The sequence below is a fragment of the Nostoc piscinale CENA21 genome (genome assembly GCF_001298445.1).
Lineage (GTDB): Bacteria > Cyanobacteriota > Cyanobacteriia > Cyanobacteriales > Nostocaceae > Nostoc_B > Nostoc_B piscinale_A.
This window is the reverse complement of sequence record NZ_CP012036.1, coordinates 57,672-115,342: the sequence shown is the minus strand read 5'-3', so window position 1 is coordinate 115,342 and position 57,671 is coordinate 57,672. Positions and strand designations below refer to the sequence as shown.

The following is a 57,671-nucleotide window of genomic DNA, read 5'->3' as shown; positions in this document are numbered from 1 at the left end:
CACCTGTATCTGCTGGTTTAGACACCGACTTTTTTGTAACAGTACTAATATTTAATAATACATCAATTGCCAATTTTCAGAGCCGTCAATTTGATACAATTTAGGCAATATTTTTATTTAATAGATGTTGTTAAAAATACAATTTAGGTTGAAAAATTAATGATGATAGGTAAAGAATCAATTATTATTGCTGAGAATGTTCATAAGTGGTATGGAAAATTTCATGTCCTCCAAGGTGTGAGTTTAACTGTTAATCGAGGAGAAGTAGTAGTATTAATGGGGCCTTCTGGTTCAGGGAAATCAACTTTTATTCGGACATTTAATGCTTTAGAAGAATATCAACAAGGAAAAATAATTATTGACGGTATTACCCTAAGTAACGACTTGCGGAATATTGAAGCAATTCGGCAAGAAGTGGGAATGGTTTTTCAACAATTTAATTTGTTTCCCCATCTCACCGTCTTGCAAAATATTACCTTAGCGCCAATTTGGGTACGTCGCTTATCAAAAGCAAAAGCTGAAGAATTGGCAATGCAACTGTTAGAAAGAGTAGGAATATTAGAACAGGCGCGGAAATACCCTGGAAAGTTATCTGGTGGACAACAACAACGGGTAGCGATCGCTCGTGCATTGGCTATGCAGCCTAAAATTATGCTATTCGACGAACCTACATCAGCTTTAGACCCAGAAATGGTACGCGAAGTATTAGATGTGATGCGTACTCTCGCCCGTGATGGAATGACGATGGTTGTAGTTACCCACGAAGTCGGATTCGCCCGTGAAGTTGCTGACAGAGTAATTCTGATGGATAGCGGTTCTCTTGTAGAGTCAGCAACACCTGATATATTTTTTACTAACCCGCAAGAAGACAGAACGCGCCAATTTTTATCTCAAATTCTCTAGATTGGAAAGCTTACAGCAGAATTCACAATCATTTTGTGAGAATCTCTGTATACCTTTTAGCCCTGATGCACTCAAAACCATCATGTCACGCATTGCCGTTGGAGAATTCTGTATCGACAATATTTTATAAAGCTGAGAGGATGTTAATAAATTTTTTTAAAGGAATTACAAATATGCACGACAAACAATATTTTCAATTTAAAAAATATGAATTTTTAAGTGTGTTATCTAATGAGGAAAGTAGACTCTACTATGACTCTTTAGCAAATGTTTATGATCAACTGTATAATGATGGAATTAGCTTGGCAGAAAACTCTATTATCAGAGATATGCTTTGTAAGTATTTGTATAAAGGCTGTAAAGTATTAGATTTAGGTTGCGGTTCTGGACTGGCATATGAATTAATATCAGATTTTCTAGATACCAACTTCAATTATACTGGTGTTGATATTTCATATAATATGCTTCAACAAGCCCAAATTAAATACTCTGGATTTAATAATGTAGATTTTTATCAGATTAATATGGAAGACTTATCTTATTTTAATACAAATACTTTTGATGCAGTTATTTCTCTGTATGGTTCATTTTCTCACTCTTTAAAATATAAACAATCTATCAATGAAATAAAAAGAGTTCTAAAACCTAATGGGATCATCTTCATAATGGTTTATTCAAGATTTTCTCTGAGAAATATCTTCCGATGTATGACCAAATTCACGATAAGTAGCTTATCTGAAATTCAATTATATCAAATCAGAAAAACAAGAGGAGATATTTTTTTCTTATGCCCGTTTTTATACAGACAAAAGTATTAAGATAATATTTCACGGATTTAGGAATTTGGAAATTAAAGGTTTAAACGCTTGTCTAGAAATACCTTTACTAAATCAAGCCTATTTACCAGAAGAAAAATCTAGAAGTGCCAAGAAGTTTTTGTTGAATGAATCCAATATTATTTCTAGATTTAAAAATTTAACTCATAGTTTAGTCATTACAGGAGATAATATCAAATGATAACATTGCTTTACCAAAGAATAATTGCTTATCTTGAAAAGAATAAAATTCAATTTCAATTATTTGAACATGAGCCTGTTTACACTTCTGAAACTGCAAGCAAAGTTTTAAATCATGCTGAGGAAGAAGGAACAAAATCTCTGGCTCTACAAGCAGGAAATAATTTAATTGTGGTAACAATTTCTGGAAATGAACGTATAGATTTTAAAAAAATTAAAAAAATTGTTTTGTATCAAGAAAACTAAGATGTGTGATCCGGAGACTCTATCTCAAATTTTGGGTACAGAGGTAGGAGGACTTGCTCCTTTTGGATACGAGCTTAATGTACAGCTTGTAGTGTCTTCAACTCTGTTCAAACAAAAGTATATTTACTTAAATCCTGGACGTAATGATGCTACAATTTGTATAAGTGGTGAAGATTTTAAATCAGTAATGCTAGGCAATAAAGCCCGCATTCTGTAAAGATAAGACAAATACATTAAATATATTTTTATAAAAAATTTCTGGTACTTTGTGGAAAGGCTTAATTCATATCTAGCTATGCTGCCTAAATGTAGCAACCTACATGCCAATCTCTCAAACCTGCAATCAAGACCTGAGCAAACCAGAATTAAATACAACGATAGAAGAATTTAAAGTTAATTTATGGAATTTCAAAATGAGTTTGTTTGATAACCTCTGTCAACACTTACAAATCAGCCCTAGTAAAGTATTGATATTGATCTTATTTGCAAATAATGCTGGTAGAAACGAATGATTGCAGGTCGGTTGCATTAATCCTGGCTTTTTACAAGTAATTCTGGTTTAAATTAAATTCTAGTTGCCAATAATCCTGGTTGAAAACAATGAGAATTGTAGCTTGGATAATTTATAATTGCAGGTCGCTACACCTCTGCATTTAACTAAGTATCCTAAAGAGGACATCGTAAGTTTGTTTGTTTTTCCATTGAATCTTGTAGGATCAACCAAATTTTTTTATTACTAGACGAGGATGCAGAGTGATAGAACTTGACTTCAGAATTATTGAGTATACTAATAGCCTCATCACGATTCTTTTGCTTCTTTGAAATTAAAGCTGGAGATGCGTACAGATTACGATCATAATCCCTAGCAATAATGATGCCGATTGCATCATCATCAAGGAGATTGGGAAACATACCAGAATATACTTCGCTAGAATCCTGAGCACAAATACATGTGAAATGAAGTTGCCCTGCTCGGATTTGACCACGCAACTTGTAGTTGAGCGCCCTCCGGTGATCAACTTGTACGTCCTCGAATCCATTTACAACCAAATTTGAGTTGATCACCATTTGCAACTTTGACGATACAAGAATCGGAAATTTGGATAATTTACTGTCTATTGTAAAGTGATAGAGATACCAATTTCCGCTGACAAACCTGTACATCTGCTTGGAGTCCAAAGCAGGAGCATCTGGAAGATATTTCTCTTTTGTAAGCTTAGACTTCACAAAATAACCTATAGGGCCAGTGATTGCTGCTGCAATCAATGTAGCAATGACATTTTCCCACATTGTTTATTATTCGCTTTTTCTACCCAAGATTAGATTGCACTATATCATGACTGGTAATTTTGTAACAAATAATTACAAAATTTTGATAATTTACTAAGTATGTATTAAATACATCTGAATTTTTTAGTGTCTGATAAGACTAAGCTTGGATATAGATTTAAATTAATGACGTATGAAAATTTATGAGCTATTTGCTGATGATAATGGGTGCAAATAAGAATAAAAGTAAAAAAAAAGTTTGATTAGAAAACTGAAATGTTTGTTTGACAAGGGTGTTGAGAGCTATTTTTTTACATATTATACCATTTTACAAAAAAATGATAAAGATAATTCAGGTAGAAATACGATCGCCCTCCCCAAAATCTTCTTAACTACGCATCTGCACCGGCATAGCTAAATAAGTCATCTTTAACCCTCCCAGTGGTGTAAAAATGACTGGTGTGAGGTTTTGATTAATGTGCATTTGAATTTCGGAAGATGGCAAAGCTTTGAGTCCTTCCATTAAATATTTCACATTAAACGCAATCTCGATATCTTCGCCAGAGATTTCCGCAGGTATGGACTCTCGACCACTGCCCATTTCTTGCGCTTCACAAGATAAAGTTAATTCTTGGGCAGCATGATCAATGGTGAGTTTAACTATATTATTCTTTTGATCTGCTAGTACAGCAATTCTTTCTAAAGTACTTAAAAATTGTTTGCGGTCAACTGTAACTTGTCGCTCAAATTGGCGGGGAATGAGTTGGCGATATGCGGGATATTGCCCTTCTAAAGTGCGGCTAGTTAAGCGTTGATTTTGCCATTCAAAGACAACTTGACCTTGGTCTAAGTATAAGGCGATCGCATCCTCAGCCGCAGCATTATGCCCCAACATTCTTTCTAGTTCTCGTAAGGCTTTGCTGGGTACTGTCACTTCTAATTGCCCACCACCAGCCAAAGGACTCTCGTTTGTGGTTTCTACCACCGCTAGGCGATGTCCATCAGTCGCACCAAATTCTAGAGTGTCTTGTTTCACACTCAAATGTACACCTGTGAGAACTTGCTTGGTTTCATCAGCACTAGTAGCAAATAACGAACCCCGCAGTCCTTCAATTAAGGCGGCGGCTGTTAAATTAATTGGTTCTGCATCTTCAATAATTGGGAGTTCGGGAAAATCTTCCGCACTCATAGCGCGTAATTGATAATAGCCGCTTTTGGGTGTGAGGGTGACAATTAAACCTTCACCTGTGGATGCTTCAGAGGCCTCGTCATCTAAGGTGATTTCCCCTTCTGGCAACCGCGAGGTAATATCTACCAAGAGTTTAGCAGGTATGGCGATCGCACCTCCTTGCCAAACTTCTGCACTAAAGCTAGTACGGATACCCAAACTCAAATCAAAAGCCGTTAAACTAACTTGGTTCGTTTCCGCATCTGCTTGTAAAAGTATATTCGCCAACACAGGATGATTCGGTCGTGATGGTACAGCACGACTAACAAGGGAAAGATTAGTGCTGAGGTCGCTTTGGGAGCAAAGTAATTTCATAGGGGAGGAATTAGAGGCTAGGAGTTAGAGGTTATAAATTAAAGGTAGGTACGAGTATTTTTTACTTTAGTCAATATTCACGTTTTCTCGCTATTCCCTCACCGGGAATAAGACCATAAAAATTTCTCTAGTCTCTAACCTCTCAAATAAACAGTGTCAATACCTGTGGAAAACTTGTGGAAAACTTTTAGGGTTTTTCCACAAGGTAATTATACTGGATAGAGTTTTCCACAGAATTGTTGGGTTTTTTCCACAGAAAAGAATTATTTTTCCACAGAGAGATTTAATTTTAATCGTTTTTTATACTTAACTTAATATTTGGAATTTGTTACTTAACCATTTCGATCAGTAATTAGTTCGCAGGCTGTGGAAAACTCCAGATTAATTCCTTGATGATTTTTGCGAACGACTACTCATATTAATCTGATCGCTCAGTTGACGAAGTGTGTTTTCTAAGTTGCGATCGCTTTCTTTGAGTTGAGTGATTTTCTCACAACTATATAACACGGTTGTATGATCTTTGCCACCAAACTCTTCCCCAATTCTCGGTAAACTCAAATCAGTGTGTTGACGCATTAAATACATCCCGATTTGCCTAGCCCAGCTAATTTCCCGCCGTCGTGAGTTACCTTTGAGGTCTTCAATTGACACATCAAAATTCGCCGCCACCGCGTTTAAAATAGCTTCTGGAGTCGCAGCTACTTTCTCGCTTGGCGTTTCTAAAACTGGGGTAATATTTTCTACTGTCATCGGCAAACCCCAAATCGAAATATAAGCCAAAGCCCGAATCAATGCTCCTTCCAATTCCCGAATATTTGATTTGTAGTTAGTTGCTATATACTCAATCACATCTCTGGGCAAACGGATATTTTCATACTCCGCCTTTTTTTGCAAAATCGCCATTCGTGTTTCTAAATCAGGCGGTTGAATATCAGCTATTAACCCCATAGAAAACCGTGAAGATAACCTCTCTTGGAGTTGGGGAATTTGGTTTGGTGGACGGTCAGATGCAATGACGACTTGCTTACCTGCTTCATGTAATGTATTAAAAGTATGAAAAAATTCTTCTTGGGTATATTCTTTACCTTCAATAAACTGAATATCATCCACTAACAGCACATCAGCCGCCCGATAGTGTTCTCGGAAACTCTGCATACTATCTTTGCGGATAGCCGTAATCAAGTCATTGGTAAACTGCTCACAAGAAACGTAAAATATTTTAGAATTTGGGCAAATCTCCCAGCGATAATGCCCGATCGCTTGCATCAGGTGAGTTTTGCCTAAACCAACACCACCACACAAAAACAACGGATTAAACTCTCTACCTGGAGATTCAGCAACGGCTAGGGATGCTGCGTGTGCCATGCGGTTATTTGCGCCCACGACAAACCGCGAAAACACATATTTGGAATTTAAATCGGCGTTAGTTTGAGTTTTTTGTGTCAGGCTTTCAGACATGAAATTAGCACTAGCAAATTCCTGGATAGTTTCTCGTGGTTCTATAGGCGAAACTTCATCCCCTTGGGCGACGGTAATGTAAATGTCTACCGGATAACCCAAAATACTCTGCACAACATTGGCAATAGTATTGATGTAATACTTTTGTAACCAATTGCGAGCAAAGGGATTTGGCGTAATAATCACTAAACAATTATTCTCTAACCGTTCCGCTTGGGCAGTTTTAATCCAAGTTTCAAAGGTTGGACGGGATAATTCTAGCTGTAGGCGCTCTAGCACCTGAGACCACAGACTGTCAAGAGAAATTTCCATCACATATCACCTTTGCTGCTAATCGCCAGAATAGAAGATATGAGCAAGCACCAATTTAGCATCTAGATACTCTAGACCTAAGCTAAACTTTGAGTTCTAATCATTTTGGGACTACCCAGTAGGCAATATCCTATCACCCACTGACCAATACGGAGAAGCAAAGACACATGAACACAACAGTGCATAATATTGATAGCTGGGATTGGCTATTGAGCAAAATGGCTAACAATGTCAAGTTAATGCTGCTCAGTGGGGTAGCAGTGGTGTCCTTGGGGGGCTGTGGCCTTCTACCAGGTAAAACCTTTGAAAATTCTGTCAATCAACCTGGAACTGTTGATAACAAAACATCTAATTCTGAATCAGCGATCGCACTTTCACCCATTTCATCTGGTGATCCTAATTTTGTTGTCGGCGTGGTGAAAAATGTTGGCGGTGCAGTTGTGCGAATTGACTCCGCTAGAACAATTACATCGCGTGTTCCCGACGAATTTAATGATCCCTTCTTTCGGCGGTATTTTCGGGATGTCCAACCCAGACAGCGAGTTGAACGGGGTAGTGGTTCGGGATTTATCATTAGCTCCTCTGGGCAAATTTTAACTAATTCTCATGTAGTTGACGGTGCAGATAAAGTAACAGTAATACTCAAAGATGGCAGGACTTTTGATGGTCAAGTATTGGGAGAAGACCCTGTTACCGATGTTGCTGTGATTAAAATAGATGCTAATAACTTGCCAACCGTATCGTTAGGTAATTCAGAAGTTTTACAACCAGGGGAAGCGGTAATTGCCATTGGTAATCCTTTGGGGTTAAACAATACTGTGACATCAGGGATTATTAGTGCAACAGAACGGTCTAGCAGTGATATTGGTGCTAGTGATAAGCGAGTTGACTATCTGCAAACAGACGCAGCGATTAATCCAGGGAATTCTGGCGGCCCGTTGCTGAATGCACGCGGTCAAGTAATTGGGATGAACACAGCAATTTTGCGTGGCGCTCAAGGTTTGGGATTTGCCATTCCGATCAACACAGTGCAGAAAATAGCTCAAGAATTAATTACGAAAGGTCGAGTTGATCATCCTTATTTGGGTGTGCAGATGGTGGCACTCACACCAGAAATTAAAGAAAGGATAAACGAGCGATTTGGCGATCGCATTACTCTGACGACAGATAAAGGTGTGTTGTTAGTGCGGATTGTGCCTCGTTCTCCGGCGGCGTTGGCGGGACTCAGACCCGGAGATGTGATTCAGCAAATCAACAACCAATCTGTCACTAAACCAGAGGAAGTACAAAGAATTCTAGAGAAAAGTCAAATCGGTAATCCTTTATCGGTACAAATAGAGCGCAACGGACAAATTACACAACTCACCGTTCGTCCCGCAGCTTTACCTGTGCAACGCGAAAACTAATTGAAGTGTGAGGTGTGAAGTTCATGACTTAATATTTTGGGTTAAAAAACTTACATACTATTTATTAGTAAATTTTATGTTTGCAAAAATTGACAATTTTCAATTGTCAATTTTTATTTAATTAGGCACTCTTTTTATTAATTATCTGCTAATCCCAAATGGAGTTTTTGATATGGCTGACTTATTACCAATTGTGCAGTTAGGCGACCCAGTAATTCGGCAAACAGCGGCTTGGGTTGATAACATTCATGATGAGAAAATTCAAAAATTAATTGATGATTTAATTGTTACGGTTTCGCAAGCAAATGGTGTGGGAATTGCTGCACCGCAAGTTGCCGAAAAACAGCGTTTATTTATTGTCGCCTCTCGTCCCAATCCCAGGTATACCAATGCTCCCACAATGGAACCCACAGCCATGATCAACCCTAAGATAGTGTCACATTCAACAGAAATTGTTAAGGGTTGGGAAGGTTGTTTATGTATCCCCGGTATTAGAGGATTAGTACCAAGATATCAAGCTATCGCAGTTGAATATTATGACCGCTACGGACAATTACAAAAACAAGAATTAACTGACTTTGTAGCGCGGATTTTTCAGCATGAGTACGATCATTTAGATGGAATTGTATTTATAGATCGTGTTGAAAGTACTCACGATATCATCACTGAGCAAGAATACCAAAAACGGGTAATTAACATTACTTAATCTAAAATAAATCTTGAGGATGAGTTCACATACGGAATTTATGAGTTATATTTAACCTATTGTTAACCTTTGAGCCTTGGTGCAACTATCGAGTAAATGACAAAAACTCTCAGTAGTCGCGGATTAAGTCCGAAAGAAGCTTTGTCTCCTGACTTAATCTCTACTCAGCGTCACAGTGATCAATTACAAGTGAATAGACATACTAGTTTGGCAAGTGCAAAGTTAGAGACGCATTTACCAACTAGTTGCCTAGAAATCGTCCATGCAACCCACGGTCGCATTCGTATCCGCGCTACTGACGGCAGTTTAAACACAAGCTTAGAATTAGTATCCCAACATTTACAACAGTACAAAGGAGTCGCTGAAGTTACGACAAACGAGCAATTAGGGAGTTTAGTCGTTAACTTTGACGAAAATGATTTGACATTACCTCAGATGTTGGGAATACTAGAAAAACTGAATATTTACCCTTCCCCAAATTCGCCTCAATCGATGAACAGCAAAGATCCCTTTGCAGTGTGGAAATCTCCAGACTTTTGGATGGAGCAAACTATTTCCTTTATTCCTCTGATGACTGGTTTAGCAGTTACAGGGGGTCTAGGGATTAGTGGATTTGCATCGATCCCAGTCTATATGATTACCGCAGATGCCACACGTCGGGTAATCGACTATCTAGAACCGCAAATTGCTAAGTCAGATAGCAAAAGCCAATTTGTAAAACCAAATAACACAACCAAACAACCGAAATTGACACAAGCAGCAACTAAACCTATTGCTGAACAAGTTAGGCAAGACATAAAACTGTCAGCCAAGATTGCCTACACTGTGGTTCATCACATTCCGGGCAGAATTAGGTTTCATGTTAGCCGCATTACCCAGGATCAAGCTTATGCTAGAAGACTGGAAAGGTTATTGAAAACCGATGCTTATGTAACTAACGTGCGGATGAATTGTGATGCAGCCTCAATTGCGATCGCATATCATCCAGGTGAAGTTGCTCTCAGCCATTGGGTAAAACTAATGGAATTGGCTTTGCAGACTCATCCTGTCGCACCTAGTGTTCAAATCGCAGAACCACAACAGCCTGAAGAACAAAATACTCAGATTGTTGTATCGGCAGATACAACAAAAACATCAGCAGAAAGTAACAATCTAAACATATCGAGTATTTGGGCTGAGATGAAGCCCGCAGCTATGTCTTTTTCTTTAGCCTATATGGCGAACTTTCCGTTGTAGATCGTTCCGTGAAGGAACACAGGAGGATGAAAATGGAGGGTTCTGTATCCTCATCGGCCTCGCAGCCTCCTGGGCATAGCCCCTGGAAAATAGCAGCCAAACCAAACCATATCGCCCATCAGCCATCTGCCAAAGTAGCTTATTGTATTACTGCGGCACTCCCCGGCAAAGTCGCATTTTGTGTACCAAAAATTAATGATGATCCCCAATATTTGCAACGCCTGCAAGCGTTAATCAAAGAGCAAGAATGGGTGATTAATCAGCAAGTTAATCGAGAAGCGGGATCAGTCGTCATTACCTATAAAACCGGGATGATGTCTGATTTTGAAATGCGCTCAAATTTAGCAAGTTTATTGCAGACTGCTGATACTGTTCGATTAGAGGAACAGGGGTGCAGGTGTACAGAGGTGCAAGGGTGTAGGGGTGCAGAGGAAGAACAAACTACTCAGCACTCAGCACCCAGCGAGAAATTGCGTGCGGAGATAACCCCCGTTGAGCAAACTTCGGTGACTCAGCACTCAGCACTCAGCACTCAGCACTCAAAACTCAGCACTCAAGTAGCCTATAGCATCGTTCACGCCATACCTGGACGAATTAGGTTTCATATACCGCAAATATCCCGCGATCGCCAATATGTGCAACGCTTAGAGAACTTGCTCAAAGCAGATCCAGTGGTGACAAGTGAGCGCATCAATAAAAATGCAGCCTCAGTGGTGATTACTTATCAAACTGGAAAACTGCGAGACTCTCAAGAGCGATCGCACAGTGTGGAAGAAGCAGCCAAAACATATTTAATTTGTTTGATTCAATCTGCCAACGAAGCAACGGCAGGTATCGCCGCCAATCCAACCAGCAGAATTTAACAACATCTCGGCAAATTTTTTGTAGTAACTCACCAGTCTTCAGTGATTGGAGAGAAAAATTCGCTCTCAAATATAACTACCAACTTGGTTGGAATGGTCGATTAATTTAGACTTAAATCTAAAATCCAAAATTTGGTATGAGAGCCAACTATCTTATAAATCCAGTTTTTCATCATTTTAGCGAGATCAGGAATGACACCATTGACAGCACAACTAGTATCGCCCGCAGTTCAAAAATCTTCGGAAACTGAAGTTAAAGAAGAGGTGCCTTTGGGTGCGAAAGCTTACGAAACCGTCAGTCCGATGGTTTTAGCCCAGCCGATTCACAAGAGTAATGGCAAGGCAACTCTTGCTAACTTTAATAGACGCACTCATCAGCCAGTCTCCAAAGTTGTTTATAGCGTTGTCCATACAGTTCCTGGAAGAATGCGGTTGCGTATCCCGCAATTGCGTGATAACACCGCATACATACAACGTCTACAAACATTGTTGGAAGTTGATCCCCTCATTACCAGCGTCAGAATTAAACCTGCGGCGGCCTCGTTAGTTGTTACTTACGAAGCTAGTCAAGTCAGCGATGCCAAAATGCGATCGCGTCTGAGTTGTCTGATTATGACAGCTAATGATGCTAACGTTGTGCTGTTGGATCAGAAAAAGCCTATTGATGCAAAGCCAAAAGAGAATGCTGAAGAAGGCGCTTGGCCAGGCTTGCAACTTTCGGTAGTAGCCACTGGTTTAGCAGTATTGGGTGGGCCGTTGGGGCTATCTGTACCTCCAGTGATGGTAGCTGGAACCATTGCTTTAGCAACATTGCCAGTGTTCCAAAGAGCCATCGTTGGAATTGTGATGCAGCGAAAACTGACAATTGATGTACTGGACTTCTTGGCAATTGTGATTACCACAGTCCAAGGTCAATTTCTGACACCTGCTTTGATGCTGAGTTTAATTGAAATTGGCGAAAATATCCGCGATCGCACTGCCCGTTCTTCTAAAATGCAGACATTAGACTTGCTCAACTCTTTAGGGCAATTTGTCTGGGTAGAACGTGGTGGTGAAAAGGTACAAATCTCCATCAAAGAAGTCAAGAGTGGTGACACGGTAATTGTCTATCCTGGTGAACAAGTCCCTGTAGATGGAAGTATTCTGCGGGGTAAAGCCTTACTAGATGAGCAGAAACTCACTGGCGAATCAGTCCCAGTCTTAAAGACACAAGGACAACCTGTATTTGCGTCCACATTGGTGCGGGAAGGTAGTATCTATATCTTGGCAGAACGGGTAGGTAACGATACCCGCGCCGGACAAAGCATCAAACTCATGGAAGAAGCCCCCGTCCATGACACGCGGATGGAAAACTGCGCCATCAAGATTGCGGAAAAAGCAGTGCTACCCACCTTATTATTAGGTGCAGGAGTATTTGCCATTACCCGCAACGCCGCCAGAGCCGCCAGCGTCCTCACCCTAGATTTTGCCACGGGGATCAGAGTCTCTGTGCCGACAACAGTCTTGGCAGCTTTGACTTATGCCGCCCGTCACGGTATTCTCATCCGTAGTGGTCGTGCCTTAGAACAACTGGCAGAAGTTGATACCATCGTCTTTGATAAGACTGGTACTTTAACTAAGGGTGAAGTCGCCGTTATTGGTGTTGATAGTTTCAATCCTGAAGTTGATAGCGATAGAGTTTTAGCTATAGCCGCCGCCGCCGAACAACGCTTAACACATCCAGTTGCGGAGGCAGTAATTCGCTATGCTGAAGCCCAAAAAGTTGTGATTCCTAGCCGCAGCAAATGGAATTACAAACTTGGTTTAGGTGTGGAAGCAGAGATTTATGGCGAGGCTGTTTATGTTGGTAGCGAACGCTTCTTGCGTCAACAAGGCGTAAACATGGAAGCTCTCAATGATAACAACCGAGTAAATTCTGTAATTTACGTCGCCAGTCATGGGCAACTTCTCGGTAGAATAAGATATAGTGATATTCTGCGTCCAGAAACACGAGAAGTAATTAACCACCTGTTGAGCGTCGAAGGTGTAGAGGTTCACATGCTCACCGGCGACAACCAACGCACAGCCAAAGCTGTAGCGGCAGAACTCGGAATTGCCCCAGCCAATACCCACGCAGAAGCATTCCCCGAACAAAAAGCCGCCGTTGTCCGTGAACTGCACGAACAAGGCAAAACAGTTGCCTTTGTGGGAGATGGAATTAACGACTCCCCAGCTTTAGCATTCGCCGATGTTTCTGTATCCTTTGCTCACGGTTCCGAAATTGCCCGTGAAACAGCAGACGTAGTGCTGATGGAAAACGACTTACATGGAATTTTAGAAGCGATCGCTCTGGCACGCAACGCCAAAAAGTTAATTCGCCAAAATACAAGTATTGTTGCTATTCCTAATATTGCAGCAATGGCGATCGCTGTGCTATTTGGGCTAAACCCGCTAGGTGCAACGGTAGTTAACAATGGTTCAACAATCGTTGCAGGCGTTAACGGCTTGCGTCCAATTCTTAAAAATTCCCCAAAGAAAGCTCTACCATCAGCAAGATGAGACCAGACCTTGGGTAGATTAAGCTAGATAGCTTTCTAACAATTTTTCAATTTAACTGGAGATACTAACTATGCCGAAAATCACTGATTTTGTTGAAGATGCTGGCGCTCCTGGAATTATAGCTGGTATCGGTGCAGTTCTACTTGCACCAGTCCTCATTCCTGTTGTTGCCGGCATTGGTAAACCCATTGCTAAAAGAATCATCAAAGGCGGAATTGTCGCTTACGAAAAAAGCAAAGGTGCATTTGCAGAACTAGGCGAAACTTGGGAAGACATCGTAGCTGAAGCCAAAGCCGAACTCGCGGAAGACAGAGAAACACCATTATTTGAAGCTGCGGCTACCCCAGTGGACAGTGCAGCTGATAATGGTGCATAAGCTAGGCTGTGTTTTGGAAAGGATGAAGAATCAAGTTGCCGACTCAATACTTCAAACTCTCCTATTCATTAGATATGGCAGTTTTCAATCGTTCGTAAATTAAAATATCCCCGACTTCTTAAAGAAGTCGGGGATCTGAGGCAATGAAATTTCACCAATCAAACAGGAAAGCATTCAAAGTATTAATCAGGAGGGTGGATGTGTTTACAAATAATCATGGTAATCTCACTATGATGCCTAAAGTTGTGGAGGCAGCCACCTTGAACACGCCATCCCAGCCTATCTCTACAAAAATCATCAGCGATACCCCAGGCAGACTACGCTTAAGAATTGCCTCGTCTCATCGGCACATTGGGGAAATACAACGCATTGTCAAGATGTTGAATGCTCAACCCAACATCAGTCAGGTAAATACTAATATCCAAAATGGCAGTATTGTAATTCATCACGATCGCAATGATGAAAGCTGGCAAAATGTAGTATCTGCACTCAAAGATATTGGCATAATTTTCGCCGATGTAACTACTGGTAGCGAAAGCCACTCCGAAGTAGCAGCTACAGTTGCTAATGCGGTTTTTGACTTAAACGAAAAAGTCGAAAAATCCACAAATGGCGTAGTTGATTTACGCTTTATCTTTCCTTTAGCACTAGGATGTTTATCGGTGAGACAGTTGCTAGTTAAAGGTTTACAACTAGAAATTATCCCTTGGTATGTTTTGGCATGGTACGCCTTTGATAGTTTCATCAAACTGCATGGAGTTAAAAAACCAGAACTCATTAATGCGTCTGACAAACAGTAAAAATAAATAGAGTGACTGCCTACACAAACTATCTTAAAACCCGCGCAGGCTGGTTTAGTTTGTACAGCCCCAGACTTCAGTCTGAGGGCTATTTGCTAAACGTGGATATGGATATTATCTATTCCTGCGTGCTGCTTGCAGAGCATTAATAGCTAAACTCACGCTGGCTTTTTCGTTATTATAAAAATGGTTTTGTGGGTTTTGTAAAATTTGCTGAACTGTTTGCAATTCATCTATGGCATTCAAGTCAGATGCCGTGAAAAAATTCGCCCTGGATTTTTCTTGAAGATTTGTAACTATTCTCACAACGGCTCTAGCGGCTTTGCTACGCACTGTCCAATCTGGATCTTGCAGACCTTGGATTAAATAAGGCAAAGTTGCACTAGTATCTGTACTGATACTACCAATAGTCTCCAAAGCTAATGCTCGTACAGATGGTTCGCCGTGTTTTAAGGCTTTCCCAAGATTTGGAAGAATGGGAGTAACTTCGGTACTGATGGTATTTAAGTTTTCCGCAGTCACAAGGCGAGTTTGAGGATCATTCGTATTGCTGAGATTGGAAATTAAGCGAGATACGATAAAAGCAGATTTAGTGTTTAACTTCACTAAAGATGTCGCTGCACTAAAACGCACCGAAAAGTCAGAATCTTGCAGTGCATCAACCAGATAACTGGAAAACTTAGCAGCTTCAATCACCGTATTTGCGCCATTAGAATCACCAGTATCTTCAGCAACAATATTACCAATGGCTCTAGCTGCACTACTACGGACAAACCAATTTGGGTCTTGTAGAGTTTTGACTAAGGTTGGTAGAGCATCTTTAACTAATAAACCACCTTTTTGAGACAACACTAAAGCTGCTCCACTGCGTACTCGCCAATCAGGGTTAGCTAACGCCAGCTTGAGTTTATCCAATGTTTCACTGCTAAACTCTCTATCGTTGACGTTGCCTAAAGTCGTAACATTATTCAGTTGTTCTAATAAATCTTCGTTGCTCAAACCTTGGATTAACTGATCGACTCTCTCACTACTGGGAGTCTGTGCCAAAGTTTGATAAATTGTACTACTGATAATTAAAGGTGATACAAAAGTCAACACACTTACGGCTATGCGATGTGCAAACAACCAGTTAGGAACTCTAGCCCAGAAGTTGAAATTAATGTGTTTTGCCATAAAATGTACTTCTGTATACACTAATGCCATTTTGTCTCCTCAGTGTCTTATATTACCATTCAAAATCTTGATGGACAAATACATTTAGGACTTACTTACAAAGTTTAGCTGTGGTGAATGGGTGTAATGGTTTAAGGGTTCAGGGGTTTATGGGTGTGAGGGTGTACAGAAGCCATACACTCTTCTCTAGTTGTAATGGAGGGAAATTCACCTGTAACCTGTCACCTATCATCTGCTCTAACCTTTTTGTCTAAGCCATAGAATAGTGATGACAACTGCTTTGAGTCATATCTACCAGTGAAAGCCCCTACTAGCAATTTTGAACCAACTCAGTCGCGTAAGGCAGATCATATCCGTATCTGTTTGGAAGAAGACGTTCAGTGCCGTGAAATCACCAATGGATTGGAAAATTATCGTTTTAGCCATTGTTGTTTACCAGAAATTGATCGCAACGATATTGATATCAGCACAAATTTTTTTAGGCAAGTACCTAGTAGCACCATTACTTATTTCTTCGATGACTGGGGGAACTGAGGAAGCGGGAATCATTAACCGACGTTTAGCGGAAGTCTGTCAACACTATAAGTTGGCGATGGGTGTCGGTTCTCAACGGGTAGCTGTAGAAAAACCCCAGGTGGTTGATACTTTTGCAATGCGGAAATATGCACCGGATGTTTTGTTGTTTGCCAATGTGGGTGCTGTGCAACTGAACTACAAGTATGGTTTAGATGAATGTCTGCGAATCATCGATATGCTAGAAGCGGATGCGTTGATTCTGCATATTAATCCTCTGCAAGAGTGCATTCAGCCTAGAGGGGATGTGAATTTTCGCGGCTTATTTGACAAAATCGCTAACTTATGTAGTAAGTTAAATGTACCGGTAATTGCGAAAGAAGTCGGTAATGGTATTTCCGGTGCAATGGCAGAAAAACTGATGGCGGCTGGGGTGAGGGCAATTGATGTTGCTGGTGCAGGTGGTACTTCTTGGGCAAAAGTAGAGGGTGAACGTGCAGAAAATGACTTGCAACGCAGGTTAGGTAGAACATTTGCAGATTGGGGCATACCAACAGCAGAATGTATTACAAGTGTACGTGCGATCGCACCGGATATTCCCTTAATTGCCTCTGGTGGCTTACGTCACGGCTTAGATGTTGCCAAAGCGATCGCATTAGGTGCAGATATCGCAGGTTTAGCGATGCCTTTTTTGCAAGCGGCGGTAATTTCAGAAGCAGCAATTTCAGAGTTAGTGGAAGTTTTAATGGCCGAAATTGTCACAGTACTATTTTGTACTGGGAATACTAACTTACAACAGTTAAAACATTCGGGCAGTTTACAACGCATACAATAAAGTCAGGAGTTAAGACTCAGAGGTAGGATTTAATACGCAGCCCAATTCCTAAAAGAGTTTAGCTGTTGTAGTAAATCACTCACTATCAGTCAAATAATTCCTGAACGCTAAAAGTCTCCAGAGTTTTCTGGAGAGACAATCTAAAATCTAAATAAAATTGATAGACTAATGGCTAATTTTGTTAAACAAACTGCTGCTAGTGTAATTGGTAGCTTACTAGGGTTATTTATTTTCTTTGGGATTGGGACTACAGGACTATTTTTACTACTGTTTGCGATCGCAGCTACTCAAGATGTGAGTCCAGTAGTCAAAAATAAGTCTATGTTAGTGTTTGACTTATCTTTGAATATTACTGATCGAGAACCAACTGCGGGTGAAGAATTACAAAGAACATTATCAGGGAATCCAGAAGACAGAATCACCATCCGCAAAGTTCTAGATGCAATTAACCAAGCAAAACAAGATCCAAAAATTGTTGGTATATATTTAGATGGCAGCAAGGGTTCAGGTGGAAATTTAGGCTTTGCTTCCCTAAAAGAAATTCGCAAAGCCTTAGAAGAATTCCGCGCCGCCGGGAAAAAAGTAGTCGCCTACGGTCAAGATTGGGGTAAAAAAGAATATTATCTGAGTTCTGTAGCTGATACCGTAGTTATAAATCCCTTGGGTGCAATCGAAATCAATGGTTTGGGTAGCCAACCAATGTTCTTATCTGGAGCATTGCAAAAGTTTGGTATTGGTGTACAAGTTGTGCGAGTTGGCAAATTTAAAGGCGCTGTTGAACCATTCATTTTAAACAAACTCAGCCCAGAAAACCGCGAACAAACCCAGAAACTACTGGACGATGTGTGGAGTGAGTGGCGGACTACAGTAGGTACAAGCCGTAAAGTTAACCCACAAAAATTGCAAGCGATCGCCGATAATCAAGCCATAGTCGAAGCACCAGCAGCCAAAACCAAATGGTTTGGTAGACAAAGTTGCATACCATGATCAAGTAGTGGCTGACTTGAAAAAACTCACCGATAGCGATCAAAATGAGAAAAATTTCCGCCAAGTTGACCTTCTAGAATACTCCCAAGTTATTAATAAATCTCTCAAAGCAGAACAAGCATCAAAACATCAAATTGCTGTAGTCTATGCCGAAGGCGAAATTGTTGATGGTAGCGGTGATAATGAACAAGTAGGTGGCGATCGCTTTGCGAAAATCTTCAACAAAATCCGCCAAGATAAAAATATTAAAGCCGTCGTTTTAAGAATTAATAGTCCTGGTGGTAGCGCCACAGCCGCCGAAATCATGCAACGAGAAATCCGCTTAACCCATGAAGTTAAACCTGTAGTAGTATCTATGGGTGATGTAGCTGCTTCTGGTGGTTATTGGATTGCGAGTGACTCTAGCCGAATTTTTGCTGAACCAAATACCATCACTGGCTCCATTGGTGTATTTGGCATCCTATTCAACGGACAAAAGCTAGCAAATGATAATGGTATCACTTGGGATGTAGTTAAAACAGCCCGCTATGCTGATGCTCAAACTGTCGCTCGTCCCAAATCACCCCAAGAAATAGCCCTGTATCAGCGCAGCGTCAACCGAATTTACAGTCTATTCCTCGATAAAGTTGCCAAAGGACGCAAATTACCAGAACAAAAAGTCGCCGAAATTGCCCAAGGACGAGTTTGGTCTGGTGTTGCTGCAAAACAAATTGGTTTAGTAGACGAAATTGGTGGACTGAATGCGGCGGTGAAATACGCAGCCGAAAAAGCCAACTTAGGTAACAATTGGCAGTTAAAAGAATATCCCAAAGAAAATAGCTTAAACGAAATTTTATTTGGTAAAGCCGTGGAAGAAGCCAGTACAGCTTTAAAAATACCGGGACAACAAGTCAAAGCCACCAACCCTCTAACAGCAGAATTCCAAAAACTGCAACAAGAATTAGAGGTATTTCAAAGCATGAATGATCCTAATGGGGTTTATGCTCGTTTACCGTTTAATTTAAAAATTGAGTAAGTAATTACTATACGGATAAACCAAGTATCTTTGATGTTAAACTGCCATTGGTTGAAGATTCCAATGTCAATTAACCTACAAAGTTTTTGATGTCTAGCCACAATTCTTTCGGGTGAAATATCTGCGTCATTCTCGGCGAAGCTATACAAAAAGCCTCAGCATTAGCCAGGGATGACTCATCCTTTCGCAGTGCGGCTTGACAGCTACGCATCTACCCCCAACTATCTTTATGAAAAATCTAGCTCTACTGTCTACTACAGCCTTGACTGTTTCGGGATTGGTTTTTGGAACCATGCAAGCTGTCTCTGCTGCCACTTTAAATTGGGAATGGAGTTATTTTGGTTCTGGTATAACAGCACGCGGTAATTTAATGACTAATGACATTCCTGACGATTCTGGTTTTTACGAGATTTTGGAAATCAGTGGCACACGTAATAATGAAACAATTACTGGTTTACAACCTACGGGGACTCCAATCCCGGGCAACGAACCTTTTAATGTGGACAATTTAATTAGTTTGAATAGCCAGCAGTTAACAGGTGACGGTTTTGGTTATTCTACATCATCAGGAAACTATGCTAGTCCGTTTTTTGCTAGTTTTCTGCCCACACCAGGTTATTTAGAGGTTTTTTCAGTACCGCCATTTTTGTTTGGGTCTGGAAATTTGGGGACAGAAGATAGTGAATTACCAGTGGTTTTTTCAGCCAGAATTATCTCTATTCCTGAACATACATCCATTTTGAGCTTACTTGCTGTCGGCACTCTCGGCTTAGTGTCAGCACTTAAACGCCAGCAATCACTACAATTGACTAAAAAGAAACACGCAAAAGCTTCGTAACATCGAAATAGAGACGTGGCATAGCAACTTCTCTCAGAAGATTTATCCTGATAAAAGCTAGTTCTTGCGCCTATGAGGTTCACAGCAAAATGCCCTGGTTTGTCAAAATAGAGTCAGGAAAAATCGATAAAATCATCTTTGACCAATATGTGCCTGCCCACAAAGCCTTTGTACAGGATTTAATTGCCAAAGGACATAAAGCTAAAACAGGCTATTGGGCAAAAATGGGAGGCGGGATGTTGCTGTTTGAAGCGGCTTCTCTGGATGAAGCTCAAGCTATTATTTCCCAAGACCCCTTGGTAAAAAACGGTTGTGTTGACTATCAACTTCACGAATGGAAAATTGTGGTTGAGTAGGACATACTAACGAACTTTTAGTGTTATTATGTTGATTAGGCTCGGATCTATGCAACTAAAACGCCTAAATCTTGTCAGAACGCGAAGTAGCAGCAATAAAGGATGCTTGTAGTAGGCGTAGTCTCCGGGCCGACCTGTTTTTAGGTCTGTGTCAACTCCCCACTGGACGAAGAAAAAATTGTGGTTGAGTAGGACACACTGACGAACTTTTAGTGTTATTATTTCATTAGACCTGGATCTATGCGACTGCAACGCCTAAACCTTGTCAGAACCGGAAGGTAGCAGCAATATGGGATGCTTGTAGTAGGCGTAGTCTCCGGGTCGCCCTATTTTTAGGAGCGATCAGCAGCGATGCCTGGTTTTGGAGATATTGTACAAAAAGCTTTTTACCTCGGTGTTGGGTTAGCTTCTTACGCAGGTGAGAAAGCCGGAGGAAAAGTAGCCGAATTGCGATCGCAAGTCCAAAAACTGGCAGATGAAATGGTAGCGCGGGGCGAAATGAACACAGAAGAAGCCCGCCGCTTCGTTGATGATATGATGAAGCAAGCGCAACAGCCACAATCACCTACTGCTGATACTACTGAAAAAACAACTCCTTCTGAACCTCGTCGCATCGAAATCCTAGAGGAAGATGAAGAGCCTACTGTAAAAGAGACTGCAACTGAAAATGTGGATGACTTGCGTAGCCAAGTGCTAAAACTGCAAGAAGAATTAAAAAGACTGCAACGCGATCAATAAACGGCAGTTTTTCCTTCAGCATCAGCAGCAAATAGTACTAAAACTCAGAATATCACCCAGGAAGTTGACAACATACATTGCCTAGAATGTATTCATGTACTTCAATTGGGGTTGTTATTAGCATCCTAATTTTATAGCCAGTAAGAGCGTCAATTTTATGGAAGAGTGGCAAAAAGATTTAATGGGAATCGTAGAAACAGTGGCAGAGGAAGTCGAACGCTTCTTTCAAGGAATGAATGATATGGTTGATAGCTTTTTTGACCTCACAGAAGAATTGAGTGAGCAAGTACAAAATAACATTGCTGCTGACGTAGAACAATACTTACAAGAAATATCTGCACCCTTCTTAGAAATGTATTGGGAACTAGAAGATGTAGTTGCAGATGCAGATCCGGGGTTTCCCTACTCAGTGGAAGCCACACCAGAACAAAATCCAGCTTGTGTGGGTTGTACTAACTATCATGGTCAAGTTTATGGTGGTAACTTGCTAGTTTGTGCTATGCACCCCCACGGTTGGGATGATCAAACCTGTCCTGACTGGGAACAAGAGTAAAAATAAGGTAAAAGTAAAAAGGTAAAAGGCAAAAATCAAAAGTAAAAAGGCAAAAGTAAAAAGGCAAAAGGTCAAATAATTTTTACCTTAATCAGCTTTTCGCCTATTATTGTTGAGGCGACAGATGACCAAGGACAATTGACCCATGACCCAGGACGCATCAGAAGTAAAGTATGGCGAACGCAACATTGCGGAAGGTAGTTTAATTACCTTTCCCAATCCGCGAGTAGGTAGGCGATATGATATCAACATTACTTTGCCGGAATTTACCTGTAAATGTCCATTTTCCGGCTATCCAGACTTTGCCACAATTTATATTACATACATACCAGATGAGAGGGTAGTAGAATTAAAAGCCCTCAAGCTTTACATTAACAGCTACCGCGATCGCTATATCTCCCATGAAGAATCTGCCAATCAAATTTTAGATGACATGGTTGCAGCTTGTGATCCGCTAGAAATTACTGTTAAAGCCGATTTTGCCCCTAGAGGTAACGTACATACAATTATTGAAGTAAGACATCAAAAAGCATCAGCGCATTAAATCGCTAATGCTTCAATAATAAAACTACTTAGGGTTTGCTGAGAAAGTTCTTTGGTGAGGGTAGGTAATAGGGAACAGGGAACAGTTTCAACCCTAGGGGTTCAAAATTTCTTTTCAAAACCCCTATACCCTTAAACCCTTACACCCATTCTCTATAGAAAATCTGATTTACGTAAGTCTTGAACTCTTAACGACGACGGCGACGCAATTTCAACATTCCCAATGCGCCTAAGCCTAAAATTGGGAGTGTAGCGGAAGGTTCTGGTACAGCAGAGGCTTTGAGGTTGTCTTTACCAAAGTCAATAACAAACACTGCGTCGTTGTAGTCTTTATCACCACCATTGCGTAAATCTTCAAAACCCATCATCAGATAATTGCCAATTTTCCAACCCATTAAGTGTTGTAACCCATCAGGGTTCAGAGTTGGGTCTGCACCATAAATATCACCATTTTGTGGTTTCGTGCTATAACCATCAGCTTTGAGTAAGAAATTCAGCTGTGTACTAGCCTTAAAACTACCCAAATCTACAAAATCACCAATATCTAAAACACCATTTTTATCGCCTTTTTCGCACTTATTCTTGGTGCTGTTGCAAGAGACATTTTCAAATATCATACCGTTATCGTATTTGTCACCCCGAATGGATTCATAGGCTAACTGGTTTTTATAAGCAGCGCCTTCATTCAGGAACCAAACACGTACATTGTGCTTTTGTTTCAAAAATAGTTGAGAAAAGTCTACTTTCTGTGCTTTGACTTTATCTGCGGCGATCGCCACACCTTCTTTTTGTACTAAAGCTTGAAATTGGGGAAGTATAGATAAGAAATTTTGGTCTTCTGATCTATCTTTGACAGTGAGTCGCTTCATTGTACTCCAGTCACTAGCCTTTTTGGCAGCTTCTTGTGCCTCGACGGAATACTTAGCGGCATTGTCTGCTTCTAATTTAGCTTGATTTCTAGCATCTTCAGCATCTTTAACCTGCTGGTCTGCATTTGCGGTGACAGTTTGCACTTGTTGACTAGCTTGGTTTCTAGCTTGTTCGGCTGTGTTGCGCTTACTTGTCGCATCATTCAGCTTGGTATTTGCAGAATTAAATTTATTTGTTGCATCATTCAGCTTGGTAGTTGCATTAGTAAACTGAGTTTTTGCACCATTCAACTTGGTATTTGCCGTATTAAAGCTTGTAGTAGCGTTGTTTATGGCTTGTTGTGCTGAATCTTTTTGCGCTTGAGTTTTAGCAGCTGCGAGGCTGGCTTTCGCATCAGTTAAAGCCTTATTAGCTGCATCATATACTGTTTTAGAATCCGTCAAGGTTTTATTAGCGGCATCATAGACTACTTGTGTTTCATTTAAAGTCTTATTAGCCGCATCATACGCTGCTTTGGCAGAAATAAAATCTGCATCTGCTTTTTGAAATGTTTGTTCAGCAGAATTTAATACTTTGATGGCATCTTGTTTAGCTTTAGTTGCAACTTGTGTGGTTTTTGTCAGTGCAGCTTCGGCTTTTTTTGAGTGTATCTGCACTGTCTTTTGCCTTTTTGGCAGCTATTGGAGCCTCCTTAATGGCTTCTTGAATGGTAACTACTTTTTTTAGATGTAGTATTGGTAGTTGTTGCACCTGCTGAACCCATACTGGAAAGTGAGTAAGTTAAAGTAGCAGCAGCAATCAGTCCAAAGCGGATTCTGTTCATGTTTGGCATAAATTATTGATACGCAATTAACTAAGTTTTGATTTCTTTTAATCAAGTGATGAAATCTCAATCATTCACTTGATTACCGTTGGAAAACACTGGTTGTATCGGAGCTACTTTTTTTTTCGGGTAACTACTTTGTATCCTATTAATATTTTTAACGTCTATAGTTAAAAGTTATTTTTGCCAAGTCTTTATAACGAAATATCAATCGAGCGAACAAATATGAGAATTTGAGGCTGATTGTTATCTAGCAATAAATGTTAGTTATCCAAAACTGGTAAAAATACAGATAATTTGAAAGGAAAGCCTTTAGGAAATTATCTGCATCTCAGTAGCGATAGAATATGATATTAATAAATTAATATCGTAATAAATAAAACTCTATAAATCTCATTAATACAGCACTGATTTATAAAGTAGGCTTCAAATTTGGGTGTAACTTAGTTTCTCTAACAATTATTTTTGCTAAGATATAAGAGTCAGAATACAAAATATTTTTGATGATCATCCGAATAACAATAAGTTTGGGCTATATAAAAACTAAAAGAAATAAAATTATCTGTTCTTCTCAGTAATTAATAATATTTCTCTGCATACTAAAAAATATAAAAACTGAATAATTACAGTGAAGATACAGAGAAAATCACTATATTTATTCAGCCTTCATAATTTATGTACGTATTGATTTGATTGGAGAGATTCTAAATAAAGAGGGTCAAGAGTTAAACTCTAACTCACTGCTACTGTTGACTGCGAATTTAGTCCATTTAAAATCTCTAAGACTTCTTTTTCAAACGCAACTTGAGCGCGATTAGTTTTACCACCGACATACAAGCGATCGCCTTTTTGTAATGCCCAAATTTGCGAATGAGAAAAGTAACTCATTACCACACCCGCCATCAAAATGGCGAAACCAGCGTAAACAATGGGGATACCAGGGTCGGATTTGATTTGTAAGCCAGTACTACCAATCACTTCTAAGATTTTGAGTTTCGTACCGTTGACATCGGCCGCCATCCCAGAACGCACCGTTGTAATTAACTGACCTTTGCTGTCATAAATTAACATCATGCCTTGTAAATCTTTGGCAATCAAAGACACACCCTCACTCAAATCGGGTTTGGTAGGTATCCAAGTTCCCCACATTCTTCCCTGTTGCGGACTGGTATTTAACGCCGCCATTGGTAATTGAAACACAGGACTGTTATTGAATTGGAACCGGACACCAGAAATTCCCCAATCGGCTTGATAGAAGGTTACGCCACGATAACGCAGAGGTTGGTTGACGAAAATTGTCTTGCGGTCAACTTCTTTACCGTCATTATCTAAAACAGACATATCGGAATAAAATTGGTCAATACTGCCAGTAGGTGTGTATTCAATCCAAAACCGATTTACCCGCACAGACCAATCTTTTAAGTGTTTGGTATTTGACCAAGGGCCAGCATTGAGGATATTTTCTACCTGAAAGCGATCGCCACTAGGAATTTTTTCTTGGGCGGTAAATCCAGTCATGGAACCCCAAATACCACCTACAAGAATCATCACAATCCCAATGTGTACAATAATTGGGCCGATACGTCCAATTATGCCTTTACGGGCGTAGAGAATATTATCTTTGTCTTGAAAAATTTTATAACGACGGTTTTGCAATAAGGGAGCGAGGGAATCTAAAGAAGCCGTATCTAATTCTGCACTTAAAGCTAATTTTTGGAATTGTCGGGGTTCTTCGTAATATTTCCAACGTTGAGCAGCTTTTAGGGCTGGTAACTGTCTGGTGAAAGTACAAGCTGTTAAACTGCTACCAAACAAGATGAGTAACGCGTTAAACCACCAAGTATGATAAACGCGATTTAAGCCAACTGTTAAGATGACCTTCCAAGTGAGGAAACCAAACAAAGCTGGATGTTCTGGGTAGTTAGTGCGATAGAAACTGGCTGATTGGTCTTGTTCAATGACCGTGCCGCTAACGCTGAATAAGGCAATGATTAATAATAAGGCGATCGCTAATCGTAAGTCTGTCAGTACAGGCAAAATCTCTTGACGCACAAACCGCCAAGGTGCTAACCACCAACTTGATGTTGTGGATGTAGACGCTGAATTATCTAAAGTCATGGTTTACAAACTGCCAAAGGGAATGCGAGAAATCAAAGAAAAAACACCAAATCCTACCAATAGCGCCCCACTGACTGGGTTAATCCAACCAGACCAACGACGCAACTCCAGCAGTTTTTTGATCGCAGCAGTAAAAGTACCTGCCAAAATTAAAGGTGCTACATACCCTGCTGTATAAGACAGTAACAAAACAGCGCCTAAAATTAAGTCTTGTGTGCTAGCTACCCAAGTTAGTAAACTCGCTAACACAGGGGTGCTACAAGGAGAAGCCACTAAGCCAAAAGTTAAACCAAGAGAATAAGAACGCACTCCAGGCGGTAAATCTTGAGAAATCCAATTTGTCTCGCCCAAAGAAGGAAATTGTAAGGGCAATGCTTCGAGTAAGTTCAGCCCCATAATAATGGCGATGACACTCACAATAATTGGTAAACCAACTCCAATTTGTCCATAAACTTTGCCGACTAAACCAGCGATGATTCCCATTCCAGCCAGGGTAGTTGCCAATCCTAATGCAAACCAAGTAGACTGGGCTGCTGCTTGTAGACGACTTTTCGCTTCATAGCCGCCGATATAGCCAATAGTAATCGGTAGCATCGACAACATACAGGGAGTTAAGCTGGTGAGTAAGCCAGCTAGAAAAATAATGCCCACACTCAACAAACTTAAGTGTGTGAGTTGGTTAGCAACTAAATTGTTGGCAAATTGTTCTAGTTGGTAAATTTGAGTTTGTAAAGTCTCCAACATAAGAAATTTTTAATGTGGAAATGCTTGATATGCTTGAATTCTAGCTTACTTCCCCAGACGAAAGAGCAAGCAAATAACATGGATGCAGAAAATAAAAGAAAGTGAAATGGTATGACACTACAAATCAATACTTCATCTTTTCCTGATTTTCCCGAAAAGCAGCCAAAGTTGCAGAGACGTTGTATATAACGTCTCTACTTGGGGTGGGAGTAGGAATACTATCTTTCTTTTGTCCACTCTGAAAGAAGAAAGATATTTACTTTAGTGAATTTTTAACCAACAGCCAGGACTTTCAACTCATTTCTGACCAATTCAGGAATCAGAGAAGGACGGTCAGCAACAGGAACCTCTGCTTCTTTTAAGGCTGTTAATTTACTTTGGGCTGTACCAAAATTAGGGTCACGGCCAATCACTGCGGCTAAAGTGCCAGTTTGTTGCCAATTTTTCACGGGTGGTACTTGTCTACCGGCGATGTAGGCAATGACTGGTTTATCAATTGCTTCTGTAATATATCGGGCTGCGGCTTCTTCACTACCACCACCGGGTTGACCAACTAAGACGATCGCTTCTGTATTTTCATCTTCATCGAGAATTTGCAGCCATTGTAAAAATGATGAACCCACGATCGCATCACTGCCAATGCTGACACTAATTGATTGTCCTAAACCTGCTTTGGTTAATTCCCTAGCGACTTCGTAGGTTAAAGTGCTACTGCGGCTGACAATTCCCACAGGGCCAGGGGTATAAAATTCACTTGGTTGCGTGCCTAACAGAATTTTTCCAGGGACAATAATTCCGGGACTGTTCGGCCCGACAATCAAAGTTTCACAAGCTTCGGCTTTGCGGAGTAATTGCACCATATCCAATGGTGGCATTCCCGCCGAGATAATTATAATTTGACGAATGTTAGAAGCGATCGCTTCTAAAGCTGCATCTAATACTTGATAAGGATGAACACAGATAATTGTGGTGTCAATTGTGCCGAACTGTGCCACAACTTCTTCAACTAAATCAAAGACTGGCAAATTATATTGTTTTTGTCCACCAAAACCAGGATTTACACCAGCAACCAAATTTGTACCATAAGCTTGCATCTGTACAATATTAGTTTCTGAGATAAATTCACTAAAACCTTGGATGATAACTTTACTATCTGAAGTTAAGTTCATAAGAAGTATGAAGTATGAAAGATAAATTGCCGCAATATACAAATTCAATACTTAACAGCTGATCTCCCTTGTCTACCTTATCTCCTCACTTAACCTTGACACGTTGAAAGGTAACTGGTTTAGCCAGACGAACAGCTTGGGCTACGGCTTCATCTAAATCTTCGACTAATACAAGTTCGCCTTGATGTTCAACGCTGGCGAATAAATCTTGGGCCACATTCAACTCCGAACCAGCTAACCGGACGACCAAGTAGGGAATATGGGACTCCCGACGATTGTGACTATGATGATCTTGGATAAATTTAGCAATGACTTGGGCGGCGGCTTCCGCTTGGGGGATACTACCAAGGAGGTTGATCAGAATTACTTGAATGCTTTTGTCAGCCGTGAGGAGATTCAGACCTTTATTTAGGCGATCGCCAAAACTTGTTGGTGGAGTGTCGGTTAACAAACCATGTCGCAGATTCAGGGGATGACTTGGTTTACCTCCAAGACTGGCGACTAAATCAAAGGTAGCCATAATTGAACCCGCGCCGTTTCCCAGAATGCCGATTTTACCTTGAGTGTCGCCACCATTTAAATCTTTTAATTTGCTGTTATTTTTATAACTGCTGTGGCGCTGACTAATTTTTGCAGCTAATTCCGCTAGTTCTGGATGACGACCAATAGCCCGTTCGTTAATGCTAACTTTACCATTGAGTGCCATCACTTCATTAGCAGCATTAACTGCGAGAGGATTAATTTCTACTAAGTCTAAATCTTTTTGGATAAATAACTCATACATCTTTTCGACAACGTTGCTGACTGACTGCATCAGCGCACCTTGTAGCCCCATTTTTAAAGCGAGTCGCCGCGCATAAAAAGGCGAAAACTCTTGTTCTACTACCACATACTGTAATTTTTCGCCTGCTGATTCCCAATCAATATTTGCTTCTTTACAACCTAAAAGTACAGGTCGGCAAACAGCGGTGTCTAAAACTACTGCTAAATAAAATTCTTGTTTGCTATCGTATTTAGTCTCTGCCAATAAGACCTCTGGTAACTCGCCCCAGATTGGCAAATTAAAAATAGTTTGGGCGGCGGCGATCGCATCAATGGTTGTCTCAACAATTCTCACCCCACCAGCATGAATCCTTTCGCCTGCATACACCTGGGATTTGAGGACAACTGGATAACGAATTTTTAACCGTTTGAGGTCAGTGGGATGATCTATTCTTTGGGAAGGCAAGACAGGAATACCTATGTTCCCAAACCATTCTTTAACTTGATACTCTAATAAATCCATTGTTATGCACCTTATTTTGCCACTACCAACATTATTTTTATGGTGCTGTTGTTTCTTTTTTACAGCACCATAATTGCAGAATCAAGTCTAGTTCATCTTTATACATTAATTTTTTATGGATCAATTCTATCGAATTCAGCAAATGCCGCAAATGATTTTCTAACATTAATCTATATAAATGATTTACAAATATATCTCCCTTGTCCTCCTTGTCTCCTTTGTTCACATATCAAATAAGACTGCTAGATAACTAAATTTATATACTGTCATCAATGTTCTCTGTGAAATTGACAGCATATAACAAAATTAGCTGTTGTGTCAAAAATTGTAACTGAGTAGGTTTCCCGGAATAAAAATATTTTTGTAACGAATGCAACATTTAGACTTGACTGAGTAACTGACTGTAATTGTAGTGCGATCGCTGCTGTCATTTTTTCATACTTGAGACTGTTAACAAATCAGTTAAGATTGTGATAAACCTGGGCAGTATATTGTTTAATTTTGAGAAAACCTATTTTTAAAGTTAAAAATTATCTTATTAAAGCAGAATACCCAATAGCAGAACCTCAGATAAATTTGGAAATAATCAGGCAGAGATTATCTATAAAAATAAATTATAAAATTAAGATTTAGTAAATTCAAAATAGTATCAGAGCCAAATCAATCACTAATTAATTATGAGCATTAAATTATGACTGTTGAACTTTGATTATCGGCATAATTAGTAATTCGCGCAGGAAAAAATTAAAAATTCTAAAAATACGAAGAATTACTGATATTAGATTTGGTCATAACAGTCAAAATTTATGTTAGAAAGTTGGTCTATTTTATTTTTGGCTATGGTTGGTTAAATTGTGCATCTGGATTCAAAGAACCCAAGCGATTCATTTACTTCCTTCAACGATAAAAAAACAATTATAGATAATCAGCGGGAACGCTCTATGAAAGTGGCAGTCCAGCAGGAAGATTTACAGCTGTTAGCCAGAACTTTGCAAGAACAACTTCTGGCACAAGTTCCATCGGGTAAAGTCTTCCAAATTAGGTGTGCAGTCAACAAAGATGAGTTAATGATTCTGATTCAACATCCAGTTGGTCTCACGGTTGACACCGAACAAGTTTTTGAGGTTCTTGAGGATGCACTTCAATCCTTACCAACCTATAGGGAGCAACGGGTACAATGTTTTATCAGAGTCACCAGCGACAAGCTTCCCTATGCCAAGCGTGTAATCACTATCAAGCAAAGAGATGAAAACTTAGGAATTTGGGAAAGTGGGGATGTTAATAACTTTGAAGATTCTGCTTCATTTCCCGCCAGTGCTTCATTCTCAGAGGCTGTAAATACGGATTCTGCATTTATTGCCGAAACTATAGAAGATTCAGAACTCGAAACACCTTATGATCCCCTAGCAGACTCACCAGATTTAACCTCTAATCGCCGTAAACCTTTTTTAGTTGTCTCACCACTATTTTTGGGTGTAGGTTTGGTGGTGATTGTGGGTTTTGGAATTGGTGGTTATTTATTAAATCAGCCTTGTGTGATGTCTGAGTGCAAAGAGTTAGAAGCTGCGATGCAACTCAAAACAGAATCTCGCCAGCTGATGTCTCGTGCGAAGTCAGAAAATGAATTAGCCAGAGTTAAACAACAAATAGAAGCGACTAGCGAGGCATTGAATGTAATTCCGCAGTGGTCTCCCCGTCATCAACAAGCCGAGGAACTCAAAACTACCTTGGCTGCACAGTCAGACAAAATTAATCAAGTAATCACGGCTTTGCAAGCTGGTGCTGCTGCTGAACAAAAAACCCAAATAGCCACTAATAGTTTAGAGGAATTACAAGCCAGACAACATCTGTGGCGACAAGCGATCGTCCCCTTAGAAACAGTTAATTCTAATAGCGAACTTTATAATTTCATCCAACCAAAATTACTGAAGTATCGGCTGAACTTACAAACTGTTAATAAGCAGTTAGTTGCTCAAGAACAATGGTTGAAGAAATTAACAGCCGCTAAGGGGGTAGCTAGTGTAGCAATGAAGTGGCAAACTTCTGCCAAATCCTTAAAAGACTGGCAAAAGGTACAGTCTTCTTGGCAAGTTGCTGTTAACGCTTTGAATGTAATTCCGCCAACTAGTCCGGCTTATCCACAAGCACAAAAGCTATTAATAGAATATAAACCACAATTAGCACGATCGCGCGATCGCGCCACCTTAGAACAACTAGCAGCGAAAAGCTATCTCCAAGCACTGAACATTGCCAAACAAGCCCAAGCCTACGAAAAACTCAATCAATGGCAAGCTGCGGCTGCATACTGGGAACAGGCTTTACAAACAGCTAAAAATATTTCTCAAGATAGCTTGTACTACACCCAAGCCCAAAGTCTCATAGCACCTTATTCTGAAGGACTCAAGCAAGCCCAAACCAAAGTGCAGCAGCTAAATGCTTGGCAAGAAGCCCGTGTTGAATTAGCTCAAACTTGTACCAGGGAAATTCGGATTTGTAACTTTACTTTAAATTACACAGGAATTATTGTCAGACTCACCCCTGAATATGAACAAGCTATTCAAGGCGAATTGTCACCAGCTAATCCAGAAAATCCCAACCCCACCAATGAAACCAGTCATTGGCAAGCTTTACAAGAAGCTCTCACAGTCATTAGTGAGAATTCTAATTTACCAATCGTCGTCTACAATTCTCAAGGACAAGAAATTTATGTCCGAACATCAGGTGGTTAATTAATTTATTTTGGTGATTTCTTTACTAAAAAAATCAGTCAATAAACGTGATTTTGTAAAGTCAAAAAGATAAATCAGCTATAAATCATACTTAACTCATACAGCAGAAATGGCGCAAACTAGTAAGCCAACTGGTGTTTGGATAATCACAGCTTCAACACCAAAAACTTGTGTGATCGCCTGGGGTGTTAACACTTCTTCAGGTGTGCCAACTCCCCAAAGATTTCCTTGTTTTAATAAGGCAATACGAGAACTATAGCGTGCAGCTAAATTTAATTCATGTAACACTGTAACTATCGTTAATTCCTGTTGTTGATTTAAATCTTTTAACAGTTCTAATAATTGCAGTTGATAATTTATATCTAGATAAGTAGTTGGTTCATCTAATAATAATACCTTTGGTTCTTGTGCCAGTGCTAAGGCTAAAAAAGCGCGTTGTCTTTCACCACCAGAAAGTTGTTCGACTGGGCGATCGCACTTATCTTCTAGTTGGGTTTTTTGAATTGCCAAATCAACTTTTTGCCAATCTTGGGCTGTTAACTCCCATTGCCACCAAGGTTGATGCGGTGTGCGTCCTAAGCTGACTAATTGCCGCACATTCAAGCCCACGGGTATCGTTTGTTGTTGTGGTAATAATGCCAATTTTTGCGCTACTACATTCGGCGGTTGAGAATGAATTGCTTTACCGTCAAGTAAGACAATTCCCTGTTGGGGTGTCAAAATTCGACTCAATAATTTGAGTAATGTTGATTTACCAGAACCATTTGCACCAACTAAACTTAACCATTCTCCGGTTTGTAAGGTGAGGTTAATATTTTGAACAATTGGTTCTGCGGTGTAACCACCAGTGAGATTTTGTAATTCTAGAGGCATTTTTAGAAGAAAGAATAAAGGAGTCAGAATTCAGAATAGAATTCTGTATAGTATTGTGTCTGTTGAAAGATTGATCATTAAGGCCGCAGAGGAGAGGTTTTTAACGTCTGAATTTTACATTCTGCTTTTACGAGTTACCCAATCCAGAAGAACGACGATATAGCAACCAGATAAATAAAGGTGAACCTAATAAAGCAGTTACAGAACCAACTGGTAGTTCGACTGCACCTATTCTAGAGAGTAAATCTGCAAAGGTAAGCAACCATGCACCCGCCAGTGCTGACAGTGGTAAAACAAAACGGTGGTCTGTACCCACTAGCAAACGGACTCCATGCGGTACTATCAAACCGACAAAGCCAATTAAACCACTAATGCTAACTGCACCGGCTGCGAGTAAAGTTGCAACACCACCAATTAATAAACGCGATCGCGTTAATGATACTCCCAAACCCACCGCTAAATCATCACCCAAAGCCAGCACATTTACAGACCGCGCCAGCAACCATCCACATAGCAGCGCCACCATAATATAAGGCCCTGCTGTCGTAATTTCTTTCCATCCTCTAGCATTCAAGCTACCCACCAACCAACTCAAGGCCACTTGAATGCGACCATCTTCAGCCAGTAACAATAACGTACTCTGCACCGCACCCAATAAAGAACTGACTGCAACTCCTCCCAAAATCAGCCGTTCAATGGAAATTCCTGAACCGGCGCGACCCAAAAAAATCACGATGGCGGAGGTCAAAATTGCCCCAAGCCACGCTGCAAAAGGAATAGCAATGGGGAAAAATTGCAAAGTGATCATCACAATCACAATCAATCCTGCACCTGCGGAAATCCCTAAAATGAAGGGATCAGCTAGGCTGTTACGTAACATTCCTTGCAGTAGTGCGCCAGACATTCCCAAAGCTGCACCCACAATCATCGCCGCAACAATTCGCGGTAGTCGTAAATCCCAGATAATAGTTTGATTAGTGGGATCACCTTGATGCAGAATTGCTGCCCACAATTGCGAAAAACTCAAGGGGACTGCACCTTGAGACAGTGACAGCACTAAAGTCATGATTAGTGCTGTACTGATGAGTAAAACAGCCCAGAGTATGCGGTTTTTGGTAACAGCAGCTGGTAACGAGATTTTCATTAATAAACTTTAGGGACTTCCAATTAAAAAAATATCCCATCATCTGTAGATAGGGAAGATATGCCCTCCCTAAACTACAGTTGGATCTTCACTGACTTTCACAACCAGCTTGCCAAAATTTTCACCCCGCAATAACCCGATAAAAGCACAAGGCGCGTTTTCTAAACCAACTACGACATCTTCTTTATATTTGAGTTGACCAGACTTTAACCAACCAGCCACATCACTAACAAATTCATTGGTACGATGTTGGTAGTCACTAACTAAAAAACCTTTGATTAACGCACGTTTTATCAATAAAGGTCTTAAATTTGGCCCGTGCGGCAGAGATATGGCGTTATATTCTGAAATCAAGCCGACTAAGGGAATTCGCGCTCCTAAGTTGATTTGCTGCAACACCGTTTCTAATATCACCCCAGCCGTATTGTCAAAATAAATGTCAATACCATCAGGCGCAGCGGCTTTTAACACTGCATCAAGTTCTTGAGTTTTGCGATTAATTCCCACATCAAAGCCTAGTTCTTTGACTATATAATCTCGCTTGTCATCACTGCCGACAATTCCAATGACTCGACAACCTTTGATTTTGGCAATTTGACCTGCAACTGCGCCTACAGCCCCAGAAGCAGCAGAAATTACTACAGTTTCTCCAGCTTTGGGCTGACCAATATCCAACAGTGCCGCGTAAGCAGTTAGTCCAGGCATACCCAACACACCCAAACTATAAGATAAAGGTGCTTGGCTGGGATCAAGTTTCCGCAATGTTTCGCCTTTGGCTACTGCATAAGTTTGCCAACCATTACCACTCAGAACAAAATCCCCGGCTTGAAATTGTGGATGATTTGATTGAATGACTTGGCTAACTGTACCACCCACAATAACTGAGTTTAATTCCACATTTGCTGCATAAGATTCACCCGCACTAATTAACCCACGCATATAAGGGTCTAGAGATAAATAAATTGTGCGGCTGAGAACTTCGCCTTCGCCTGGTTGCGAAATTGGTGTTTCTGTTAAGGCGAAATCACTTTCTTTTGGTTCACCGACAGGGCGGCTTTTGAGTAAGATTTGTTTGTTAATTAAATCAGACACAAGCTATTCCTTGGTAAATTCGGCAATTTCTATTCTGTTTCCACCAGGATCACGGATAAAAAAGCGATTTACCCTCGGAATTAGTGTTCCTGGCAGAATTTATATATCTCGCACTTTTAAATCAGGTGCAAAACGGCGAGTTCTAGAAACCATTATTTAACAACCTGAAGGTTGATAGTCAACTCTTATTCTAGTTCTCTTGGCAGAGTACTAGCCTCTAGCCTCTAGCCTCTTTTCTCCATCTACTTGTACTGCACTCAACCGAGAACCGCTATATAATTTGTGATTTTTTCTCTGTTGAGAAACTGTTATGCTGAGGAAAAATCAGTATAATCTCGGAATATTATTGTTAAGTTATGGAACCAGTAACCTTAACAGCCGTAGGAACTGCGATCGCTACTATAGTTTTAACTAAGGCTTTAGAAAAAACAGGCGAAAAGCTGGGAGAAGCAGCATTAGAAAAAAAGTAACGAGTTAATTGCACAGCTACGCCAGAAAAATAAGCTGCCCTGGTTAGCGAATACGTCACAGGAAAACACACAGCAGGCTTTAGATTATGGTCAAGCGGTGTTGGAGTTGAAAGCAGTAGCCGATACAGATACCGAAATTGCTCAATCAGTGCGGGAAGTAGAAGCAACAATCAATCAAGATGAATCCCCCAAGGCTGAGGAAATTCAAAAATTAGCCGCAGAAATTCAAGCGCAGCCAGCAATTGTGAATAACTTTGCCAAGTTAGCAGAAAGTATCCAAGCGGAAAAAGGGTCAATGGTTGCCCAACAAATCACAATTAATAATCCGCAAAACACATTCAACTGACTACCGTCGCCCGAACAGGAACGGGTAAAGTCAAATCCTGAAATACCGCAAAATTTACCCCTGAGTGGGGTGGTGAAATTTGTGGGACGTGATGAAGAACTGCAAAACCTCCATAAACTTTTGCAGGAAAATAACCAAGTAGCCATTGCGGCTATTTTGGGAATGGGTGGACTGGGTAAAACAGAACTCGCCTTGCAATATGCCATGACTCAGCGCGAAAACTACAAAGGTGGACTGTGCTGGTTACAGGCGAAAGCTGAGGATTTTGGCGTTCAAGTCGTGCAGTTTGCCAGAACTCAGCTTGATTTAAAGCCACCAGAAGAATTTGATTTACCTGCACAAGTGCAATACTGCTGGCGGAATTGGCGTGGTGGTAATGTGCTGCTGGTGGTGGATGATGTCACAGATTACCAGCAAATCAGACCTTACCTACAGGGTGCATCTTCCCGATTTAAAGTGTTGATGACTACGCGCCAAAAGTTGGGTGCAGCCATCAAGCAATTATCTTTGGATGTATTACAACCAGATGCAGCGTTGGAGTTGTTACGGTCTTTGCTGGCAGAAACACCAGGGCGAATTGAGAGAGAATTAGATGTAGCAAATCAATTGTGCGAATGGCTGGGGTATTTGCCTTTGGGTTTAGAGTCGGTGGGGCGATATTTGGCGCGAAAACCGGATTTGTCCCTATCGAAAATGATGGGGCGATTAAAGGAAAAGCGACTAGAACAACCTGCAACTGTCAACCCAGAAGCAGATATGACAGCACAACGGGGAATAAAAGCCGCCTTTGAGTTGAGTTGGCAGGAATTAACAGAGGATGATAGGTTATTAGGCTGTTTACTCAGTTTATTTGCCGCCGCACCCATACCCTGGAACTTTGTAAAACAGTGCTTAACAGAGAAAGATGAGGATGAGTTAGAAGAAATTCGGGATGATAAATTATTGAATCTGCATTTACTCCAGCGCAAAGGTGAAGGAATCTATCAACTACATCCCCTACTGCGGGAATTTTTCCAATCTAAGTTTACAGATTTAGAGCAAGCAGAGGAATTTAGGCGATCGTTTTGTCAGGTAATGGTAGCAGTTGCTAAAGAAATTCCTCAGACTCCTACCCTTGAAAAAATTAACGCTGTTTCCCTTGCCACACCACACATAGCTGAAGTAGCAAACAATCTCATTCAATATGTCAGTGATGAAGATGTAATTTGGCCTTTCGTCGGCTTGAGTAGGTTCTATAAAGGACAAGGGTTATATACCCAAGCCGAACCTTGGAATCAGCAGGCGGGAATTTTTCCAATCTAAGTTTACAGATTTAGAGCAAGCAGAGGAATTTAGGCGATCGTTTTGTCAGGTAATGGTAGCAGTTGCTAAAGAAATTCCTCAGACTCCTACCCTTGAAAAAATTAACGCTGTTTCCCTTGCCACACCACACATAGCTGAAGTAGCAAACAATCTCATTCAATATGTCAGTGATGAAGATGTAATTTGGCCTTTCGTCGGCTTGAGTAGGTTCTATAAAGGACAAGGGTTATATACCCAAGCCGAACCTTGGAATCAGCAGTGTTTATCAACAGTACAAAACCGCTTGGGAGACAATCATCCCCATATCGCCACCAGCCTCAACAACTTAGCATTACTCTACGCTGACCAAGGAAAGTACGACCAAGCCGAACCCCTGTATCTCCAAGCTTTAGCACTCAGACAACGCCTGCTGGGAGACAATCATCCCCATATCGCCACCAGCCTCAACAACTTGGCATTACTCTACAAATCCCAAGGAAAGTACGAACAAGCCGAACCCCTGTATCTCCAAGCTTTAGCACTCAAACAGCGCCTGCTGGGAGACAATCATCCCTCAGTCGCCCTAAGCCTCAACAACTTGGCAGGACTCTACGAATCCCAAGGACTGTACCAGCGAGCTGAACTTCTGTATTCCCAAGCTTTGAATATTTTTGAGCGAAGTTTAGGAGCGAATCATCCTAATACTGTGACTGTGCGTGAAAATTTAGCAATTTTACGCGATTATCTCTAATGAGAACACGAAAATTTACCTTCCCAACCTCATCAATCAAGCTTTTATCTCCAAGTTTCGTGTTCTGAACTCAAAGTTTCATGTTCAGAACCCGAACTTTCGTGTTCTGAACTCAAAGTTTCATGTTCAGAACCCGAACTTTCGTGTTCTGAACTCAAAGTTTCGTGTTCCGAACTCGAAGTTTCGTGTTGCAAACGAGAATGTTCCTGTTTCAAACGAGAACTTTCCTGTTTCCAGTGAGAATGTTCTTGTTTCAAACGAGAATTTTCTAGTTCTGAGGTCGAATGATGGTGTGATGAAGGTGTCTACGGTGTACACACATCTTTGTGCTGGGTGCAAAATGTGGTTTTATCCCCCTAAATCCCCCTTAAAAAGGGGGACTTTGATTCTTGTTCCCCCTTTTTTAAGGGGGGCTAGGGGGGATCAAAACGTTATGGGGCTAGGTTATTAGACTTGTGTGTACACCGTAGAAAGTTGTAGGGGAGAGGTTTTCCAGATCCCGTGAAAAGTCAGGAGCATCATCAAGTAAATTCACGGGCGATATGTGGAGTATAACGGGTTTGTTTTGAGAGTGGCGATCGCTTAAAACAAACGCTATGAGCGATCGCTTGTGAGAATTGAGAGATATAGCGGTAGTCAGTTTTTATTCAAAATCCCAATACTTGCATTGATTTTTCTAGTACTTCCTTGGGACGAAATGGTTTAGTTAAATATAAATCAGCTCCAACATCTATACCTTTTTGTTTATCAAATTCTTGTCCTTTGGCTGTCAACATTATAATGTAGATTTCATCCATTTTTAAGTCATGTTTAACTATCTGACAAACTTCTAAACCACTCATTTTTGGCATCATAACATCAAGAAAAACGAGATTTGGTTTTTCTGTTTTAATAGTTTCCAGTGCGTCTTCACCATTTCTCGCCGTTAAGAGTTCTACACCTTCATCTTCTAATGTTTCTAGAGCTTGTTCCATCAAAATTACGATGTTAGGTTCATCATCAACAATCAGAATTTTTTGCGACATATATCAATCCAATTTAATTTCTAAAAATTATTTGTATATTGGTGAAATAAGAGACTAGAGATTAGAGACTAGGGGGTTAGAGGTTAGGGATTATAAAAGCAAGTTTTTGAGTGTAAAAATCCTAGCCCATAACCTCTCTTAATTCAGTGATCTGCCAACATGATAAAAAATACATTTTCTAAATCTTTTTCAAACCGTAGTGTCTTCACTAGGTCGGTTTCCGAGGAAAAGATGGAATCAATGATAATCATGTCAGGTTTAACGGCTCGTGCTTTGTGCAGACATTCTTGGGGATCTGAGGCTTCAATCACGTTGTATCCCTGAGTTTGCAGAACATCGGATAATATTTTGAGTGTGGAAGCATTTTTATCAACAACTAATACTTTTTTACTGGAAGTGCCTTGGGAAAGTAGTAAACCAATTTCGCTCAAAAGTTGTTCTGAGTTGATGGGTTTGGTGAGATAGCGATCAATACCAATGTGGTAGCCACGCTCTTTATTTTCAATAATTGATAAGATGATGATGGGAATATCTGCCGTTTGGGGGTCATTTTTTAAGACGGCTGCTACATCAAAGCCGTTAATTTGTGGCATCATCACATCTAAAACAATTAAATCGGGACGGGCAATTTTGATTTGATGAATTGCATCCATACCGTCTTTTGCTTCTCGAACTTTATAACCTTCGTTTTCTAATTGCTGCCGGAGTAATTCTCGAATATTGCTATCATCATCTACTACTAAAATCGTTTTGCGCTTTTCGTTGCGTACGGCATTACTAGTAATCACATGTTCTTTGAGTTGTTTGACCAAGGCCTCTAAATTAATTTGTCCATTGGCTTGGTCATCTTTGGTATAAATGGGAATCAAAAACGAGAAAGCACTACCTTTGCCTGGTTCACTTTCTACCCAGATTTTGCCACCATGATGTTCAACAATTTGTTTGCAAATGGGTAATCCTAGCCCTGTGCCTTTGGGTTTATCAGTGAGGGTATCACCAACTTGGCGGAATTTCTCAAATACTTTTGGTTGGTCTTCTGGCGCGATCCCAATACCTGTATCAATGACGCTGATGCAAACGCCTTCGTGCTGTTGTTTGACGCTACAGGTAACAGTACCAGCTTGAGTAAATTTCACCGCATTGGAAATTAAGTTAATCAGGACTTGCAATAAACGATTGCGATCGCCCACTATTTGCGGTAAACCAGAATCAATCTCGCTCACCAGATGCAAGCCATTGGTTTCAAACAAGGCGGCGGTGGCTGTAGTCGCCCAATCTAATAACTCACCAGGATCAAGCGGCTGCATGTGCCATTCCACTTTTCCAGCTTCCATTTTGGCAATGTCTAAAACATCGTTAATTAAGGATGTGAGCCGTTCTGCTTCCGAGACAATAATGTTGAGATTGTCACCTACCCGCTTAATTGTTTTTTGCAGTTTACGGTCTTCGGTAGTCAGCATGGGAAAGACATCGGTTTCGAGTTTTTCTTTAATAATGGAGGCAAAACCCAACACCGAAGTTAAAGGTGTCCGCAGTTCGTGTGAAACTGTGGAAATGAAATCGGTCTTCATTTTGTCCACTTCTTTTTCGGCGGTGATATCCCGAATTAGCAGTGCAGAACCAAAACAGGTTGCAGGTTCGTTGGCTGTGGTTTGTTTAAAGATGGCGGTGGCGACGGCTTGACCAATGCGTTCTTTGGCTAGTTCAATTTCTGCCGTAAATACTTCTTGGGGATGGGATTGAGTTTGTTCAATTAAATGTGCTAAACCTGCGATCGGTAGTTCTTGATAGTTGCCTTTGACAGCGTTGGCTGTCAATCCTTGCATGGTTAAAAAGGCAGGATTGAAATGGGTAATTTGCCCTGACATATCTACCACTAACAAACCATCCGCTAAGTTATCCAAAATGGCATTTAACCCTTGGGCTTCGGCTAGGGTATCTTGCAAGGCGGCTGTGCGTTCAGCAACTCTGGTTTCTAGTTCTTGATTGAGTTGGCGGAGGGCAATTTCAGCTTGTTTGCGGGGGGTAATATCAGTATTAATTTCTAACACTGCACAAGGTTGACCAGCAGCATCTCGTTGCAAAGTCCATCGACTCTGGACAGTAATGAGTTTTTCATCATGGGTAATATGTTGGACTTCTCCTTCCCAATGGCCTTGCTGTAATAACTCGGCTGTAATTTCTTCTTTGGGTTTGGGAAAGATTTTTTTGAGGAATGTGTAAATATATTGGTCTTTGACTTCTTCACGCGTCCAATGGTAAAGCCTTTCTGCGCCTTGATTCCAATAGGCAATTTTATCACTCATATCGCGGACAATAATCGCGTCACTGGAGTGATTCAGCATATCTAATAAACGCTGATTTTCTGCTTCTGCTAGTTTGCGATCGTGAATATTAGTGCAAGTACCAATCCATTCTCGAATGCTACCATCTGCTTCTAAGACAGGAGCGCCACAAACTGAAAAATAGCGGTAAATCCCATCTTTGCCCCGCAAGCGATATTCAGTTTGGTAGATACTGCTGTTCGCTACTGCCGCATTCCAGACGGCTTGGGATTGACTACGGTCGTCAGGATGAATCGGATCAATCCAACCCCAACCTGCAACTTCTTCTTCTGTCTGGCCTGTATAACCGATCCAAGTCAGCATTTCACTACTAATTCCTAGACCTTCGGCTGTGGCTCCCCAAACAATTTGAGAAGTAGCCGTTACCAAAGTGCTATATCGTTCTTTTAATCTTTGATTTTCCGCTTCTGCCAGTTTGCGATCGTGAATATCTGTGCAAGTACCAATCCATTCTTTGACGCTACCATCATCTTCAATTACAGGCGCACCCCAGACCCAAAAGTAGCGATAGTTGCCATCTTTACCGCGAATGCGGTATTCAATTTGATATTGGCTGAGGTTGGCTACGGCAATACCCCAAGCTTCTCCAGTGTAACCGCGATCGTCGGGATGAACAGCATCAATCCAACCACCGTTTTCGGCTTCCGCTAAAGTTTGCCCTGTGTAAGCTATCCAATCGGTAAGTTCAAAGCAAATTCCTTCTGGTGAACTAACCCAGACAATTTGTGTGTTAGCTTTAATCAAAGAACGGTATCGCGCTTCACTCTGTTTTAAGATTTTCTCGGATTCTTGATATGCTTTTTGAGTTTGTCTGAGGTCAGTAATATCTTCTACACTTGACCAAATCAACTTCTCTCCATCTCGCTCAATCATGGCCGCAGAAATTCTCACCGGCACTAAATGTCCATCTTTGTGGATGTACTCTTTCTCATAAGGCCCGTAGCAACCAGTTTTTTCTAAGTTTTCTATAATAGCTTGCTCTGTAGCAACATAACTTTCAGGAGTAATCTGCCAATTGTTGAGGTTAAGAGTTTCAGGAACAGTGCACCCCAAAATATCAGCGTAGACGGGGTTGGTGTGAATTAAAGTTCCATCTGTGCGGTAGAGTACCAGACCAACGGGACATTTTTCCAAGAGATCATGATTAAATTCGTCAAGTTGGCTAGACATATTCAGACTTTCCTAATATCGATGGGGGAATTAATAAGGAATTTGAGTAGGGGTGGGACAAGCAAACCAGGATAACAAGGTAGAGTAAAGCTTCAAGACAATTGGATGACGTTGAAACATTTGATAAATTTCATTAGCGGAAGTTGTATTGACATCTGGACTCTGCTGTGAAAGTCGCCGGATCAGTTGACTGTGGCGAATCAGCATTTCATGGGATTTGAGCATAGGGTTTGTGGATGAAATGAAACCTTCTGTTGAGGATGTTTTGGTTTCTTTGGTTGGTGGCGATAAAACACTATTAGCGGCAAAATCTGCCCTATCTTGATGCTTCTCAGCGTTGGCTACTGCTGGAGAATTAATTGGAATTTGAATCCAGAATTCTGTGCCTTGGCCTGGTTGCGAAAGACACTTGAGAATTCCTTGGTGTCTCTCGACAATCACTTGATAGCTAATGGCCATACCTAAGCCAGTACCTTTCCCAATTTCTTTGGTCGTGAAGAAGGGATCATAGATCCGTTGGATGATTTCTTCTTTCATACCTGGGCCATTGTCAGCAATGCGAATCACAATCCACTGATTGTCTAGGTTTTGGGTGCGAATGGTGATTTGAGGTTTAGTCAGTTGACTCTGGACAATTGACTCTTCTAAAGCATCAATGGCATTTGCCAAGATGTTCATAAACACTTGATTTAACTGTCCGGGATAGCACTCAGTTGGAGGAAGTTGGGCATAGTGTTTGATCACTGGAATTTCGGGGCGATGGGAAGCTGCTTTCAGACGATGGCGGAGAATCATCAGTGTCCCGTCAATACCGTCGTGGATGTTGACGGTTTTCATTTGGGCTTCGTCGTGGCGGGAAAATTTTTCAGGGATTTGACAATTTCTACGATGCGATCGCTCCCTAGTTTCATAGAATCTAGTATTTTGGGTAAATCCTCGGTAATAAACTCGACATCGATATTTTCGATCTCTGATGCCAACTCTGGCGGCACTACAGGAAAATTTTTCTGATACTTTTGTAATAAGTACAATAAATCTTCAGCATATTCAGAAACACAACGCAAGTTACCGCAAATAAAGTTAACGGGATTGTTGATTTCATGGGCAACGCCAGCTATGAGTTGTCCCAAGCTGGACATTTTTTCACTTTGTATTAACTGGGTTTGCGCCAGTTTTAAATCTTGTAAGGCTTGCTGGAGTTTTTCTGTCTGGGCTTTGGCTTGGGCGGTAGCTTGGGTGCTTTGTTCATACAGCACAGCTTTTTCAATGGCGACTGCGGTTTGGGAAGCAAAAATACTCACCAGTTTGAGATGCTCGGCTGTATATGCGTCGATTTTATTTGTACCAAGAGCGATCGCACCTAGTATCCGTTCTTTGGCACGCAAGGGAACGCAAATCAGCCCGTGAATGTTTTTCTCATCTCCTAATCGTGGATCAGCTTGCACATCATTAATCAGTTCTGCACGCCCAGATTGGATAATTTGACCAATAATGCCTTTAGTGGAGGGAATTTGACTCTGCTCAAACATATTGCCAAATTCGGCAATTACTTCCAAAGTTGCTGCATCTTCATTCAGCAGTAAAATCGTCCCCGCAGATGATTCAATCAATTGACTCATTTCCTGAAGCACGAGTTGAGCAATTTGTTTGGTATCTAAACTCGTTGTCAGTTGCGTCGAAATATCTTGAAATAAGTCAATTTCCTGATATCGCTCTAGTAATTCTTTGGCTAGTTCTTTTTTTTTCGGCTTCTTGTTTGGCTAACAGCGACAGCAAGGTTGCAACTGTCTGTGTTTGTGCTGTCCCAACTACCCAACCAATTTTTTTCTCCAGCAACCTCAATCGGATATCGATTGTTTGTAGTTTGCGTACCAATACTGATCAATGGTGTACCATCTAACAGTTCAATATGAATAGCACTGTTAATTTGATTGGCTAAGTTCTGAAGCAGGGATAATAATTCTTTTTTGTTCAAAATTTTTCTTAAGCTAATGATAGACATATCTCACCTCCTCTAAAGAACTTGGATATTTACCTGTGAGCCAACCAAGCAAGTGAGGAATTTTTGGAAATCTTGCTGCTAAGTTTTTGCTTTGTAGCAGTTGAGTATTTCGTTCAAGGTGTACATTTTTTGGGAGAATCAAGCCTTGAATGTACAAGTTCTTGAGGATTTTCAGGCGATCGCGTGTAAATAATTTCATAAACTGTTGGAAAACAATGGGGAATTGGTCAGCACAGCGAATACCCGATAAACTAAAGTACGACCCCCAGCATCAATCTTCCAAGCCATGATCTAGTCAGCTACTTATGAGAACATCTCATAACCAAACATGAAAGAGGAACTCTTGACTAGGTACTAGGATTTTTACTCAGCACTCAGCAAGAAGTTGCCTGTGGAGAGAACTTGCGTGCGCGGGGAAACCGCGTTGAGCAAAGTTCGGAAGTTTCCCCTGCCCTTGTAAACTTCGGTGATTCAACACTTTCAAGCTAGGAATCTGCACAGTTGCATCAGCATAACCATTCATATACTTAGGAATTGTCATCACAGTCTAGGGATCTCATCTTGCTCAATTAAGACTAGTCTTCCCAGAAATTTTAGCTGTATAACTATTAGGTAAATATTGGCGATTTTTCCCAGCAGTCAAGCTCTTTGTGGATCACTAATTTCTCAGTTTAAATATTTATTAAGCAACTGTATGTTAAATTTATCTGTCCACTTACGAATTGCTTGACTACACTTAGAAATTAGCAACTGCATTGCTCTCCTTAAGCGTAATTATTATGAATTTATCTTTGAAGCAACTGGCTATTTACTTATCTTTACTATTGGTTGGTGGTGGTGCAGGTCTGTTTGGTAGTCGCTATCTCCTGACACAAAATCGCTCGTTTCGAGAGTTAAGAAATGTGACAGCGGCTTTACCTCCAGAATCTATCACCCCTTATGCCCCTAGTGGTAGTTTGGGAGCGACTGGCGGGGATAACGTGAATTTTATCGCTACAGCAGTGCAGAAAGTCGGCCCAGCTGTAGTCCGAATTAATGCAACTCGGAAAGTAGCAAATCCCATCTCGGATGCTCTAAAAAACCCCCTCTTGCGCCGCTTTTTTGGTGATGAGGAACAAGCCATTCCCCAGGAACGGATTGAACGCGGCACAGGTTCAGGATTTATTTTGAGTCAAAATGGTGAATTGCTAACAAATGCCCATGTAGTTGCCGATACAGATACAGTCCAAGTCACCCTCAAGGATGGTCGGACTTTTGAGGGCAAGGTCATAGGTATTGATACGATTACAGATGTAGCGGTTGTCAAAATTCCTGGTGATAAATTGCCGACGGTGAAGCTGGGCAATTCGCAAAATTTGATTCCTGGACAATGGGCGATCGCTATTGGCAATCCTCTGGGTTTAGATAACACTGTTACCATCGGCATTATCAGCGCCACTGACCGCACCAGCGCCCAAGTTGGTGTACCAGATAAACGTGTAAGTTTCATCCAAACTGATGCAGCTATTAACCCTGGTAACTCTGGTGGGCCATTGTTAAATGCCCAAGGCGAAGTTATCGGCGTAAATACCGCCATTCGCGCTGATGCCCAAGGATTAGGTTTTGCCATTCCAATTGAAACCGCAGCCCGTGTGGCTAAAGAATTATTTACTAAAGGGCGGGTAGATCATCCTTTTTTGGGAATTGAAATGGCAGACTTAAACCCCACCAAAAAACAGCAAATTAATCTCGAACACAAACTCAACATCAAGCAAGATTCTGGTGTGGTAATTAAGGGCGTATTAGATAACTCGCCAGCAAAACGGGCTGGACTGCTTCCTGGCGACATAATTCAAAAAGTGAATGCAAAACCAGTTAAAACAGCCGCCCAAGTGCAGAAGCTAGTCGAATCCAGCACAGTCGGCGATATCCTCGTACTTGAAATCAACCGCAGTGGCAAAATACAGACTTTAAAAGTGCAGTCAGGTGTCTATCCGAAAAAATAGTCAATCGTCCAACAATTTTAGATTTTGGATATTTAACCAATCTAAAATCTAAAATTGACTATTGCCCCTCAGACAAGTAATCTAACTGCATTCTTTGTTCCATCTGCCGTAAGAAATACCCCGTCATCATTGCTGAGGCTAATAGCCCAGCCAGATTTTCTCTGTCTGTAGTAATTTGCACGTTGAAGTTTTCTGCGGGTAGCATTCCCACTAGCCCTTGGACGTTTTGGGAAATTATTTGCTTAATTTCAGGGCTGACAGACTGGGCGACACGCGCTAACACATCAGGCGACTGATGTTGCAAATACTGGAGTAACTGATTGGGATTTTCCTCAAAGTTCTCGCCTAGAAGTTGATTCGGGTGTTCCTCGGAGTTGTCATTCAAAAAGTCAGGGTCAAACACCATTGGCAGTCTTTTTTAGCTTAGTTGCTAATTCTACTCTAAACCATAGTACAAGGGTAGCGTCTTTTCCACAGGTATGGGTTTTATATCTACCTGAAAGAAGGCTTAGGGGCTAGTATAGCTACGCGGTACTAGATTTTTGTATCTACTTCTAACTCACCCAATAAAGGTTCTGGGACGATATTTGCTAACTTGAGTGACTCTAAAAGACTTTGCCAATCTGTTTGTAAAGCAGCATCTCTTGGACGCTGACGACGTAGCTGCGCGAGGATAGCCAAACTATCGTACCAAATGCCATTGGCTGCATATAAAGCTGCACGTTCTCTTGGCGAAGCTTTTTTTTAACTTACTAGTCAAATCTTTGTCAGGAACGATTTGTTTGACAGTTCCAGCCACAGCTTGATCTAAGCTGCGGTCTGAGTTATTGCAAATTACTAAGAATATCCAATCATATTCCCGACCAACTTCAAGTAATGGTTGATTTTTATCAGCAGGTAAATCAAGGCTAAAAATTCCAGATTTTTGATTAACTTTGTATTTTTGTTGATAAATTACTTTTTTATCAGCATCTTGTACAATCAATTCAAATCCTTGTATAAAAGTTTTCGCAGTTTTGGGAAGATAGAAAAATAATTTTGGCTGTTCAAAAGTAGTCAGTACAGGATGATTTTCTGGAATTAACACAGTAGGATTCTTATTTGCGCCTAACAAACAATTTTCTCTTATTCCTCCTGTTATCCGCCTCATTCGTTTTCCGTTGCCAAAGTGTTGATACTTGATTGGCTCTCCTGGTACTATCTTTGTGCTATTTATGTTTTGCTCTACAGATATAGACTGTGACTGAGCAGTGGTTGCATTCATCCACAACAATAATGTTGCAACTGAAATTCCAATTAAAGGTTTTTTAATAATCCTGTGTTTCATAAGAATTTCTTACAACGATCTTATTAAAAATAAATTATCTGCTGGGGTGCAAAGACTCCAGAAAAGCATACATAGCAAGGCTTTCAATCCAATTACATTGAAAAAGATTGTCTAACTCTTGTGCAACACAATCGGCAGATTTGACCAAAGTATAGGACTTTGAAGCAAAGCGATCGCTATTTCATTGTCAATTAGCTTGTCAATAAGACTCTATCTCTTCCCCGGTCAAGTAGATTAAAACTTTAATTGGCAAAGCCTATTGTTACTACATTTGCTTGTGTATGTTTATGCTTTGCAAGAATCTCTTTTATAGCCTCTAGTCGCTAGTATTTTCTACTTCATCTTCAATAGCTAGATTGAGTTCTAGTTGCTGTTCTTTAGTGTCAAATGGTTGGGGAAGTTGTTCGATTTGGAAGTACTGATGAAATTTTGGTGTTACTTGTAGCGAGTAAGAACGGGATTCGTTATCTCGGCGTTTCTTGACAAAACCAAGTTCGACTAATTCTTGAACGTGTTGATATGCACCTGAACCCCGGAGGTTAATCAAGTCGCTTTGCAAAATTGGACTATTGAGGGCGATCGCAGCTAAACTCCTCAATGCGCCTACTCCCAATTCTACCGGAATCAGTGTTTGCACTAAATCTTGAAAATCAGTTCTTAGTTGCAGGCTATAACCATCTGTGGTTTCAACAACTTCTAAGGCGCTATCTCTACGGGCGTAACTATCTATCAGTTCGATTATGCCTTCTTGGGCAGTGGCGCGATCGCAAGCTGCATATTCGGCTATTTCACTGAGAGATAAAGGCTTACCCTTTAAATAAAGAATCGCTTCAATTTTAGTCGCTGTCTTGGTCGCGGTGGCTGTTTTCATTGGGTGTTAGTCAATGGTCAATAGTCAATAGTCAATAGTTATTAGTCATTGGTCACTGACAACTGATGACTAGTAACTGACGATTAACAAGTGTGTGGGATTATACTTTATTTTGTTGCAAAAGTCAAAAATTTTCTTAACAATTCTCAACATCTCCCTCATCTTCCTTGTCACGCCACTGAGGGAGTCGGCATAGTCGACGACAGTCACCTCAAGTCGAGCCAGCGCGTTGCGGTGAGCAGTCGTTGGGCGGCTTTGCCGACTTGAAGGAACTGCGAACCCGAAGGGAGGTTCCCTCCGTTGTAGCGACTGGCGTGGGAAACCCGCCCACGGCGCTGTCTCCCCAACGCAGTGGCTCCCCCTTGTCTCCCTTGTCCCCCTTGTCCCCCTTTCTTCCCTCACCCTCCTCGATGACTGATAATAAATTCAGCGATCGCTAAATCCTGGGGAGTGGTAACTTTTAAATTCGTCTCCTCACCTGGAACAATTCGTACTTCAATACCACACCTTTCAAATAACGCTGCATCGTCAGTCACTTCCCAACCTTGACGAATACCTTCGGCGTGGCACTGTTTCAATAACTGGACATTAAATCCTTGGGGAGTTTGGGCAGCCCACAAATGTTGTCGGTCAGGCGTACTTTGAATTATGCCAGTTTCATCAACAATTTTAATCGTGTCTTTCACTGGTATGGCAGCAATTAACCCAGCACAATGGCGAATTGCTTCTGCACAAGCATTCAGCAAATTTGGTGTAGCCAAACATCTAGCCCCATCATGAATTAGCACTTGTTCCGCCTCTGGTGGTAATGCTTGCAAGCCGTTGTAAACCGATTCTTGCCGGGTAGCACCACCAATGATAAATTCCACAGGTTTAGTCAGTGACAAATCAGCAATGATATTTTTAAAGTCAGGCCAGTCACTAGGTTGAGAAATAATTCCTATCCAACTAATAGAACTTGCTGCTTCCGCCGCTAACAAAGTCCAAGCAATAATTGATTTTGAATGTACCTCAAGAAAAAGTTTATTGCGGTTACTACCCATTCTTTTGCCGACACCAGCAGCAGGAATTAATAAATACACAAGCGTCCTCAATGACAAAACTAAAGGTTAGGGGCTAGAAGCTAGAGGTTATACCAAATTCACCATTCGCAATTCGCAATTAAAAAACTTAGATACAGCAAAGCTTTTAGGGTTTACATCTGTATCAAATTTTTCGTGAAATGGTATTAGAGATTTATAGAGGCATTTTGAACCGAGTCCCTACTCCCTACTCATCACTCCCATCACTATAAAAATAAAAAGGGGATGCCCCCGGAAGCACCCCCAAAAACTTTGACACAAACACTGCTGTTTTGTTTTAGACTTGAACTGCTAGTTTTGCTTCCTTTGATGTTAAACGCTCGTAGGCAGCACGCATTTTTAAACCTGTCAGCACTTGGAATAAACCAGTACCATTATTGGAACCCGGATACTCACGGTGTTGGAGTAACAAGTGAGTCATTTCACCTTGATATTTGGTGGATGTGTTGCTGAGATGGTTTTCGATGTAGATGACTTCTTCTAGGTTGTCAAATTGACCATCTACTTCTAATACAGAGACATAGCGGCCATAATAAACATCGGAGCCATAATACAGTTGCATACCAGGATAGGAACAGGTAAGCTTCCGTCCGCAAGGAGTCCAGTTAATGGTGGAACCTTCATCAAATAAGTAAACAGGAGTGAAGCCTTCTTTACCTTCGCGTTGCAACATCCGTACTCGCAGAACTTTGCGTTCGGTGTCGTTTTTAATGAGGTTAGTGGGCAGTACTTGGAGAACTACGTCAGCGAATTCTCTTTGGGGTTCGATGTATTTTGTAAAGTCAGGTTTACGAGAGTTGATAGCAGCTAAAACATCTTCATAGCGATGGCCTCTTTCTGCCATATCGCGTTGAATCTTCCAAGCAATTTTAACTTCATCGCTGATATCAAAATAAACGCTGAAATCAAGCAGCGATCGCACCCGTTCATCATATAAAGGATGTAGACCTTCAACCACAATAATGTGATTTGGTTCTACTACTTCTGGAGGATCAATCATGCCGGTTTCGTGGTTATAAATCGGCTTATTAATGGTTTGACCTTCTTTGAGAGCTTTAATTTGCTCATACATCAAGTCAAAATTGTTTGCCCTGGGGTCAAGTGCAGTTATCCCAGTTTCTTTGCGCTGTTTGCGGTCTAAGCAATGATAGTCATCCAAGCAGATAACTGTCATAAACTCTTCACCAAACAAGTCTATCAAACGACGCAAAAAAGTAGATTTGCCGCACCCGGAGTCTCCGGCTACTCCAATTAGTACCACGCGTTCCGGCTTACTTGTCATAAATCTCCTCTAAATACTAAATGTGTCAATCAATAATTTTTCACACAGCAGATTTTTGAAGCCAGGAGTTTACCCCATTGGTTTTTCCTGTGTTCTTGCTACTCAGCCACATAACGATTATCAGACGGGTGTACAACCAAATTAGCGGCTGTTACTCGTCTGAGATTGCCTTATTTTGCAGCTAGTAAGTATTTAATCCTAGTGGTATACTTAATTTTAACAGAATGGGTAATCCTATACAAGATTTGATATCAGGAAGAATCTTGTGCTGCTACTGTCAGATTAATGATTTAAACATAAGTTTTCTCGACACAGCACAAATTTTGTTCTCCAACCATCTTCCTTATGAGATACCTATCTTCCCAGTAGGAGTAAGTATAATTTTGCGATTAAAGCCCTTTTAGGAGAGTTGCAGTTGCTTCACTGGTGTTAACCCGCGACTTGCAACATTCACCTTGAAAATCTACCTAAAGAATGAAGAGATATTTAGTAGTCAGCCTGATTTACTGAACAGTAATCTTGAGTAAATATTTAAGGTATAAATATGAACCTAAACTCCAACTGATTCAGGTTGATCTAAGTTTCACATTCAGGGAAATTGATTGTTATAGTTTATATAATCTTTATTTTTCAGCAGTGTTGTTGAAAAAAACATAAAGAAATCAGCTACAAAATATCCAGGGTTGCCGAACAGAATTCGCCTCTATCAAGCATTATTTGTAGCTGCTCAAAAGTGTTTGCAGCTAATTTGTTGAAGTTGTTAGCAGCGATTTTTTTAAAGATAATTCACGAAAAAAAGATTAAATTGACTCATGGTTAACATTCTGTCAGCGACTTATCCTCTATTTTAGAGGGTGAACAGGTGTGTTTATTCCAATACCTACTTGTCTAGAGCGAGTGTACTTAGCAAGGTATCATTTTTTGATGCCTCTTTCCCAACGTGCTAGTTTTGGTATCCCAAAATCCGATAAACTAAAATCTGGCTAAGTGATGGGAATAGTTTTTTTGAAAAACGGTTAAGTAAATATCGGAGTGATAGAACGAATGTACAATCAAGGTGCTGTTGAGAGTGCTGCCAACACAGAATCAGGTAGCCGCATCTTCGTTTACGAAGTGGTGGGTCTGCGTCAGAACGAAGAAACTGATCAAACGAACTACCCAATTCGTAAAAGTGGCAGTGTGTTCATCAGAGTGCCTTACAACCGCATGAATCAAGAAATGCGACGTATCACTCGCCTAGGCGGCAAAATTGTTAGCATTCAACCTGCAAGTGCTCTAGAGCAACTTAATGGTAAGGCCGCAGTTGTGAACGCTGCACCTGTAGAGACTGCTAACAATGAGGGGAATGGTCAAGCCACACCTGTGAAAGCGAAAAGTGAAGCCAAAGGCTTCGCTAAACCACCAGCTGAAGAACAGCCCAAGAATAAAGTTAACCAAGGCAACACCATGACTCAAGCGAAAGCCAAAAAAGCCCACGCTGACGTTCCTGTAAACACTTATCGTCCTAATGCTCCATTTATCGGTAAGTGTATATCTAATGAGCCGTTAGTTGGAGAAGGCGGGATTGGTATTGTTCAGCACATTAAATTTGACCTTTCTGGCAGCGATTTGAAGTACATCGAAGGTCAAAGTATTGGAATTATTCCGCCTGGTGTAGACAAGAATGGCAAGCCAGAAAAACTCAGATTATATTCTATTGCTTCTACTCGTCATGGCGATGATGTAGATGACAAGACAGTTTCGTTGTGCGTCCGCCAGTTGGAATATAAGCATCCAGAAACGGGTGAAACAGTTTATGGTGTTTGCTCTACACACCTGTGTTTCCTAAAACCAGGAGAAGACGTAAAAATCACCGGGCCAGTGGGTAAAGAAATGTTATTACCCGATGACCCCGAAGCCAATGTGATTATGATGGCAACTGGTACAGGTATCGCGCCTATGCGTGCTTATCTGTGGCGGATGTTTAAGGATGCAGAAAGAGCAGCTAACCCAGAGTACCAATTTAAAGGATTCTCTTGGTTAATCTTTGGTGTGCCGACAACTCCCAATATTCTATATAAAGAAGAATTGGAAGAAATGCAGCAGAAGTATCCTGATAACTTCCGCTTGACTTATGCTATCAGCCGCGAACAAAAGAATGCTCAAGGCGGCAGAATGTACATTCAAGACCGTGTAGCAGAACACGCTGATGAACTGTGGCAATTAATTAAAAATGAAAAAACCCACACATACATCTGCGGTTTACGCGGTATGGAAGATGGCATTGATGCAGCTTTAACTGCTGCGGCTGCAAAAGAAGGCGTAACCTGGAGTGATTACCAAAAAGAAATCAAGAAAGCTGGTCGTTGGCACGTAGAAACTTACTAAGTTTGTCATTAGTCAATAGATTAAGACAACTGACAAAATATAACTGAAGCAGGATAATCTGTAGGGTGGGCGATGCTCACCCTACAATTGTTTTGTATATATACTTGCTGAAAAAAGAGTCTTGGTGGTGGAAGTGAGTGCTAACTACTTTTAACTACTCAGCACTCAGCACTCAGCGAGAAGTTGGGTGCGGGGGTTCCCCCCGTTGAGCAAACTTCGGTGACTCAGCACTAAATATATTGGATGAAAAGCTTGTGGGTGTAAAGCTAGGAATATTGGGATTAGGTACTGTAGGTACAGGTACGGTGCAACTATTACAAGATGCTGTTGGCCGTCATCCGTTGTTGGAAGAAATTGAAATTTATCGGGTGGGTGTCCGATCGCCTGATAAACCCCGTGCGGTAGAATTACCACAGTCAGTCATCACAACAGATTTAGCCGCGATTGTCAATGATCCGGCTGTGGATATTGTAGTTGAGGTGATGGGGGGATTGGAACCAGCGCGATCGCTCATTCTCCAAGCGATTAAAAATGGTAAACACGTTGTCACAGCTAACAAAGCGGCCATCTCCCGATTTGGGGCAGAAATTTTCAACGCTGCCAATGAAGCCGGGGTTTATGTGATGTTAGAAGCGGCTGTTGGTGGGGGAATTCCCGTGATTCAACCCCTAAAGCAGGCTTTAAGTGTTAACCGGATTAACACTGTTATTGGTATTGTTAACGGTACCACTAACTATATCCTCACCCAGATGCAAACTGAAGGCAGTGACTTTGGGGATGTGTTAGCTGATGCTCAACGCTTGGGTTATGCTGAAGCTGATCCAACAGCCGATGTCGATGGTTTAGATGCAGCCGATAAAATTGCGATTTTGGCATCCTTGGGTTTTGGTGGACGCATTAATTTACCAGATGTTTATTGTGAGGGTATCCGTCAAGTTAGCAAGACAGATATTACATACGCTGAAAAATTGGGCTTTGTGATTAAATTATTAGCGATCGCTCAATACCAAAACAATGACCACTCCCAGTTGTCTGTAAGAGTACATCCCACCTTTGTACCGAAATCTCACCCCTTGGCTAGTGTTAACGGTGTGTATAACGCCATTCTTGTAGAAGGCGAACCCATCGGCCAAGTGATGTTTTTTGGGCCAGGTGCGGGTGCAGGTGCAACAGCCAGTGCTGTCACCTCAGATATTCTAAGTTTGGCAGCAGCCCTCAAGAGTAATACAGCCGCACCAAATCCCCTGCTAACTTGTAGACATGAAGATTACTGCCAAGTCACCCCCATCTCGGAATTAGTTACCCGATTTTACGCCCGCTTCCTCACCAAAGACCACCCTGGCGTAATTGGTAAACTAGGTACTTGCTTTGGCAATCATGGTGTGAGTTTAGAATCAGTTGTGCAAACTGGCTTTCAGGGAACATTAGCAGAAATTGTGGTTGTCACCCACGATGTGCAGGAAGGTAATTTCCGCCAAGCTTTAGAAGAAATTCGGAGTCTGGAGGCGATTGATAGCATTCCCAGCATCTTGCGAGTGCTTTAAGAAGTATGAAGTATGAAGGGTGAAATAAATGCTTTGAGATGATGTCTGAAAATTAAGCTGTAAACCCGCATAGGTAGGCACTGAGCGTAGTCGAAGTGCGGGTTTTGTTTGGATAGCTGCGACTTCAGTCCCCAAGCTTCTTGATTTTTGAGTGGTAACTTTGCAATTTCAGGGAAAATACGATGACCAATCTACCTCCTTCCGACCCCAAGTCATCTGAAAAAACAGCCCTTGGCTTTGATGAATTTATTGCCATTTTGGTTGCCTTCGGGGCGATCGGGGGGATTCTCTTGTGGTCATTTTCTCGACGAGATGCTGGCTGGAACTTCAATATAGTGTTGTCGCCGACACCAAATTCCACAATCCAAACGCAACCAACTCCCACTGTTACCGCTCCAACTTCCCAGGTGCAGCCAACTACTAATCCTCAACTTGAGGCTGCACCTGTACCTCCCACAGAAATAGTTCCCGAACCTAGCCCAAATTCCTCTCAAATCCTGCCACCAGTCCAAGTACTTCCACTGAATTCAGCACCACAAATTGTACCTTCTTCTACATCTAAAAATCCAGAGTCATCAATTCCCTCATCGCCTTTACCTTTAGTTACCCCTGCTGAACAAAAATCAATTATTCCACCACCCATTGCCTTTAATGATGTACCGAGAAATTTTTGGGCAACTCGATTTATTAATGCACTTTCGGCGCGTGGAATTATTAAAGGATTCCCAGATTACACGTTTCGGCCAAATCAGCCTGTGAATCGGGCGGAATTTGCAGCCATTCTCCAGAAAGCTTTTGACACGGAACTGAGCAAAAATTCTGTACCTTTTAAAGATGTCTCAGGTAAATATTGGGCAACACCAGCCATTGATCGCGCTGTGGGTACAGGTTTTTTAAAGGGGTTTCCCGACAAAACTTTTAAACCCAACCAGAAAATTACCCGTGTACAAGTTTTAGTGGCGCTGGTGAGTGGGTTGAATCTCAAACAACCAGCTAAACCTGCACAGATGCTAAGTATTTATCAAGATGCCAAAAATATTCCTAAATATGCCGTAACTAAGGTAGCGACTGCCACAGCTAATGGTTTGGTAATTACTGATGCTAATCCTCAACTCTTGTCTCCCAATCAAGCAGCCACCAGGGCAGAAGTAGCAGCAATGGTACATCAAGCTTTAGTTAAACTGGGAAGACTAGATAAAATTTCTTCTGAGAATATTGTGCATAGGCAAAGCCGGCCGCAGGCATCGCCTGAGCAAAGTTCACTATCTGAAAATAAATTAGCTAACGAACCGTAGCAAAGTGCTGAGTGCTGAGTAAGAACTTAGTATTCTCGGAAGTTTCAGTCATTAATATAGTCATAGGCTAAGAGAGGGTAGTGCAGAACACTACCCTCTCTTATGTGTTTGAAATTATAGCGGTAGTCAGAGATGTTAAGACAAGTTGAAAGCTTGAATGCCAGGAATAGTAAGACTTTTACCTCCTGCCTTCAGCAAAGCTGCCTCCTGCCTCCTGCTATAAATTGCAGTGATAGTTAGTTATTATGCGCCAGGAGCGTTTTTACCAACAACTTGTGATTTGAGAGTTGTAATTTCGTTAGTTAGCTCTTTTCTGGTTGAAGCCTTGAGTAAATAGCGGTAAATAAACCAAGCAGAGTAACCAATTCCAATCAACTCAAAGGTAGGTGCTACCAAAGGAATATCATTCAAAGAATCTAATATTGCCAAAAGTACCTTAACTGCGACAAGTGCGGTCAAAATTAAGCCAACACTAACTAGGGGCTGCTTGTATTTATTGAAGAAGCTACCCAGATACTCAGGCAGTGATGCTAAAAAGCTAGAAATTTGTTCGCCGTATTTCACCCATTCCTCTTGAGGTTGAGCAGGAGGCTGGAGTTTAGTAATGGTACCTGTTTGGCTGTTGATATCTGCTACTGCTGCTTCTGTGGATTTTGTTTCTGCGAATTCCGGTTCTTGCATCTTAATTTCCATAAATTTGACAGTTGGGTTTTTTTAATCCGGACAATTACAACCAAAAGGCTGTGATTAGACAAGGCACAAGTTGATCAGACTTGGATGGGTAACACATTGTATTCCCTATAACCATAAATGCCTCTAACCTCTACTGCATCAACTCCAGGGTAGACAGTCACTAGAAGGACAGAAGCCAAAAATGGTAGGCTGTGTTACTACATCTATCTGAGTTTTGTGTGTGTCAATCAACTGCAACCTTCAGGATGAGATTATCCCATGCCGTATCAGTTGCTGATAATCGTACTCATGCAAGTACAATTCATGCAAAAATCAGATCACCTCTCATTTATACAAGGTTAATCGCCGATTTTAACTGAATATTAAAGCTATCTTCAGCCAGATTCGTCAATGAATCCATTGGTCATTGATGTGAATACTTAATAAAAGTTCTTCTGTATTCACGTATCTGGCTTTTATAAATCAGGACTGATGCACAAAAGTTGTCTGATAAGAATGGGTGTAAGGATGTAAGGGTATAGGTGTGTATGTATCCAAAACCTTTACACCCTATACCCTTTCACCCCTACACCCAATTTCCACAGTTGTGGAAAACGAGTTACTTAAGTTCAATTTAGTCCCAATCTGGCATTTGTGCGCCATCTTCACCACCAACACCGATGCCTGTGTTAAAAATATCTGCATCGGTGATATTCATATTGTCCATTGATGCGCCGTAGACGTTGGAGTCATGAATTTGAGCGCGGGTAAAATTCACGCCGTCAA

Annotated in this window: 46 protein-coding genes, 1 other RNA gene and 6 pseudogenes (2 of these 53 cut by a window edge); 27 read left to right on the top strand and 26 right to left on the bottom strand. The window is 41.0% G+C overall.

The window, feature by feature from the left end; genetic code table 11:
• Positions 1-25, bottom strand: a pseudogene (locus ACX27_RS00520) (Rpn family recombination-promoting nuclease/putative transposase); it reaches 910 nt to the left of the window's first position.
• Between the two features lie 137 nt (positions 26-162).
• Here ACX27_RS00520 and ACX27_RS00515 point away from each other — a divergent pair.
• The 5 genes from ACX27_RS00515 (at position 163) to ACX27_RS35540 (ending at position 2,382) form a co-directional block, all read left to right on the top strand.
• Positions 163-903, top strand: a complete 741-nt coding sequence (locus tag ACX27_RS00515; RefSeq protein ID WP_062287067.1) for an amino acid ABC transporter ATP-binding protein — start codon at positions 163-165, stop codon at positions 901-903.
• A 173-nt stretch (positions 904-1,076) separates the two neighbouring features.
• Entirely contained in the window at positions 1,077-1,721 is a 645-nt protein-coding gene (locus tag ACX27_RS00510; protein WP_158507327.1) for a class I SAM-dependent methyltransferase, read from the top strand.
• Between the two features lie 25 nt (positions 1,722-1,746).
• Complete coding sequence (locus ACX27_RS32155; RefSeq protein ID WP_158507326.1) at positions 1,747-1,920, top strand: hypothetical protein; 174 nt, start codon at positions 1,747-1,749, stop codon at positions 1,918-1,920.
• The gene (locus ACX27_RS00505; protein WP_062287063.1) at positions 1,917-2,165 is read left to right on the top strand and encodes a YbaK/EbsC family protein; all 249 of its coding nucleotides are present in this window, start codon (positions 1,917-1,919) and stop codon (positions 2,163-2,165) included. Before ACX27_RS32155 ends, ACX27_RS00505 begins: the two co-directional genes overlap by 4 nt.
• A gap of 1 nt (position 2,166) precedes the next feature.
• Positions 2,167-2,382: a YbaK/EbsC family protein gene (locus ACX27_RS35540; protein WP_062287061.1), complete on the top strand. Its 216-nt coding sequence runs from the start codon at positions 2,167-2,169 to the stop codon at positions 2,380-2,382.
• 449 nt (positions 2,383-2,831) lie between these two features.
• On the opposite strand, the gene ACX27_RS00490 is transcribed toward ACX27_RS35540, so the two are convergent.
• From ACX27_RS00490 to dnaA, 3 genes are all read right to left on the bottom strand, one after another.
• Positions 2,832-3,455 (bottom strand): hypothetical protein, encoded by a 624-nt coding sequence (locus ACX27_RS00490; protein ID WP_062287057.1) that lies wholly within the window; start codon positions 3,453-3,455, stop codon positions 2,832-2,834.
• Between the two features lie 367 nt (positions 3,456-3,822).
• Positions 3,823-4,977, bottom strand: a complete 1,155-nt coding sequence (dnaN, locus tag ACX27_RS00485) for a DNA polymerase III subunit beta (protein ID WP_062287055.1) — start codon at positions 4,975-4,977, stop codon at positions 3,823-3,825.
• 381 nt (positions 4,978-5,358) lie between these two features.
• A complete protein-coding gene (dnaA, locus tag ACX27_RS00480; protein WP_062287053.1) occupies positions 5,359-6,747 on the bottom strand; it encodes a chromosomal replication initiator protein DnaA in 1,389 nt (462 codons plus the stop codon).
• A gap of 167 nt (positions 6,748-6,914) precedes the next feature.
• Here dnaA and ACX27_RS00475 point away from each other — a divergent pair, with 167 nt between their 5' ends.
• The 7 genes from ACX27_RS00475 (at position 6,915) to ACX27_RS00445 (ending at position 14,672) form a co-directional block, all read left to right on the top strand.
• Positions 6,915-8,153 carry an HhoA/HhoB/HtrA family serine endopeptidase gene (locus ACX27_RS00475; protein ID WP_062287051.1) on the top strand — a complete coding sequence of 413 codons (1,239 nt, stop codon included), beginning with the start codon at positions 6,915-6,917 and terminating at the stop codon, positions 8,151-8,153.
• Positions 8,154-8,325: 172 nt separating this feature from the next.
• Positions 8,326-8,859, top strand: a complete 534-nt coding sequence (def, locus tag ACX27_RS00470) for a peptide deformylase (protein ID WP_062287050.1) — start codon at positions 8,326-8,328, stop codon at positions 8,857-8,859.
• A gap of 96 nt (positions 8,860-8,955) precedes the next feature.
• Complete coding sequence (locus ACX27_RS00465; protein ID WP_062287048.1) at positions 8,956-10,095, top strand: HMA2 domain-containing protein; 1,140 nt, start codon at positions 8,956-8,958, stop codon at positions 10,093-10,095.
• 32 nt (positions 10,096-10,127) lie between these two features.
• Positions 10,128-10,958 carry an HMA2 domain-containing protein gene (locus ACX27_RS00460; RefSeq protein WP_062287046.1) on the top strand — a complete coding sequence of 277 codons (831 nt, stop codon included), beginning with the start codon at positions 10,128-10,130 and terminating at the stop codon, positions 10,956-10,958.
• A gap of 192 nt (positions 10,959-11,150) precedes the next feature.
• The gene (locus ACX27_RS00455; RefSeq protein ID WP_144427376.1) at positions 11,151-13,496 is read left to right on the top strand and encodes a heavy metal translocating P-type ATPase; all 2,346 of its coding nucleotides are present in this window, start codon (positions 11,151-11,153) and stop codon (positions 13,494-13,496) included.
• Between the two features lie 70 nt (positions 13,497-13,566).
• A complete protein-coding gene (locus tag ACX27_RS00450) occupies positions 13,567-13,872 on the top strand; it encodes a DUF5132 domain-containing protein (protein WP_062287044.1) in 306 nt (101 codons plus the stop codon).
• A 200-nt stretch (positions 13,873-14,072) separates the two neighbouring features.
• Positions 14,073-14,672, top strand: a complete 600-nt coding sequence (locus ACX27_RS00445) for an HMA2 domain-containing protein (RefSeq protein ID WP_083468882.1) — start codon at positions 14,073-14,075, stop codon at positions 14,670-14,672.
• Between the two features lie 114 nt (positions 14,673-14,786).
• On the opposite strand, the gene ACX27_RS00440 is transcribed toward ACX27_RS00445, so the two are convergent.
• Positions 14,787-15,875, bottom strand: coding sequence for a HEAT repeat domain-containing protein (locus ACX27_RS00440; protein ID WP_062287040.1), 1,089 nt, complete (start codon positions 15,873-15,875; stop codon positions 14,787-14,789).
• A 267-nt stretch (positions 15,876-16,142) separates the two neighbouring features.
• Here ACX27_RS00440 and fni point away from each other — a divergent pair.
• The 8 genes and pseudogenes from fni (at position 16,143) to queF (ending at position 22,224) form a co-directional block, all read left to right on the top strand.
• A pseudogene (fni, locus tag ACX27_RS00435) lies at positions 16,143-17,193 on the top strand (type 2 isopentenyl-diphosphate Delta-isomerase).
• Between the two features lie 168 nt (positions 17,194-17,361).
• Positions 17,362-19,195: pseudogene (sppA, locus tag ACX27_RS00430) on the top strand (signal peptide peptidase SppA).
• A 229-nt stretch (positions 19,196-19,424) separates the two neighbouring features.
• Complete coding sequence (locus tag ACX27_RS00425) at positions 19,425-20,033, top strand: hypothetical protein (RefSeq protein ID WP_062287038.1); 609 nt, start codon at positions 19,425-19,427, stop codon at positions 20,031-20,033.
• Between the two features lie 89 nt (positions 20,034-20,122).
• Entirely contained in the window at positions 20,123-20,389 is a 267-nt protein-coding gene (locus ACX27_RS00420; protein WP_062287036.1) for a YciI family protein, read from the top strand.
• A 229-nt stretch (positions 20,390-20,618) separates the two neighbouring features.
• Positions 20,619-20,715, top strand: an RNA gene (gene ffs, locus ACX27_RS00415) — signal recognition particle sRNA small type.
• Positions 20,716-20,740: 25 nt separating this feature from the next.
• Positions 20,741-21,127, top strand: a complete 387-nt coding sequence (locus tag ACX27_RS00410) for a phasin family protein (RefSeq protein WP_062287034.1) — start codon at positions 20,741-20,743, stop codon at positions 21,125-21,127.
• Positions 21,128-21,284: 157 nt separating this feature from the next.
• A complete protein-coding gene (locus ACX27_RS00405; RefSeq protein ID WP_062287031.1) occupies positions 21,285-21,680 on the top strand; it encodes a hypothetical protein in 396 nt (131 codons plus the stop codon).
• Between the two features lie 145 nt (positions 21,681-21,825).
• Positions 21,826-22,224: a preQ(1) synthase gene (gene queF / locus ACX27_RS00400; RefSeq protein ID WP_062287029.1), complete on the top strand. Its 399-nt coding sequence runs from the start codon at positions 21,826-21,828 to the stop codon at positions 22,222-22,224.
• Positions 22,225-22,411: 187 nt separating this feature from the next.
• On the opposite strand, the gene ACX27_RS00395 is transcribed toward queF, so the two are convergent.
• The 5 genes from ACX27_RS00395 to ACX27_RS00375 form a co-directional block, all read right to left on the bottom strand.
• Positions 22,412-23,749 carry a DUF4114 domain-containing protein gene (locus tag ACX27_RS00395; protein WP_062287027.1) on the bottom strand — a complete coding sequence of 446 codons (1,338 nt, stop codon included), beginning with the start codon at positions 23,747-23,749 and terminating at the stop codon, positions 22,412-22,414.
• An 899-nt stretch (positions 23,750-24,648) separates the two neighbouring features.
• Positions 24,649-26,034, bottom strand: a complete 1,386-nt coding sequence (locus ACX27_RS00390; protein WP_062287026.1) for a cytochrome c biogenesis protein — start codon at positions 26,032-26,034, stop codon at positions 24,649-24,651.
• Between the two features lie 3 nt (positions 26,035-26,037).
• On the bottom strand, positions 26,038-26,778 hold the full coding sequence (locus ACX27_RS00385; RefSeq protein ID WP_062287024.1) for a cytochrome c biogenesis protein CcdA: 741 nt from the start codon (positions 26,776-26,778) through the stop codon (positions 26,038-26,040).
• Between the two features lie 272 nt (positions 26,779-27,050).
• Positions 27,051-27,947: a succinate--CoA ligase subunit alpha gene (locus tag ACX27_RS00380; RefSeq protein ID WP_062287022.1), complete on the bottom strand. Its 897-nt coding sequence runs from the start codon at positions 27,945-27,947 to the stop codon at positions 27,051-27,053.
• Between the two features lie 85 nt (positions 27,948-28,032).
• Positions 28,033-29,232, bottom strand: coding sequence for a succinate--CoA ligase subunit beta (locus tag ACX27_RS00375; protein WP_062287021.1), 1,200 nt, complete (start codon positions 29,230-29,232; stop codon positions 28,033-28,035).
• Between the two features lie 941 nt (positions 29,233-30,173).
• On the opposite strand from ACX27_RS00375, the gene ACX27_RS00370 reads away from it, so the two are divergent.
• Positions 30,174-31,961 carry an AAA family ATPase gene (locus ACX27_RS00370; protein WP_062287019.1) on the top strand — a complete coding sequence of 596 codons (1,788 nt, stop codon included), beginning with the start codon at positions 30,174-30,176 and terminating at the stop codon, positions 31,959-31,961.
• Positions 31,962-32,057: 96 nt separating this feature from the next.
• Here the strand turns inward: ACX27_RS00370 and ACX27_RS00365 are convergent, their stop codons facing one another.
• The 3 genes from ACX27_RS00365 to ACX27_RS00355 all read right to left on the bottom strand — a co-directional run bounded on the left by ACX27_RS00365 (position 32,058) and on the right by ACX27_RS00355 (position 35,070).
• Positions 32,058-32,834 carry an ABC transporter ATP-binding protein gene (locus ACX27_RS00365; protein WP_062287017.1) on the bottom strand — a complete coding sequence of 259 codons (777 nt, stop codon included), beginning with the start codon at positions 32,832-32,834 and terminating at the stop codon, positions 32,058-32,060.
• 127 nt (positions 32,835-32,961) lie between these two features.
• A complete protein-coding gene (locus ACX27_RS00360; RefSeq protein ID WP_062287015.1) occupies positions 32,962-33,978 on the bottom strand; it encodes a FecCD family ABC transporter permease in 1,017 nt (338 codons plus the stop codon).
• 69 nt (positions 33,979-34,047) lie between these two features.
• Positions 34,048-35,070: an NADP-dependent oxidoreductase gene (locus tag ACX27_RS00355; RefSeq protein WP_062287013.1), complete on the bottom strand. Its 1,023-nt coding sequence runs from the start codon at positions 35,068-35,070 to the stop codon at positions 34,048-34,050.
• A gap of 356 nt (positions 35,071-35,426) precedes the next feature.
• On the opposite strand from ACX27_RS00355, the pseudogene ACX27_RS00350 reads away from it, so the two are divergent.
• A pseudogene (locus tag ACX27_RS00350) lies at positions 35,427-35,886 on the top strand (hypothetical protein).
• A gap of 72 nt (positions 35,887-35,958) precedes the next feature.
• Positions 35,959-37,918 (top strand): annotated as a pseudogene (locus ACX27_RS35955) (tetratricopeptide repeat protein).
• 44 nt (positions 37,919-37,962) lie between these two features.
• Here ACX27_RS35955 and ACX27_RS00335 read toward each other — a convergent pair.
• The 5 genes and pseudogenes from ACX27_RS00335 to ACX27_RS00315 all read right to left on the bottom strand — a co-directional run bounded on the left by ACX27_RS00335 (position 37,963) and on the right by ACX27_RS00315 (position 44,659).
• Positions 37,963-38,175, bottom strand: coding sequence for a hypothetical protein (locus ACX27_RS00335; protein ID WP_062287011.1), 213 nt, complete (start codon positions 38,173-38,175; stop codon positions 37,963-37,965).
• Between the two features lie 390 nt (positions 38,176-38,565).
• Positions 38,566-38,943, bottom strand: a complete 378-nt coding sequence (locus ACX27_RS00330; RefSeq protein WP_062287009.1) for a response regulator transcription factor — start codon at positions 38,941-38,943, stop codon at positions 38,566-38,568.
• 143 nt (positions 38,944-39,086) lie between these two features.
• The gene (locus ACX27_RS00325; protein ID WP_062287006.1) at positions 39,087-42,458 is read right to left on the bottom strand and encodes a PAS domain S-box protein; all 3,372 of its coding nucleotides are present in this window, start codon (positions 42,456-42,458) and stop codon (positions 39,087-39,089) included.
• Positions 42,459-42,488: 30 nt separating this feature from the next.
• Positions 42,489-44,460: pseudogene (locus ACX27_RS00320) on the bottom strand (ATP-binding protein).
• Entirely contained in the window at positions 44,447-44,659 is a 213-nt protein-coding gene (locus ACX27_RS00315) for a hypothetical protein (protein WP_062287004.1), read from the bottom strand. Before ACX27_RS00315 ends, ACX27_RS00320 begins: the two are co-directional and overlap by 14 nt.
• A gap of 580 nt (positions 44,660-45,239) precedes the next feature.
• Between ACX27_RS00315 and ACX27_RS00310 the strand changes: the two genes are divergently transcribed.
• Complete coding sequence (locus tag ACX27_RS00310; RefSeq protein WP_062287002.1) at positions 45,240-46,445, top strand: HhoA/HhoB/HtrA family serine endopeptidase; 1,206 nt, start codon at positions 45,240-45,242, stop codon at positions 46,443-46,445.
• A 58-nt stretch (positions 46,446-46,503) separates the two neighbouring features.
• On the opposite strand, the gene ACX27_RS00305 is transcribed toward ACX27_RS00310, so the two are convergent.
• From ACX27_RS00305 to ACX27_RS00285, 6 genes are all read right to left on the bottom strand, one after another.
• Positions 46,504-46,851, bottom strand: a complete 348-nt coding sequence (locus ACX27_RS00305; RefSeq protein ID WP_062287000.1) for a DUF760 domain-containing protein — start codon at positions 46,849-46,851, stop codon at positions 46,504-46,506.
• A 128-nt stretch (positions 46,852-46,979) separates the two neighbouring features.
• Positions 46,980-47,141: a DUF928 domain-containing protein gene (locus ACX27_RS34585; RefSeq protein ID WP_418006847.1), complete on the bottom strand. Its 162-nt coding sequence runs from the start codon at positions 47,139-47,141 to the stop codon at positions 46,980-46,982.
• Entirely contained in the window at positions 47,128-47,772 is a 645-nt protein-coding gene (locus ACX27_RS00300; RefSeq protein WP_062286998.1) for a DUF928 domain-containing protein, read from the bottom strand. Before ACX27_RS00300 ends, ACX27_RS34585 begins: the two co-directional genes overlap by 14 nt.
• A 316-nt stretch (positions 47,773-48,088) precedes the next feature.
• Positions 48,089-48,643, bottom strand: a complete 555-nt coding sequence (scpB, locus tag ACX27_RS00295) for an SMC-Scp complex subunit ScpB (protein WP_062286996.1) — start codon at positions 48,641-48,643, stop codon at positions 48,089-48,091.
• A 398-nt stretch (positions 48,644-49,041) separates the two neighbouring features.
• The gene (gene ispD, locus ACX27_RS00290; protein WP_062286994.1) at positions 49,042-49,725 is read right to left on the bottom strand and encodes a 2-C-methyl-D-erythritol 4-phosphate cytidylyltransferase; all 684 of its coding nucleotides are present in this window, start codon (positions 49,723-49,725) and stop codon (positions 49,042-49,044) included.
• Positions 49,726-50,002: 277 nt separating this feature from the next.
• Positions 50,003-51,007 carry a phosphoribulokinase gene (locus ACX27_RS00285; RefSeq protein WP_062286993.1) on the bottom strand — a complete coding sequence of 335 codons (1,005 nt, stop codon included), beginning with the start codon at positions 51,005-51,007 and terminating at the stop codon, positions 50,003-50,005.
• Positions 51,008-52,051: 1,044 nt separating this feature from the next.
• Here ACX27_RS00285 and petH point away from each other — a divergent pair.
• The 3 genes from petH (at position 52,052) to ACX27_RS00270 (ending at position 56,213) form a co-directional block, all read left to right on the top strand.
• Entirely contained in the window at positions 52,052-53,374 is a 1,323-nt protein-coding gene (petH, locus tag ACX27_RS00280; RefSeq protein WP_062286991.1) for a ferredoxin--NADP reductase, read from the top strand.
• A gap of 254 nt (positions 53,375-53,628) precedes the next feature.
• The gene (locus tag ACX27_RS00275; RefSeq protein WP_062298048.1) at positions 53,629-54,918 is read left to right on the top strand and encodes a homoserine dehydrogenase; all 1,290 of its coding nucleotides are present in this window, start codon (positions 53,629-53,631) and stop codon (positions 54,916-54,918) included.
• Between the two features lie 182 nt (positions 54,919-55,100).
• On the top strand, positions 55,101-56,213 hold the full coding sequence (locus ACX27_RS00270) for an S-layer homology domain-containing protein (protein ID WP_062286990.1): 1,113 nt from the start codon (positions 55,101-55,103) through the stop codon (positions 56,211-56,213).
• Positions 56,214-56,456: 243 nt separating this feature from the next.
• On the opposite strand, the gene ACX27_RS00265 is transcribed toward ACX27_RS00270, so the two are convergent.
• Both ACX27_RS00265 and ACX27_RS00260 read right to left on the bottom strand, forming a co-directional pair.
• Complete coding sequence (locus tag ACX27_RS00265) at positions 56,457-56,894, bottom strand: CAAD domain-containing protein (RefSeq protein ID WP_062298046.1); 438 nt, start codon at positions 56,892-56,894, stop codon at positions 56,457-56,459.
• A gap of 625 nt (positions 56,895-57,519) precedes the next feature.
• Positions 57,520-57,671: the 3' portion of a pentapeptide repeat-containing protein gene (locus ACX27_RS00260; protein ID WP_062286988.1), read on the bottom strand. The gene runs 310 nt beyond the window's last position; only the last 152 of its 462 coding nucleotides appear in the window; the start codon falls outside the window, past its right edge; the stop codon is at positions 57,520-57,522.

Excerpts from the sequence above, each read along its gene's own strand:
- ACX27_RS00330 (WP_062287009.1), bottom strand. The coding sequence starts at position 38,943 with ATGTCGCAAAAAATTCTGATTGTTGATGATGAACCTAACATCGTAATT.
- ACX27_RS00455 (WP_144427376.1), top strand. The coding sequence starts at position 11,151 with ATGACACCATTGACAGCACAACTAGTATCGCCCGCAGTTCAAAAATCT.
- ACX27_RS00305 (WP_062287000.1), bottom strand. The coding sequence starts at position 46,851 with ATGGTGTTTGACCCTGACTTTTTGAATGACAACTCCGAGGAACACCCG.
- ACX27_RS00365 (WP_062287017.1), bottom strand. The coding sequence starts at position 32,834 with ATGCCTCTAGAATTACAAAATCTCACTGGTGGTTACACCGCAGAACCA.
- petH (WP_062286991.1), top strand. The coding sequence starts at position 52,052 with ATGTACAATCAAGGTGCTGTTGAGAGTGCTGCCAACACAGAATCAGGT.
- ACX27_RS00270 (WP_062286990.1), top strand. The coding sequence starts at position 55,101 with ATGACCAATCTACCTCCTTCCGACCCCAAGTCATCTGAAAAAACAGCC.
- ACX27_RS00325 (WP_062287006.1), bottom strand. The coding sequence starts at position 42,458 with ATGTCTAGCCAACTTGACGAATTTAATCATGATCTCTTGGAAAAATGT.
- ACX27_RS00370 (WP_062287019.1), top strand. The coding sequence starts at position 30,174 with ATGAAAGTGGCAGTCCAGCAGGAAGATTTACAGCTGTTAGCCAGAACT.
- ACX27_RS00380 (WP_062287022.1), bottom strand. The coding sequence starts at position 27,947 with ATGAACTTAACTTCAGATAGTAAAGTTATCATCCAAGGTTTTAGTGAA.
- ACX27_RS00285 (WP_062286993.1), bottom strand. The coding sequence starts at position 51,007 with ATGACAAGTAAGCCGGAACGCGTGGTACTAATTGGAGTAGCCGGAGAC.
- ACX27_RS35540 (WP_062287061.1), top strand. The coding sequence starts at position 2,167 with ATGTGTGATCCGGAGACTCTATCTCAAATTTTGGGTACAGAGGTAGGA.
- ACX27_RS00375 (WP_062287021.1), bottom strand. The coding sequence starts at position 29,232 with ATGGATTTATTAGAGTATCAAGTTAAAGAATGGTTTGGGAACATAGGT.
- ACX27_RS00475 (WP_062287051.1), top strand. The coding sequence starts at position 6,915 with ATGAACACAACAGTGCATAATATTGATAGCTGGGATTGGCTATTGAGC.
- ACX27_RS00405 (WP_062287031.1), top strand. The coding sequence starts at position 21,285 with ATGGAAGAGTGGCAAAAAGATTTAATGGGAATCGTAGAAACAGTGGCA.
- ACX27_RS00505 (WP_062287063.1), top strand. The coding sequence starts at position 1,917 with ATGATAACATTGCTTTACCAAAGAATAATTGCTTATCTTGAAAAGAAT.
- ACX27_RS00315 (WP_062287004.1), bottom strand. The coding sequence starts at position 44,659 with ATGAAATTATTTACACGCGATCGCCTGAAAATCCTCAAGAACTTGTAC.
- ACX27_RS00440 (WP_062287040.1), bottom strand. The coding sequence starts at position 15,875 with ATGGCATTAGTGTATACAGAAGTACATTTTATGGCAAAACACATTAAT.
- ACX27_RS00510 (WP_158507327.1), top strand. The coding sequence starts at position 1,077 with ATGCACGACAAACAATATTTTCAATTTAAAAAATATGAATTTTTAAGT.
- ACX27_RS00490 (WP_062287057.1), bottom strand. The coding sequence starts at position 3,455 with ATGTGGGAAAATGTCATTGCTACATTGATTGCAGCAGCAATCACTGGC.
- ACX27_RS00360 (WP_062287015.1), bottom strand. The coding sequence starts at position 33,978 with ATGAAAATCTCGTTACCAGCTGCTGTTACCAAAAACCGCATACTCTGG.
- ACX27_RS00425 (WP_062287038.1), top strand. The coding sequence starts at position 19,425 with ATGAAAAATCTAGCTCTACTGTCTACTACAGCCTTGACTGTTTCGGGA.
- ACX27_RS00300 (WP_062286998.1), bottom strand. The coding sequence starts at position 47,772 with ATGAAACACAGGATTATTAAAAAACCTTTAATTGGAATTTCAGTTGCA.
- dnaN (WP_062287055.1), bottom strand. The coding sequence starts at position 4,977 with ATGAAATTACTTTGCTCCCAAAGCGACCTCAGCACTAATCTTTCCCTT.
- ACX27_RS00420 (WP_062287036.1), top strand. The coding sequence starts at position 20,123 with ATGCCCTGGTTTGTCAAAATAGAGTCAGGAAAAATCGATAAAATCATC.
- ACX27_RS00465 (WP_062287048.1), top strand. The coding sequence starts at position 8,956 with ATGACAAAAACTCTCAGTAGTCGCGGATTAAGTCCGAAAGAAGCTTTG.
- ACX27_RS00310 (WP_062287002.1), top strand. The coding sequence starts at position 45,240 with ATGAATTTATCTTTGAAGCAACTGGCTATTTACTTATCTTTACTATTG.
- ACX27_RS00390 (WP_062287026.1), bottom strand. The coding sequence starts at position 26,034 with ATGACTTTAGATAATTCAGCGTCTACATCCACAACATCAAGTTGGTGG.
- ACX27_RS00265 (WP_062298046.1), bottom strand. The coding sequence starts at position 56,894 with ATGCAAGAACCGGAATTCGCAGAAACAAAATCCACAGAAGCAGCAGTA.
- ACX27_RS00450 (WP_062287044.1), top strand. The coding sequence starts at position 13,567 with ATGCCGAAAATCACTGATTTTGTTGAAGATGCTGGCGCTCCTGGAATT.
- ACX27_RS00410 (WP_062287034.1), top strand. The coding sequence starts at position 20,741 with ATGCCTGGTTTTGGAGATATTGTACAAAAAGCTTTTTACCTCGGTGTT.
- def (WP_062287050.1), top strand. The coding sequence starts at position 8,326 with ATGGCTGACTTATTACCAATTGTGCAGTTAGGCGACCCAGTAATTCGG.
- scpB (WP_062286996.1), bottom strand. The coding sequence starts at position 48,643 with ATGAAAACAGCCACCGCGACCAAGACAGCGACTAAAATTGAAGCGATT.
- ACX27_RS00460 (WP_062287046.1), top strand. The coding sequence starts at position 10,128 with ATGGAGGGTTCTGTATCCTCATCGGCCTCGCAGCCTCCTGGGCATAGC.
- queF (WP_062287029.1), top strand. The coding sequence starts at position 21,826 with ATGACCCAGGACGCATCAGAAGTAAAGTATGGCGAACGCAACATTGCG.
- dnaA (WP_062287053.1), bottom strand. The coding sequence starts at position 6,747 with ATGGAAATTTCTCTTGACAGTCTGTGGTCTCAGGTGCTAGAGCGCCTA.
- ACX27_RS00385 (WP_062287024.1), bottom strand. The coding sequence starts at position 26,778 with ATGTTGGAGACTTTACAAACTCAAATTTACCAACTAGAACAATTTGCC.
- ACX27_RS00515 (WP_062287067.1), top strand. The coding sequence starts at position 163 with ATGATAGGTAAAGAATCAATTATTATTGCTGAGAATGTTCATAAGTGG.